This window comes from Polaribacter sargassicola, assembly GCF_021991835.1.
In the GTDB taxonomy this organism is placed as follows: Bacteria; Bacteroidota; Bacteroidia; order Flavobacteriales; family Flavobacteriaceae; genus Polaribacter; species Polaribacter sargassicola.
Genome location: NZ_JAHDAU010000001.1, coordinates 173,014 through 230,684, shown reverse-complemented (window position 1 = coordinate 230,684; position 57,671 = coordinate 173,014). Strand labels below are relative to the sequence as shown.

The 57,671-nt window shown below is 28.7% G+C and carries 52 protein-coding genes (2 of these 52 only partly in view); 32 read left to right on the top strand and 20 right to left on the bottom strand.

Annotation, left to right across the window (positions count from 1 at the left end):
* Positions 1-618, top strand: partial view of a DUF5686 and carboxypeptidase regulatory-like domain-containing protein gene (locus KI686_RS00900; protein ID WP_237587344.1) — the 3' end only. The gene continues 1,851 nt to the left of window position 1, outside the view; 618 of the gene's 2,469 nt are visible here — the last part of the coding sequence; its start codon lies off the left edge, out of view; it ends in the stop codon at positions 616-618.
* Positions 619-631: 13 nt separating this feature from the next.
* The gene (locus KI686_RS00895; protein ID WP_237587343.1) at positions 632-874 is read left to right on the top strand and encodes a MoaD/ThiS family protein; all 243 of its coding nucleotides are present in this window, start codon (positions 632-634) and stop codon (positions 872-874) included.
* Here KI686_RS00895 and KI686_RS00890 read toward each other — a convergent pair whose 3' ends face one another.
* Positions 875-1,147, bottom strand: a complete 273-nt coding sequence (locus KI686_RS00890) for a DUF3817 domain-containing protein (protein WP_237587342.1) — start codon at positions 1,145-1,147, stop codon at positions 875-877.
* Positions 1,148-1,246: 99 nt separating this feature from the next.
* Between KI686_RS00890 and KI686_RS00885 the strand changes: the two genes are divergently transcribed.
* The gene (locus KI686_RS00885) at positions 1,247-1,669 is read left to right on the top strand and encodes a molybdenum cofactor biosynthesis protein MoaE (RefSeq protein ID WP_237587341.1); all 423 of its coding nucleotides are present in this window, start codon (positions 1,247-1,249) and stop codon (positions 1,667-1,669) included.
* A gap of 26 nt (positions 1,670-1,695) precedes the next feature.
* On the opposite strand, the gene KI686_RS00880 is transcribed toward KI686_RS00885, so the two are convergent.
* Positions 1,696-2,724 carry a COX15/CtaA family protein gene (locus KI686_RS00880; protein ID WP_237587340.1) on the bottom strand — a complete coding sequence of 343 codons (1,029 nt, stop codon included), beginning with the start codon at positions 2,722-2,724 and terminating at the stop codon, positions 1,696-1,698.
* Positions 2,725-2,817: 93 nt separating this feature from the next.
* Complete coding sequence (locus KI686_RS00875) at positions 2,818-3,009, bottom strand: cold-shock protein (protein WP_237587339.1); 192 nt, start codon at positions 3,007-3,009, stop codon at positions 2,818-2,820.
* 392 nt (positions 3,010-3,401) lie between these two features.
* Between KI686_RS00875 and KI686_RS00870 the strand changes: the two genes are divergently transcribed.
* Together KI686_RS00870 and KI686_RS00865 are read left to right on the top strand one after the other, a co-directional pair.
* Complete coding sequence (locus KI686_RS00870; RefSeq protein WP_237587338.1) at positions 3,402-4,676, top strand: ribonucleotide-diphosphate reductase subunit beta; 1,275 nt, start codon at positions 3,402-3,404, stop codon at positions 4,674-4,676.
* A gap of 3 nt (positions 4,677-4,679) precedes the next feature.
* Complete coding sequence (locus KI686_RS00865; protein WP_237587337.1) at positions 4,680-6,461, top strand: ribonucleoside-diphosphate reductase subunit alpha; 1,782 nt, start codon at positions 4,680-4,682, stop codon at positions 6,459-6,461.
* Between the two features lie 66 nt (positions 6,462-6,527).
* On the opposite strand, the gene KI686_RS00860 is transcribed toward KI686_RS00865, so the two are convergent.
* A complete protein-coding gene (locus KI686_RS00860) occupies positions 6,528-6,959 on the bottom strand; it encodes an META domain-containing protein (RefSeq protein ID WP_237587336.1) in 432 nt (143 codons plus the stop codon).
* Between the two features lie 150 nt (positions 6,960-7,109).
* On the opposite strand from KI686_RS00860, the gene KI686_RS00855 reads away from it, so the two are divergent.
* The 3 genes from KI686_RS00855 to KI686_RS00845 are packed head-to-tail and all read left to right on the top strand — an operon-like array spanning position 7,110 to position 12,383.
* Positions 7,110-8,447, top strand: a complete 1,338-nt coding sequence (locus tag KI686_RS00855) for a deoxyguanosinetriphosphate triphosphohydrolase (RefSeq protein ID WP_237587335.1) — start codon at positions 7,110-7,112, stop codon at positions 8,445-8,447.
* A 16-nt stretch (positions 8,448-8,463) separates the two neighbouring features.
* Positions 8,464-8,865, top strand: coding sequence for a hypothetical protein (locus KI686_RS00850; protein ID WP_237587334.1), 402 nt, complete (start codon positions 8,464-8,466; stop codon positions 8,863-8,865).
* An 11-nt stretch (positions 8,866-8,876) separates the two neighbouring features.
* Positions 8,877-12,383: a T9SS type A sorting domain-containing protein gene (locus tag KI686_RS00845; protein WP_237587333.1), complete on the top strand. Its 3,507-nt coding sequence runs from the start codon at positions 8,877-8,879 to the stop codon at positions 12,381-12,383.
* Positions 12,384-12,428: 45 nt separating this feature from the next.
* Here KI686_RS00845 and dxs read toward each other — a convergent pair whose 3' ends face one another.
* Positions 12,429-14,198 carry a 1-deoxy-D-xylulose-5-phosphate synthase gene (gene dxs / locus KI686_RS00840; RefSeq protein WP_237587332.1) on the bottom strand — a complete coding sequence of 590 codons (1,770 nt, stop codon included), beginning with the start codon at positions 14,196-14,198 and terminating at the stop codon, positions 12,429-12,431.
* Between the two features lie 57 nt (positions 14,199-14,255).
* Here dxs and KI686_RS00835 point away from each other — a divergent pair, with 57 nt between their 5' ends.
* Both KI686_RS00835 and KI686_RS00830 read left to right on the top strand, forming a co-directional pair.
* Positions 14,256-14,705, top strand: a complete 450-nt coding sequence (locus tag KI686_RS00835) for a nucleoside deaminase (protein WP_237587331.1) — start codon at positions 14,256-14,258, stop codon at positions 14,703-14,705.
* 107 nt (positions 14,706-14,812) lie between these two features.
* The gene (locus KI686_RS00830) at positions 14,813-17,326 is read left to right on the top strand and encodes a S9 family peptidase (RefSeq protein WP_237587330.1); all 2,514 of its coding nucleotides are present in this window, start codon (positions 14,813-14,815) and stop codon (positions 17,324-17,326) included.
* A gap of 237 nt (positions 17,327-17,563) precedes the next feature.
* Here the strand turns inward: KI686_RS00830 and KI686_RS00825 are convergent, their stop codons facing one another.
* The 7 genes from KI686_RS00825 to KI686_RS00795 all read right to left on the bottom strand — a co-directional run bounded on the left by KI686_RS00825 (position 17,564) and on the right by KI686_RS00795 (position 22,738).
* Positions 17,564-17,770 carry a helix-turn-helix domain-containing protein gene (locus tag KI686_RS00825; protein ID WP_237587329.1) on the bottom strand — a complete coding sequence of 69 codons (207 nt, stop codon included), beginning with the start codon at positions 17,768-17,770 and terminating at the stop codon, positions 17,564-17,566.
* Between the two features lies 1 nt (position 17,771).
* A complete protein-coding gene (locus KI686_RS00820; RefSeq protein WP_237587328.1) occupies positions 17,772-18,395 on the bottom strand; it encodes a DUF2975 domain-containing protein in 624 nt (207 codons plus the stop codon).
* Between the two features lie 2 nt (positions 18,396-18,397).
* The gene (locus tag KI686_RS00815) at positions 18,398-18,949 is read right to left on the bottom strand and encodes a DUF2975 domain-containing protein (protein WP_237587327.1); all 552 of its coding nucleotides are present in this window, start codon (positions 18,947-18,949) and stop codon (positions 18,398-18,400) included.
* Between the two features lie 74 nt (positions 18,950-19,023).
* On the bottom strand, positions 19,024-19,458 hold the full coding sequence (locus KI686_RS00810; RefSeq protein WP_237587326.1) for a LexA family protein: 435 nt from the start codon (positions 19,456-19,458) through the stop codon (positions 19,024-19,026).
* A gap of 47 nt (positions 19,459-19,505) precedes the next feature.
* The gene (locus KI686_RS00805; RefSeq protein ID WP_237587325.1) at positions 19,506-19,883 is read right to left on the bottom strand and encodes a putative signal transducing protein; all 378 of its coding nucleotides are present in this window, start codon (positions 19,881-19,883) and stop codon (positions 19,506-19,508) included.
* 9 nt (positions 19,884-19,892) lie between these two features.
* Positions 19,893-21,158, bottom strand: a complete 1,266-nt coding sequence (locus KI686_RS00800) for a Y-family DNA polymerase (protein ID WP_237587324.1) — start codon at positions 21,156-21,158, stop codon at positions 19,893-19,895.
* Positions 21,159-21,238: 80 nt separating this feature from the next.
* Positions 21,239-22,738, bottom strand: coding sequence for an aminotransferase-like domain-containing protein (locus KI686_RS00795; protein WP_237587323.1), 1,500 nt, complete (start codon positions 22,736-22,738; stop codon positions 21,239-21,241).
* Positions 22,739-22,805: 67 nt separating this feature from the next.
* Here KI686_RS00795 and KI686_RS00790 point away from each other — a divergent pair, with 67 nt between their 5' ends.
* From KI686_RS00790 to KI686_RS00775, 4 genes are all read left to right on the top strand, one after another.
* On the top strand, positions 22,806-24,629 hold the full coding sequence (locus tag KI686_RS00790; protein WP_237587322.1) for a TonB-dependent receptor plug domain-containing protein: 1,824 nt from the start codon (positions 22,806-22,808) through the stop codon (positions 24,627-24,629).
* 339 nt (positions 24,630-24,968) lie between these two features.
* Complete coding sequence (locus KI686_RS00785; RefSeq protein ID WP_237587321.1) at positions 24,969-25,523, top strand: DsrE family protein; 555 nt, start codon at positions 24,969-24,971, stop codon at positions 25,521-25,523.
* Positions 25,524-25,932: 409 nt separating this feature from the next.
* Positions 25,933-26,502 carry a hypothetical protein gene (locus KI686_RS00780; protein WP_306665738.1) on the top strand — a complete coding sequence of 190 codons (570 nt, stop codon included), beginning with the start codon at positions 25,933-25,935 and terminating at the stop codon, positions 26,500-26,502.
* A gap of 5 nt (positions 26,503-26,507) precedes the next feature.
* Positions 26,508-27,932 (top strand): flotillin family protein, encoded by a 1,425-nt coding sequence (locus KI686_RS00775; RefSeq protein ID WP_237587319.1) that lies wholly within the window; start codon positions 26,508-26,510, stop codon positions 27,930-27,932.
* 508 nt (positions 27,933-28,440) lie between these two features.
* Here the strand turns inward: KI686_RS00775 and rseP are convergent.
* Positions 28,441-29,787, bottom strand: coding sequence for an RIP metalloprotease RseP (gene rseP / locus KI686_RS00770; protein WP_237587318.1), 1,347 nt, complete (start codon positions 29,785-29,787; stop codon positions 28,441-28,443).
* Between the two features lie 169 nt (positions 29,788-29,956).
* On the opposite strand from rseP, the gene KI686_RS00765 reads away from it, so the two are divergent.
* From KI686_RS00765 to KI686_RS00725, 9 genes are all read left to right on the top strand, one after another.
* The gene (locus tag KI686_RS00765) at positions 29,957-30,637 is read left to right on the top strand and encodes an SCO family protein (RefSeq protein ID WP_237587317.1); all 681 of its coding nucleotides are present in this window, start codon (positions 29,957-29,959) and stop codon (positions 30,635-30,637) included.
* A 51-nt stretch (positions 30,638-30,688) separates the two neighbouring features.
* Positions 30,689-30,919, top strand: a complete 231-nt coding sequence (locus tag KI686_RS00760) for a FeoA family protein (RefSeq protein ID WP_237587316.1) — start codon at positions 30,689-30,691, stop codon at positions 30,917-30,919.
* Between the two features lies 1 nt (position 30,920).
* The gene (feoB, locus tag KI686_RS00755; RefSeq protein WP_237587315.1) at positions 30,921-33,032 is read left to right on the top strand and encodes a ferrous iron transport protein B; all 2,112 of its coding nucleotides are present in this window, start codon (positions 30,921-30,923) and stop codon (positions 33,030-33,032) included.
* Entirely contained in the window at positions 33,032-33,148 is a 117-nt protein-coding gene (locus KI686_RS00750; RefSeq protein ID WP_237587314.1) for a FeoB-associated Cys-rich membrane protein, read from the top strand. Before feoB ends, KI686_RS00750 begins: the two co-directional genes overlap by 1 nt.
* 96 nt (positions 33,149-33,244) lie before the next feature.
* The gene (locus KI686_RS00745) at positions 33,245-33,787 is read left to right on the top strand and encodes a DUF2911 domain-containing protein (RefSeq protein WP_237587313.1); all 543 of its coding nucleotides are present in this window, start codon (positions 33,245-33,247) and stop codon (positions 33,785-33,787) included.
* 143 nt (positions 33,788-33,930) lie between these two features.
* A complete protein-coding gene (locus KI686_RS00740; protein WP_237587312.1) occupies positions 33,931-36,888 on the top strand; it encodes a leucine--tRNA ligase in 2,958 nt (985 codons plus the stop codon).
* A 118-nt stretch (positions 36,889-37,006) separates the two neighbouring features.
* Positions 37,007-37,471, top strand: coding sequence for a hypothetical protein (locus KI686_RS00735; RefSeq protein ID WP_237587311.1), 465 nt, complete (start codon positions 37,007-37,009; stop codon positions 37,469-37,471).
* A 50-nt stretch (positions 37,472-37,521) separates the two neighbouring features.
* Positions 37,522-38,931, top strand: coding sequence for a sensor histidine kinase (locus tag KI686_RS00730; protein WP_237587835.1), 1,410 nt, complete (start codon positions 37,522-37,524; stop codon positions 38,929-38,931).
* 17 nt (positions 38,932-38,948) lie between these two features.
* Positions 38,949-39,725, top strand: a complete 777-nt coding sequence (locus KI686_RS00725) for an enoyl-CoA hydratase/isomerase family protein (RefSeq protein ID WP_237587310.1) — start codon at positions 38,949-38,951, stop codon at positions 39,723-39,725.
* Positions 39,726-39,808: 83 nt separating this feature from the next.
* Here KI686_RS00725 and KI686_RS00720 read toward each other — a convergent pair whose 3' ends face one another.
* From KI686_RS00720 to KI686_RS00705, 4 genes are all read right to left on the bottom strand, one after another.
* The gene (locus tag KI686_RS00720; protein ID WP_237587309.1) at positions 39,809-40,372 is read right to left on the bottom strand and encodes a T9SS type A sorting domain-containing protein; all 564 of its coding nucleotides are present in this window, start codon (positions 40,370-40,372) and stop codon (positions 39,809-39,811) included.
* A gap of 265 nt (positions 40,373-40,637) precedes the next feature.
* The gene (locus KI686_RS00715) at positions 40,638-41,219 is read right to left on the bottom strand and encodes a T9SS type A sorting domain-containing protein (RefSeq protein WP_237587308.1); all 582 of its coding nucleotides are present in this window, start codon (positions 41,217-41,219) and stop codon (positions 40,638-40,640) included.
* 270 nt (positions 41,220-41,489) lie between these two features.
* Positions 41,490-42,023: a hypothetical protein gene (locus KI686_RS00710; protein WP_237587307.1), complete on the bottom strand. Its 534-nt coding sequence runs from the start codon at positions 42,021-42,023 to the stop codon at positions 41,490-41,492.
* 263 nt (positions 42,024-42,286) lie between these two features.
* Positions 42,287-42,877 (bottom strand): T9SS type A sorting domain-containing protein, encoded by a 591-nt coding sequence (locus tag KI686_RS00705; RefSeq protein WP_237587306.1) that lies wholly within the window; start codon positions 42,875-42,877, stop codon positions 42,287-42,289.
* A 207-nt stretch (positions 42,878-43,084) separates the two neighbouring features.
* On the opposite strand from KI686_RS00705, the gene KI686_RS00700 reads away from it, so the two are divergent.
* Positions 43,085-43,963: an AraC family transcriptional regulator gene (locus KI686_RS00700; protein WP_237587305.1), complete on the top strand. Its 879-nt coding sequence runs from the start codon at positions 43,085-43,087 to the stop codon at positions 43,961-43,963.
* 41 nt (positions 43,964-44,004) lie between these two features.
* On the opposite strand, the gene KI686_RS00695 is transcribed toward KI686_RS00700, so the two are convergent.
* Genes KI686_RS00695 through KI686_RS00685 form a run of 3 tightly spaced genes read right to left on the bottom strand, consistent with a single transcriptional unit; the run spans position 44,005 to position 45,387 of the window.
* On the bottom strand, positions 44,005-44,664 hold the full coding sequence (locus tag KI686_RS00695) for an HD domain-containing protein (protein ID WP_237587304.1): 660 nt from the start codon (positions 44,662-44,664) through the stop codon (positions 44,005-44,007).
* A gap of 1 nt (position 44,665) precedes the next feature.
* Positions 44,666-44,941, bottom strand: a complete 276-nt coding sequence (locus KI686_RS00690) for a hypothetical protein (RefSeq protein ID WP_237587303.1) — start codon at positions 44,939-44,941, stop codon at positions 44,666-44,668.
* A 35-nt stretch (positions 44,942-44,976) separates the two neighbouring features.
* On the bottom strand, positions 44,977-45,387 hold the full coding sequence (locus tag KI686_RS00685; RefSeq protein ID WP_237587302.1) for a BrxA/BrxB family bacilliredoxin: 411 nt from the start codon (positions 45,385-45,387) through the stop codon (positions 44,977-44,979).
* 344 nt (positions 45,388-45,731) lie between these two features.
* Here KI686_RS00685 and KI686_RS00680 point away from each other — a divergent pair, with 344 nt between their 5' ends.
* The 8 genes from KI686_RS00680 to KI686_RS00645 form a co-directional block, all read left to right on the top strand.
* Complete coding sequence (locus KI686_RS00680) at positions 45,732-46,493, top strand: TerB family tellurite resistance protein (protein ID WP_237587301.1); 762 nt, start codon at positions 45,732-45,734, stop codon at positions 46,491-46,493.
* 75 nt (positions 46,494-46,568) lie between these two features.
* On the top strand, positions 46,569-48,317 hold the full coding sequence (locus tag KI686_RS00675; protein ID WP_237587300.1) for a T9SS type A sorting domain-containing protein: 1,749 nt from the start codon (positions 46,569-46,571) through the stop codon (positions 48,315-48,317).
* 51 nt (positions 48,318-48,368) lie between these two features.
* Positions 48,369-51,776: an isoleucine--tRNA ligase gene (ileS, locus tag KI686_RS00670; RefSeq protein WP_237587299.1), complete on the top strand. Its 3,408-nt coding sequence runs from the start codon at positions 48,369-48,371 to the stop codon at positions 51,774-51,776.
* A gap of 5 nt (positions 51,777-51,781) precedes the next feature.
* Positions 51,782-52,159: a TraR/DksA family transcriptional regulator gene (locus KI686_RS00665; protein ID WP_237587298.1), complete on the top strand. Its 378-nt coding sequence runs from the start codon at positions 51,782-51,784 to the stop codon at positions 52,157-52,159.
* Between the two features lie 48 nt (positions 52,160-52,207).
* Complete coding sequence (locus tag KI686_RS00660) at positions 52,208-52,852, top strand: hypothetical protein (RefSeq protein ID WP_237587297.1); 645 nt, start codon at positions 52,208-52,210, stop codon at positions 52,850-52,852.
* Positions 52,853-52,894: 42 nt separating this feature from the next.
* Positions 52,895-53,506: a lipoprotein signal peptidase gene (locus KI686_RS00655; RefSeq protein ID WP_237587296.1), complete on the top strand. Its 612-nt coding sequence runs from the start codon at positions 52,895-52,897 to the stop codon at positions 53,504-53,506.
* 310 nt (positions 53,507-53,816) lie between these two features.
* A complete protein-coding gene (uvrC, locus tag KI686_RS00650) occupies positions 53,817-55,613 on the top strand; it encodes an excinuclease ABC subunit UvrC (protein WP_237587295.1) in 1,797 nt (598 codons plus the stop codon).
* A protein-coding gene (locus KI686_RS00645) for a patatin-like phospholipase family protein (RefSeq protein ID WP_237587294.1) crosses the window boundary here: on the top strand, positions 55,610-57,671 show its 5' portion. It continues 140 nt past the right edge of the window; only the first 2,062 of its 2,202 coding nucleotides appear in the window; its start codon is at positions 55,610-55,612; the stop codon falls past the right edge of the window. Before uvrC ends, KI686_RS00645 begins: the two co-directional genes overlap by 4 nt.

The following is a 57,671-nucleotide window of genomic DNA, read 5'->3' as shown; positions in this document are numbered from 1 at the left end:
ACTTTAAATGTTGGTGCAACTTTTATTTTTGGGCAAAAATATTTATCGTATCCAGATAGTAAATTTAATATAGGTTCAGAAAAATATCCATCGTTAAATATTAATTATACAAAAAGATTTGCAGCTTCAAATAGCGATTTAAATTCTGATGTTTTTGTAGCTAACATAAGGCAAAACGTAAATGCTGGTAATTTTGGTAAGTTGGCTTATAATTTAAGAGGAGGTATGTTTCTTAAAAAGAAAAATATAGCTTTTATGGATAATTTACAAGCTAATGGAAACTTGCTGACCTTTCCGTTTGATAATGAGTTAAATAGTTTTAATATCTTAGAATATTATAAATTTTATACCAACGATAAATATGCAGAAGCACATATAGAGCATAATTTTAAAGGTGCTGTTTTGGGTAAAATTCCGTTGATAAATAAATTAAATTTTCATTTAATTGCTGGTGCTAAAACATTGTTAATGGCAGATAGAAATCCGTATACAGAATATTCTATTGGTTTAGATAATATTGGTTTTGGTAAATGGCGTTTTTTACGAGTAGATTATGTGAAATCTTTTTATGGAAATGTAGAAAATAACGGTTTGTTGTTTAGAGTAAGTTTGTTTTAATTATTTTTGAAGGATGAAGATTCAGACATTATTTTTTGGGATAACAACAGATTTAGTTGGTGTTGCTAGTTTAGATTTAGAAATTTCTGAGGCTACAACAATTATCGATTTTAAAAATTATCTCAAACAAAAATATCCTGCATTAGATAAAATAGATTCTTATGCAGTTGCAGTTAATGAGAGTTATGCTGCAGATAACTTGTTGTTAAAAGAAAATGATGTTGTTGCTATAATTCCGCCAGTTAGCGGAGGTTAATTATCTTAAATACTTTTTATCAACATAAAAAGTTCCAAAAGGGATTACAGAAGCAATTAAAATGATTGCAAAGTTTTTAGTATCCCATTTCATTTCTTTTTTAAGAACAATAGCTAAAACTACATACAGCATAAAAAGAATTCCGTGAGGCATACCTAACATTTTTACGTACTCAGGATTGTCTTGTAGATATTTAATTGGTGTAGCAATAAATAATAACAATAAGTAAGAAACTCCTTCTAATAAACTTACAATTCTAAAGATACTTTTCATTTTAATATGTTTTGTTGATATCTGTTTTTAAATCTAAAAAATTTTTAGATTTAAAAATATCTGCAAAGATACGTTATGAATCATTATTTTTGTTGATGTATGCAAAGAACTTCAATTAAAATAACCAAAGAAAAGTTAGATTTACAAGAATGCTATAATTTTGTAGAAGATGATAGTTGTGGCGGAATTGCCGCTTTTGTTGGTACTGTTAGAAATGATACACAAGGAAAAGAAGTAAAACAATTAGATTTTTCTACTTACAAACCAATGGCAATTAAAGAAATGCAAAAAATTGCCGATGCAACTTTAGAGAAGTTTGATGTTAAAAAAATAGCAATCCATCATGCAGAAGGAATGTTGCAAATAAAAGACATTCCTGTAATTATTACGGTATCTTCTAAACACAGAAAAGCTGCTTTTTTAGCTTGTGAATTTGCAATAGATACTTTAAAAGAAACGGTGCCAATCTGGAAAAAAGAATATTTTTCAGACGGCGAAGTTTGGGTAAACGCGCATCCTTAAAATCAATTTTTAAATTTTTTAAAAAGTTACTGAATTTTAGTAACCGCTTTCCTGCTCTGAATCCATAGATAAAATTGTAATCCAAATAAAATAGCACCAGATAATAAATGTATTGCTTGTGTGCCTAAAGGAAATTCTGCGTAATACATTAAAATACCCGTAATAGTTTCTAAAAAGATTAAGAAAACAATCCAGTTTACTAAATTGTATCCTAAATTTTTAATTTGATTGATGTAAAATAATCCAAAATTGACCAATACAATGGCAATGGTAAAAGATCTGTGAAAATAGAATTTAAAACTAGGATTCATTAAACTATAATCTTTGTTTTCGAAACCAAATTCTTTTATTTGTTCATCTATAAACTGTCTTACTTGAGTTCCCATTGCTATTTGAATCAAAGAAAAAATAACAGAAAAAATCAATAATTTATTAAAAAGAGAATTGTAGTTGTGTTTCGTTTTTTTATCAGAAACAATAAATTTTAGTTGTAATAAAAGTGCAATTATAATTAAACCAATTACCATGTGTATGGTAATTATGCTTGGTTTTAAATGAGTCTCTACAACTATTTTACCTAAAACAGCTTCTACCATCATTAAAAAGAAAGCGCCAAATGCCAATAAAGGTATTGTTTTGTTTTCTTTCCAGAATTTGGTAGATGCGTATATTAATACTAAAAAAACAAAACCAGATAAAACAGAAGAAAGTCTGTTTATGTATTCTGTCCAAGAATGGTATTTGTTAAACTTGGCATAATCATGCTTAGTATATTTTTGCCAATTATTTATTTGAAAATCAGAAGAAGTTTTTATGTCTTTATCGGCAACATACAAAGCTTCATCTTTAATAATAATCATACCTTTTTTAAAATCGTTATTTGGTTTCCAGGTAATTTGTTCTTCAGAAGTTGGCGGAATGTAATAGCCAAAACATTTTGGCCAATCTGGGCAACCCATTCCAGAACCTGTCATCCTAACAACAGAACCTGCTAAAAAAATTAAATAAACAGATATAATAGAAATTTGTACAATTTTAGGAAACTTGCTTTTCATCAAAAAAAATGTTTTTGCAAAAATACGGCAAAAAAAAATCGTCTAAAATATTTAGACGATCTTTTGTTTTGTAAAAAAATCTAAGTAATATAATTAGATAACTCTAACGTCTATCGCGTTTAAACCTTTTCTACCTTCCTTTAGATCAAATTCTACTGCATCACCTTCTCTGATTTCATCGATTAATCCTGATACGTGTACAAAATACTCTGTTTTTGAACCGTCTTCAATTATAAATCCAAATCCTTTAGATTCGTTGAAGAATTTTACTGTTCCGTTTTTCACTTTGATAAATAATAATTGTTAATAATACTACAAATATAAGATTATAATTAATTGATTTTACAAAAGCTTTTATTTTAATAAATATTATTGAATAAGCTTGTTTTAGGGTTGGTTATAAAAAGTAAAATAAGTATATAAAAATTGAATACTTTTTTAATAAAAAAGTACGTTTTAAGAATGTCAATGATACTAAAGGATGTAGTGATTTTTGTTTTTTAAACATCTAGTATTCAAGACTTTATTTCTTTGGTTATTTTGTTGTTAAAATCGCAAAAAAGATGGTTTTGTTAAAAACTTCAAGGGTTTTGTGAATAAGTATGACTTTGTTTTTTTAGTAAAAAAAGTAACCTTTGTAGACCTCCTTATTAACATTTAAATAACATTAAGCAACTGTGGAAATTACGCATATTATAAAAAGAGACTCAGAAAAAACTACTTTCGAGTTAGAAAAAATTGTTAACGCAATAGAGAAAGCAATGAATACTGTAAATAACGGTACAAGACAAGATGCTATTGCTATTTCTAATATTGTAAATGGTACTTTATTAGAGCGTAAATTAAATGAACCAGATTATGTGCCTACTGTAGAGCAAGTACAAGATATTGTAGAGTACAAATTAATGGATAGCCCTTTCCATGATGTTGCTAAGGCTTATATTCTGTACAGAGATGAGCAAAATAGAAATAGAAAAACTAATATTTTTGAAAAAAGATTAAATTTAAAACCTTACGATTATCCTGCTTTGTATGAATATGTAGATGCAATTAGACATTCTTATTGGATTCATACAGAGTTTAATTATACAAGTGATATTCAAGATTTTAAGGCGCATCTTTCAGAGCCAGAAAAACATGCTATAAAAAACACAATGTTAGCTATTTCTCAAATAGAAGTAGCTGTAAAAACTTTTTGGGGAGATATTTATAAGAGAATGCCAAAGCCAGAAATTGGTTCTGTTGGGGCAACGTTTTCTGAGAGCGAAGTACGTCATCACGATGCATATTCTCATTTATTAGAGGTTTTAGGATTAAACAGAGAGTTTAAAGACCTAAAGAAAAACCCAGTAATTATGAGACGTGTTAATTATTTAGAAGGTGCTTTAAAAAACTCTCAGAGCGAAGAAAATAAAGAATATGCAGAGTCTATGATTTTGTTTTCTTTATTTATAGAACACGTTTCTTTGTTTTCTCAGTTTTTAATTATAATGGCTTTTAATAAGTACAAAAATGTATTAAAAGGAATTTCTAATGTTGTAGAAGCAACTTCTAAAGAAGAGCAAATTCATGGAGATTTTGGTATAGATATTATTAAAATTATTAAAGAAGAAAATCCTGATTGGTTTGATGAAACTTACAATATAATGATTCAAGAAACTTGTAAAGAGGCTTTTGAGGCAGAAAGTAAAATTATCGACTGGATTTTTGAAAAAGGAGAATTAGATTTTTTACCAAAAGATATTATAAAAGAGTTTATTAAAAATAGATTTAATAATTCTTTAGAGAGCATTGGTATATCAAAAATATTTGATGTAGACCAAAAATTATTAGCAGAAACAGATTGGTTTGATGATGAAATTATTGGAACTAAACATGGAGATTTTTTCGTAAAAAGATCTGTTAACTACAGCAAAAGAACAAAAAGTATAACTAGCGACGACTTATTTTAAACTATGATTCAGAACAAGCAAAAAACCTCAGAGCAACTAACTAAGCAAGAACAATTAATCCAAGCAACAGAAATTGCTAGGAAAAAAAAGCAAGCAGAAACAAAAGAACCAGAAATTAATTGGTTAACAGAAAATAGTCGTAAATTTTTAGAATCTGGGTATTTAACAGGAGATACAACACCAGAAGAAAGAATACGCGAAATAGCAGATAATGCAGAAAAAATTTTAAAAATTAAAGGTTTTTCTGATAAGTTTTATGGCTACATGGCAGAAGGATTTTATTCTTTAGCATCGCCAATTTGGTCTAATTTTGGTAAAAGAAGAGGTTTGCCAATTAGTTGTTTTGGGTCTCATATAGCAGATGATATGGGAGATATTTTGTTCTCTCAATCAGAAGTTGGTATGATGTCTAAGTTAGGAGGTGGAACATCTGGTTATTTTGGGAAGCTTCGCCCAAGAGGAGCAGAAGTTAAAAATAACGGTTCTTCATCTGGTTCTGTGCATATTATGCAGTTGTTCGAAAAAATGGTAGATGTTGTAAGTCAAGGTTCTGTTAGAAGAGGTCGTTTTTCTCCGTACTTACCAATAGATCATCCAGATATTAAAGAATTCTTAGAAATTGGTACAGAAGGTAATCCAATACAAGAGCTTACGCACGGTGTAACTGTTGGTAACCAATGGATGCAAGAAATGATTGATGGTGATGTAGAAAAAAGAAGTATTTGGGCAAAAATATTACAAAGAAGAGGAGAAATAGGATATCCTTATATTCTTTTTAGAGACAATGCAAATAATGGAACGGTAGATGTTTATAAAGACAAAAACCACGAGATTTATGCAAGTAACTTGTGTACAGAAATAATGTTACCATCTAATGATGAGTGGTCTTTTGTTTGTTGTTTATCTTCTATGAATCTATTACATTTTGATAAATGGAAAGATACAGATGCTGTAGAAACACTTACATACTTTTTAGATGCAGTAATGGAAGAGTTTATTACAAAGTTAGATGTATATAAAGATTCACCTAGTAAAGATGATCAATTTACTTTCCGTTTTATGGAAAAAGCATACAATTTTGCAAAAGACAACAGAGCTTTAGGTTTAGGTGCTTTAGGTTGGCATACATTATTACAATCTAAAATGTTGGCGTTTGATAGTGCAGAAGCTTATGCTTTAAATAGCGAAATTTTTAAGGTGATAAAAGAGAAATCTTATAAGGCATCAGAAGAAATGGCTAAAATATTTGGTGAACCAGCTGTGTTAAAAGGATACGGAAGACGTAATACAACCTTAAATGCAATTGCACCAACAACTTCATCAGCATTTATTTTAGGGCAAGTATCACAAGGTATAGAGCCAATTTGGTCTAATATTTATGTAAAAGATATTGCTAAAATTAAAACAACAATTAAGAATCCTATTTTAGAGCAATTATTAGAAGAAAAAGGACATAATACATCTGAAGTTTGGAAAAGTATTAGAGACAATGATGGTTCTGTTTTACATTTAGATATTTTAACTGATGAAGAAAAAGAAGTTTTTAAAACTTATTCAGAAATCGATCAAAATGTAATTGTTTATCAAGCAGCAAACAGACAAAATCATATAGATCAAGGGCAATCTATTAATGTTATGGTGCATCCAGATATGCCAATTAAAGATGTAAACGCAATTTATATTAATGCTTGGAAGCTAGGTGTAAAATCTATGTATTACCAACATAGTATGAATGCTGCACAGAAGTTTAAGCAAAAGAAAGAATGTGCTAGTTGCGAAGGGTAATTAGTAAGGAAATAAAAAAAGAGAAGTCGAAAGGCTTCTCTTTTTTTGTTTATAATCGTTTTTATTTTAATTCATATATACAGCTTCAAAAACAGCTAAAGGTGCATTTTTACCAGCACTTAAAGATAGAACATCACCTTTTATAGTGTAATTGTCAACTGAGTTTAATGCTTTTAAAAACTCAGATTCATCACTATTCGAACAAAATATTTGGGTAGAAATCATTTTTTTAAACGCAATTATATTATCATCACCCAAAATATATTCACCATTAATTGTATTGCAACCAGCAAAACCTGTAATTCGTTGGTCTTTTGTTTTTAAGGTGATGAAAATTTCACGTTTTTGATTTTTATTCATCATAATTTCTTTACCATACAAAGTCTTTAGTTTCCAATATTTTTCGGTAATAGAAGTGTCAAAATTACTTTTACTTACAGATTTACAACTTATGGTAATTATTGCGATAATGGCTAATAATAGTATTTTAGTTTTCATAATCTTTTTTTGTAGCAATAAATATAAATCAACGAGATAGAATTATAAATTTAAACGTACTAAAGTCTTCTTAAAATTGTTTTAAATAAGTTTAAACAACCCAATAGAATAGTTTGTATTTTTACGCGACAAAAGTATAATTATATATAAATGAATTGGGAACAACTCCTTTCTTTAAAACGTTTTGGTGATACTCAAAAACGAGAAAGAATAGCGCAAGATGAAACACGTTTAGGTTTTGATGTAGATTTTGATAGAATCATATTTTCATCAGCATTTAGAAGTTTACAAGATAAAACACAAGTAATTCCGTTATCAGAAACAGATTTTGTACACACACGTTTAACACATAGTTTAGAGGTTTCTGTGGTTGGTAGAACTTTGGGTAGACGCGTTGGTAAAGTATTGCTAGAACGTTATCCTAATTTAGTAAATTTAGGATATACGTTTAATGATTTTGGTGCCATTGTTGCTGCTGCATCTGTAATGCATGATATTGGGAATCCGCCTTTTGGGCATTCTGGAGAAAAAGCAATTGGAGAGTATTTTAAAACAGGAAAAGGATTAAAATACAAAGACCAATTATCAGAAAAAGAATATCAAGATTTAATAGATTTTGAAGGAAATGCTAACGGATTTAAAATTTTAACAGAAACTAGAGAAGGTATTTCTGGTGGATTAAGATTAAGTTATGCAACTTTAGGCGCATTTTTAAAATATCCAAAAGAGAGTCTTCCTAAAAAACCAACCAATCATATTGCAGATAAAAAGTATGGTTTTTTTCAATCAGAAAAATCAGAATTTTTAGAAATAGTAGAAGAATTAGGGATGAAACAAAAATCTGAAAAAGATATTTCATATTTTAGACATCCGCTTGCGTATTTAGTAGAGGCTGCAGATGATATCTGTTATACAATTATAGATTTTGAAGACGGAATAAATCTAGGTTTAATAGAAGAAGAATTTGCCTTAGAATACATGATTAAATTGGTAAAAGATACCATTGATATTAAAAAGTATCACTCTTTAAAACATAAAACAGACAGAGTAAGTTATTTACGTGCTTTGGCTATTGGCGTTTTAATTAATGAGGCTGTAGATATCTTTTTAGCAAATGAAAAAGCAATTTTAAATGGTAGTTTCGAAAAATCTTTATTAGAAAAGTGTAATTATGAGGCACAAATTAACGACATTATTAAAATAAGTATTTCTAAAATTTATAAAAGTACAGAAGTTGTAGAAAAAGAAGTGGCTGGTTATAAGATAATTGCCGACTTGTTAGATGTTTTTGTTACTGCACTAAATAATAAGTTTAACGGAAATCAATCAAACTTTGATAGTTTAGTGTTAAATTTATTACCAGAAGAATACCAGATAGAGAAAGAAAATTTATATGATAGAATATTACAAATTTGTAGTTATGTTTCTAGATTATCAGATGGCTATGCTATAAGAATGTATAAAAAATTAACAGGAAATATTATTTAAAAATTTGAATATTGCTATGTATAGAAAAAAACAATTATTTTTTATTGCTATTCTTTTTATCTCTTTTTTTTCATGTAAAACAAATAAAGTGCACAGCAAAAATAAAACAGATAATAAAGAAATAATTTCAGAAAAAAACGAAAAGGAGCTTAAGGTTTACAATGAAGAAAAATCTAAAATTTTAATTCTAAAGTTTACCATAAATAAAAGTCCAATAGTTACCTATAATTATCAAGTAATTGATGTAAAAACACAAAAAGAACTTAAAAAGGGTGTTTTTGTTGGTGCTAAGTTAGAGTGGTTAGATAATAACACTTTAAAGGGAACTCCCCATGTTGGAATGATTCAAAAAGAAAATGATGAAATTCTAGATGAAAATTTAAATACAAAACCCAAATATATTACCATTAAAATCTAAACCCTTAAAACATGACAAAAAATTATCTTTCAATTACCACGCTTTTAATTTTGTTCTTGTTTATTGCTGGATGTCAACAGCAAAATAAAGAAACCAAAAATGATTTAGAAGCAGAAAAAATAATTACATATGCTTCTTCTAAATTAGAAAGAAAGAAAAAAAATAAAGAATCAATTCATAAAAAAGGTATAGAGCATATTGCTGATTACCAAGAACAAATTAGAAAAGGTATTGATGAAGAAAGGTCTTCTTATAAAAAAGGATACCTTATGGAAGAATTTAATAAAGCAAAACAAAAATCAGCGTTAAAAAAAGCTTCAACCTCTATTACAGCAGTTTTTACAGAAAGAGGCCCTAATAATGTACCAGGTAGGTCTAGAGGAATTGCAATAGATCCTAACAATTCAGATAAATGGTTTGTTGGTACTGTTGGTGGTGGTGTTTGGTTAACAGAAAACGGTGGTATATCTTGGTCTGCTTTAACAGATTTTAAAATACCAAATTTATCAACATCTACAGTAGTAATTAGCAAAACAAATTCTAATATTATTTATGCTGGTACAGGAGAACCTTTTGGTAATTTAGGAGCTATTGGTGGTTCTGGTGTTTTTAAATCTACAGATGCAGGTACTACATGGCAGCATTTAACAACAACAGCTTCTTTAGGAGATGTTGGTAGAATAATTATAAATCCAGAAGATGATAATAATGTAATTATTGCAACAGACTCTGGTATTTATAGAACAGTAAATGGTGGTACATCTTGGTCTCAAACCTATGAGTCTTCTGGTAGAAGAGTACAAGATTTAGATGCAGATCCTTCAGATTTTAATATTCAATACGGGTCTGTAAATAATTTAGGATTAGTAAAAAGTTTAGACGGAGGTATTACATGGTCTGTTATTTTTGATAAAGATGCTACAGATTTAGCAGGTAATAGTGTTTATAATTCTAACCATAGTAGGTTTGAAACATCTGTTTCTCCTGCAGATTCAAATGTTTTATTTGTAAGTGTTTATAGTTCTTCTGGAGCAACAGTTGGTACAAATACAGATTTTTATGTGTCTAGAGATAAAGGAGTAACTTTTACTATTTTAACAACTACAGATAGTAATGCAAACTTACTAACTGGGCAAGGTTGGTATGATAATGTTATAATGGCACACCCTTATAATACAGATGTTTTTTATGTTGGTGGTGTTGCTGTTTTTAAAGTTACTGTTGTTGGTAATACATTTACTTCTACTTCTATTGCTTCTGGCTACGATTCTAGTCAAATTAATTCAGATGTGCATGTAGATCAGCATGGTATTTTTAGTGTGTTAGGAGATTCTAATGAATTTAAAATATTATTGGCTAATGATGGTGGCGTTTATAGTACATCTATGAGTACAGATCCTGGTGCTATTGATGGAGATTTCTCTGACAACGTAGTGGGTAAAAATAGTACACAATTTTATTCTGCAGCAAAACAAAACGGAGCAGATAATTATTTAGCAGGTGCACAAGATAACGGAACATGGATTTCTACAGGATCTAATGCTTCTACATCAAAAAACTACTCTAGTATTTGGGGTGGTGATGGTTTTGAGCCTATTTGGCACTATAATAATGCAGGTAATTACCTTGCGGTGTCACAATATAATTATGTAGTAAGATATGTTGATAATAGAGGACCTTATTACGGAACTTTTTCAGAATCTAATGATTCTTCAGTCTCTCCATTTTATTCTAAATTATCAAATGCAAATAACAATCCAGATGTTGTTTTTTCTGTAACGAGTAATGGTGTATGGAGATCTGTAGATTTTGCTGAAAATTGGGCTTTAACATCTATAAGTAATAATTTTACACCTAGTGTATCTAGTGCTTTAAATGTAAAAGTATCAACAGCTAATCCTAATGTAGTTTGGGCAGGAGCAGCGATGACAGAAAGTGGTTCTTATGTATTACATGTGTCTGAAGATAATGGGAAGTCTTTTACAGGAGCAGGTGTTTATGATAATCCAAATAATACACATAATTTGTATATTTCTGGTATTGCAACATCTTATACAGAACAAGACAGAGCTTATGCACTTTTTTCTAATCAAGGAAGACCAAAAATTTTAAAAACAGAAGACCTAGGGGAATCTTGGACAGACATTACAGGCTTTGAAAATAGTGTAGATACCGGTTTTCCAGATGTAGCAGTACATAGTGTTTTAGAAATGCCTTTTGATAAAGATATTATTTGGGCAGGTACAGATATTGGACTTTTTCAAACAGAAGATGGTGGAGCAAATTGGAGTATGATAACCGATTTACCTTCGGTTGCTGTTTATGATATGAAAATTGTTAACGATCAGGTTGTAATTGCAACTTATGGTAGAGGTATTTGGTCTGCTACTATTTCTGAGTTAAGTGATTATCAATTGCCAGAGTATTTAGGTTTTGCAGAAGCTTCTGTGCAACAAAAAGGTATAGAGGGTACAAGTGCAATTGTTAGTTATACTGTTCCTTCAGATAATATAAGTAGCGTTAAAATATTTATTGATGATATAGAGCAAATAGAAATTACACAAGATTTTAATAAAGGAGTAACATATACATACGAAACTTTAGAGGTTTTAGAAGGATCTCATCAATTAGGTATACAGGCATTTGATGATACTAATAATTTAGAAACACCAATTTCAAAGGAAGAGTTTTTTATTATCAATTTTGATGACGCCAGTACTTCAATTCAAATTTCACAATTTGAAGAGACAGATATTTTTACAGACAATTCAGAGTTTGTAATAGACAATTTAGGAGGTGCTATTATAGGAGTTGCATTAAATAATTCAGATCATTTTTATAATAATTCAGAAACTTATTCTGTGCTTTTAAAGAAGCCATTAATAATATCAGAATCTAATAAAACTTTTACTTACGAAGATTTTGCAATTGTAGAACCATATACTGATGATTTAACTGATTTAGATTCTTTTTATGATTATGTTATAATAGAAGCTTCTTCAGATTTATCTACATGGAAAACTTTAGATAAATATGACGCAAGAAGATTTGATGACTGGTTGGCAGAATACAATAAAGGTACAGCAGCTGCAGCTAGTGATGCTTTGTTTAAAGAACAGAGTATAATTTTAACAGATAAAGGATTTAATATAGGAGATACTGTTGTGTTTAGATTTAGTTTAGTAACAGATCCAGGTGCTAATTCTTATGGTTGGGCAATTAAATCTATTAATGAAACAGCTACGGCTTCTGTAGATGAGGTAATAGCAGGTAGTAGAGCTTTTACAGTTTACCCAACAATTTCTAATGGAGATTTTACTTTATATGCTAAAAACTCATTAGGTAAAAGTAACGTAAGTATTTATAGTCTTACTGGTAAAAAGGTATTTACTACTGCAGTAGATTTTACTTTAAATGAAAAGCAGAAAGTTTCTGTAAATTTAAATACAGGAGTTTATATTGTAGACGTTATTGATGAGAATGATAAAAAATCGTCTACTAAAATAATTATAGAATAATTAAATAATTTCATCATAAAAAAAGACGCTTTATAGCGTCTTTTTTTATGATGAAATTTTAAAAGTATTAGCTAGGTTTATAGGATTTAAACCTAGCATTAGTTGGAGTTTGGTTACACTTCCATGTTCAATAAAATGATCAGGAATTCCTAAGGTTTTAATTTTGTTTTGATAGTTGTTTTCTGCAGAAAACTCTAGAATAGCAGAGCCAAACCCACCTTTTACTGTTCCGTCTTCAATAGTGATAATGGTTTGGTGTTTATCAAAAATATTATGCAGTAAATTTTTATCCAAAGGTTTTACAAAACGCATATCGTAATGAGCAAATTCATTTGAATTTTCTATCAAATCTAACGCATCAGAAACATTTTTAGCAATTGTTCCGATAGATAAAATTGCTGTTTTATTTCCTTCTTTTAAACAAATACCTTTACCAATTTCTATTGATTTAAAGGGTTGTTTCCAGTCAATAATATTTCCAATTCCTCTTGGATATCGAATTGCAATAGGGTTTTGTAAACCTAATTGAGCCGTATATAAAATATTACGTAATTCAATTTCATTTCTTGGCGCAAAAACAATTAAATTTGGTATTAAACGTAAGTAAGCCAAATCAAAAACACCATGATGTGTTGCGCCATCTTCACCCACCAAACCAGCTCTGTCTAAACAAAAAATTACAGGTAAATTTTGCAAAGCAACATCATGAATAACTTGGTCGTAAGCACGCTGTAAAAACGTTGAATAAATATTGCAAAAAGGTATTAAACCTTGTGTAGCTATACCAGCAGCTAAAGTTACAGCGTGTTGCTCTGCAATACCAACATCAAAAGTTCTCTTAGGATGTTTTTCTAACATCAACTTTAAAGAACTACCTGTTAACATTGCCGGAGTTATACCTACAATTTTATCATTTTTATCGGCTAATTCTACAATAGTTTGTCCAAAAACATCTTGGTATTTAGTGTATAAACTTTTTTCTTTTTTAATACGCTCACCAGAAATTTTATCAAATTTACCCGGTGCATGATACGTTACTTGGTCTTCTTCTGCTTTTTGTAAGCCTTTACCTTTTGTAGTAATTACGTGTAAAAATTTAGGGCCTTTTACAGTTTTTAATCGTTTTAATTCTTCTAAGATTTTTGGTAAATCATGTCCATCAATTGGGCCAGAATAATCAAAATTTAAAGCTTTTATAATGTTGTTTTGTGCAGCAAGTCTTTTATCGGTTTTAACTTTTGTTAAATATTCTTTTAAAGCACCAACAGCAGGATCAATACCAATAGCATTATCATTTAAAATAATTAATAAATTTGCGCTAGAAACGCCCGCATGGTTTAAGGCTTCAAAAGCCATTCCGCTAGCAATAGAAGCATCACCAATAACAGCAATATGATGTTTTTCTGTTTCACCTTTTAGGTTTGATGCAATTGCCATACCTAAAGCAGCAGAAATAGAAGTAGATGAATGTCCAACACCAAAAGCATCAAAATTACTTTCATTTCTAGTAGGAAAACCTGCAATTCCTCCAAATTGTCTGTTGGTATGAAAATTCTCTTTTCTTCCGGTTAAAATTTTATGTCCATAGGCTTGATGTCCAACATCCCAAACCAATAAGTCGTTAGGTGTGTCAAACAAATAATGTAATGCTATTGTTAGTTCTACAACACCTAAACTTGCCCCTAAATGACCTTCTTTTGTAGAAACGATATCAATAATAAACTCCCTTAATTCTTTAGCGAGTTGAGGTAATTGTGCTGGATTTAATTTTCTTAAATCTGCAGGATGTAAAATTTTGTCTAATAAATTATTCATTCAAAGACAAAAATACAATATCAATTTTTGTATTATTGATTTTTATATTCAAAAAAGATGATACAGCCTTTTGATGATATTTATTTTATGAGAAAAGCTTATCAAGAAGCAGAAAATGCTTTTGATAAGGGAGAAGTTCCTGTAGGAGCTGTTATTGTTTTTAAAGATCAAATTATTGCAAGAGCGCATAATTTAACAGAAACTTTAAACGATGTAACTGCACATGCAGAAATGCAAGCGTTTACTGCTGCTGCAGATTTTTTAGGCGGAAAATATTTAAAAGATTGTGTGTTGTACGTAACTTTAGAGCCTTGCCAAATGTGTGCAGGTGCAAGTTATTGGACACAAATAGGTAAGATTGTTTATGGAGCATCTGAACCAGAAAGAGGTTTTGTTAATTTAAAAACAACTTTACATCCAAAAACAAAAGTTTTAGGTGGAATTCTAGAAAACGAATGTGCTTTACTTTTAAAAAGATTTTTTATTGAAAAACGAAATTTAAACTAATTTTAGGGTTGTTAAATATTTTATAAAAAAATCTTAAAAATTTGTGAGATAACTTGTTTTACAGCAATTTGGGTGATAATTCAAATTAATCAAATTATCTTATTTAAATGAAAAAAATACTACTATTGTTTTTTTGTTCTTTATTTACTGTATCAGTAATTTCTGCACAAGAAACACCAACCCCTAATTACAGAGCTGCTGCCAAATATTCGCCAAAAAACTTGGCAAAAATGGTACACTCAACAAGTGTAAGTCCGCATTGGTTAAAAAAAGGAAATCGCTTTTGGTACTCTTATAAAACATCTGAAGGTTCTAATTATTATTTGGTAGATTTAGATAGAAAAACTAAAAAGCCACTTTTTGATAACGTAAAAATGGCAAAATGGTTAACAGAAATTACTAAAGATCCTTATGATGCTAAACATTTACCACGTTTTAGCTTTAAGTTTAACAAAGCCGAAAATGCTATTCGTTTTAGAGTAACATCTACAGAAGAAGTAGCTGTTGTTGATGATAAAAAAGAAGAGAAAAAAGATTCAATATCAACAAAAAAATCGAAAAAAGTAAAGCCTAAAAAACCTAAAATGGAAAAAAAGGTTTATCATTTAGAATATAGATTAGGTGGTAATGGTTTAACCATTTTAGATAATAAAAAGCAAGAAAAAGAATCATGGAAACGTTGGGCAAATATTGCGCCAGATAGTTCGGTTGTATTGTATTCTAAAAACTACAATTTATATTGGATGGATAAAGTAAACTTTAAAAAGTTTATTAAAGACGAAAAAGATAGTACCGTTGTAGAAAACCAGTGGACAACAGATGGAGAAAAAAATTACGGTTATGGTAGAGGTGGAAGAGGACAAGATAATGAAGATGCAGAAAAAAATAAAGATAAAAGAAACGGAGTTGGTGGTTTATGGTCTCACGATTCTAAAAAGTTTGTTTTTCAGAAATCAGATTCTAGACATATTAAAGATTTATGGGTAATTAACTCTACAGGTAAAAAAAGACCAACGTTAGAAACGTATAAATACCACATGCCAGGAGAGCAAGAATATTATAAATCTGAATTATTAATTTTTGATATTCCTACAAAAACACATGTAAAAGTGCCTTTAGATACTATTAAACAACAAAGTATTTCTGTTTTTAGAGCTCCAAGAAAGCAATCTAGTTTAGATGATGATTTTAGACCTTCTTTACTATTATCTAAAAAAGGGAAAGTATATTTTAGTGTAATATCTAGAGATCGTAAAAAATATGATATTAATGTTGCTGATATTAATACAGGAGAATATAAAACTTTAATAGAAGAGCGTTTTAATACGTATATAGAATCTCGCCCGTTAATTTTATTGAATGATGAAAAAGAAATGTTACACTGGGCAGAACGCGATGGTTGGGCACATTTTTACTTGTATGACACAGAAGGAAACCTAAAAAACCAAGTTACAGAAGGAGATTATCATGTTGCAAATTTTGAAGGTTTAAATGAGAGTACAAGAACATTGTATTTTTCTGCAAACGGAGTTAATAAAGACCAAGACCCTTACTACGCACATACGTATAAAATCAATTTAAATGGAACAGGTTTAAAAACTTTAAATCCTGGTGATTTTACGGCAACTACAAGCATGGCAGATTCTAATCAGTATTTTGTGAGTAATTTTTCTAGAGTAAATACCGTACCAAAATCTGAAGTTAGAGATGCAAACGGACGTAAAGTAATGGATTTAGAAACTGCAGATTTATCGCAATTATTTGCATCAGGATATAAATTTCCAGAGCCTTTTAAAGTAAAAGCAGATGATGGAATTACAGATATTTACGGAGTTATGTATAAACCTTTTGATATGGATTCTACTAAAGTTTATCCGCTTTTAGAATACGTATATCCTGGTCCGCAAACAGAAGCTGTAAATAAAGCATTTTCTTATAGAATGGATAGAGTGGATAGAATGGCGCAAGTTGGTTTTATTGTAATTACTTTAGGTAATAGGGGTGGTCATCCAGACAGATCTAAATGGTATCATAATTATGGTTACGGTAATTTACGTGATTATGGTTTGGCAGATAAAAAATATGTTGCACAACAATTAGCAAATAAGCATAAGTTTATCGATATAGAAAAAGTAGGAATTTATGGTCATTCTGGTGGTGGATTTATGTCTACAGCAGCAATGTTAGTATATCCAGACTTTTTTAAAGCCGCAGTTTCATCTGCAGGAAATCACGATAACACTGTGTACAATTCTTGGTGGAGTGAAACGCACCATGGTGTAAAAGAAGAAATTGATGAAAAAGGTAAAAGTTCTTATAAATATAAAATTGATGTAAATCAATCTTTAGCAAAGAACTTAAAAGGACATTTAATGTTGATTCATGGTGATATGGATAACAACGTAAATCCTGCCGGAACCATAAGAATGGCAAACGAATTAATTAAAGCAAACAAACGTTTTAAATATATGATTATGCCAGGACAAAGACATGGTTTTGGTAATATGACAGAATATTCTTTTTGGTTAAGAGCAGATCATTTTAGCAAATATTTGTTAGGTAAAGAAGCTACAGATGTAGATATTATGTTTATGAATTTAGACAAACCAATGAATAGGTAATATTTGTCAGTTCAAACGTAATTTGTCAGTTCGAGCGCAGTCGAGAACTTATATTAAAAAAACTCCGAATGAAAATTCGGAGTTTTTTTTATGCTGTTATTTTATTTGAGAAGTTCTCGATACAATTTTTCTTCCTTTGTCAGAAAAATCACTCGAACAGACAATTAGATTCGTTTAAAGTTTTAGTCTGTCACATCGAGTGATTTTGCTTTTTTGTAAAATCGTATCGAGATGTTTTTAATCTTCTGTATATTCTAAAATATCCGCAGGTTGACAATCTAAAGCTTTACAAATTGCCTCTAAAGTAGAAAACCGAATTGCTTTTGCTTTACCAGATTTTAAAACGGATAAGTTTGCGGTGGTAATGCCAATAGTTTCTGCCAAGTCTTTACTTTTCATTTTGCGTTTGGCAAGCATTACGTCTAAATTTACGATGATTGCCATATTATATTGTTAAATCGTTTTCTTGTTTTAATTCTTGTCCTCTTTTAAAAACTTCTTTTAGAACATAAAAAAATATAATTCCTAAAGGATAGAAAATTAAAAAGTCTAGAGATGCACTTCCTTTTGTGATAAAATGCGGTACTTCTTTATCGTTAAAAACCATAGAGATGGGGTTTAGTGTTGTACCTTTAAGTATGAAATCTAAAACAAATAAGATTGAAATTAAAAATATAATTTTATTTAGAATTTTAATATTTGAAGTAAAAAAAAGATCAAAGTTTTTAGTGTTTTTGAGAAATTTATTTAAGAAATATAGGATAAAAAGAAAACCTGAAAACATAATAACTTTTGTCCAAATAACATAAAATTTTGAATAATTATCTAATAAATTATAATAAGTTAATTGTTCTGATTGTTTCCATTCTTCATAGTTTTTTGGAGTTTTTTCAACGTTCAAATTAAAAACCAAATCTCTCTTTTTATTCAAAGTTAGATTATTGTAATTATTAGGAGAAAATATGGAATGAAAATAAATAAAAATAAGTCCAGTTATAAGGATTAATTGAAGGCTCATTAAAAACTTCAGAAAATAAGAAGCTAATTTTAAACGTTTTTCTGTTTTCATAATTATATTGTTAAATCATTTTCTTCTTTAATCATTACCCCTTTTTTAAAAACATCAGACAAAAAGTACATCAAATAGCCCAATATTATAAAAACAACCAATTCAGTTGACATTAAGTCAATAACTGGAATTCCTCCCATTATGTAAGCCAAAAGAGCAATATCTATAATAAATGTTCCGAAGGCGAAAATGAAAAATGATTTACCTACTCTTAAAAATGATTTACTTATTTCTTCTTTAAAAAATGTGTTGTTTTCAAATAATTTAAGTGATTCTTTAAGTTGATATAGTCCTAATAATATAAAGCAAAAAATAAGTATATATGCTATTGCGAAAATTAAGTAAGTAGTTATAGAGATTTCTGCGGTACTATTTGTTAAAGTTATTTTTGAAAAAAATGGCTCTTCTGGTAAACTCCATTTTTTTACCAATTGAAATGTCCATTTAAAATATTCTATAAGTCTTAAAAAGGCAAAAAGTATTCCAATGTAATAAATTGTTTCAAAGGCTTTAAAGCCTTTTTTTGATTTTTCAGATACTGTATTGTTTTCCATAATAATTATATTTTTATATGGCAAATATATAAAAATTATCGAAAAACAATAATAAAATATTAAAAAAAGGTAATTTATACTTTTTTAATAACGTTTGTTACAATTCCCCAAATAACAAAATCGTTGTCTTCTGTAATTTTTATGATGGGATAATCTGGGTTTTCTGGTTGTAACCAAACCTCATTTTTTTCTACTCGCAAACGTTTTACAGTAAACTCGCCATCTAAAAAGCAAACCGCAATTTTATTGTTGGCAGGTTCTAAACTTCTATCAATAACCAATAAATCGTTATCATCTAAACCAGCATTAATCATAGATTGGCCTTTTACTTTTGCAAAAAAAGTAGCGTCTTTATTGCTAATTAATTCATCATCTAAAGAAATTCTAGTTTCTCTAAAATCATCTGCAGGCGATGGAAAACCAGCAGAGATACCAGTGTCTACAAAAATAGCACCGTTGCCAGAAGAAGCTTTTGGCGAAAAAAATGTAAGATTTTTAGATGTAATCATATCAATGCAAATTACAATTTTAATTAAAATAAAAGAGATTATAAAACTTAAAATATAGTTTTACAATCATTACAAATGTATCTTGTTTTTTCAAAGAAAGGAAACAACATGTAAAAGATATTTTTTCTTTGAATAGGAGCAATTAAAATTCTATTCGATTTGCATTTTACACAATTAATTTGATTACCATCTTTATCTTTTTGATACGTTCTAATGTTATTGTAGATAACAACCGCTTTTTCAAAATCGTTTTTATGAACTAATAATTTTACACCACCAATAGCATTGCTAATTAAAGGATCTGTATCTATTGTTTTTTCATCCATCAACATCGTTTTACAACCTTCAGAATCTAATTTAGATTTTGTAACATGTGCTTCTGTAGAATAGTCAAAAACTGCTAAAAGAGTATAATTATCATTCATAAAAAAAAATTATTTAGCTGCTTTTATAATTAAAACATCGTTAATATTTGTGGTGTATTTAGGTGATAATCTTTCTTGACGCATTTTCCAAGTACGTTTTAAATCTTGATTGGCTAATTTAATTTTGTCTGCTTTAAATTTACGATTTAAATGATCTATAGCAGCCATTAAAGGTTTGTGTTTAGGGTTTTCGGTAGAAAATAAATTTAACTGAAAATTATCATTGGGCACTAAACCAGTAACAATTACACCCGCTCTTTTGTATTTAATACCAGATTTAAAAATACTTTTTACAGCTTCTACCGCAGCTTTAGCAATAGTTAACGTAGAATCTGTTGGATAAGAAAAAACCACTGTTTTGCTTTCTCTATGTTGTTGTAAATCTTTTTGATGCCGATCGCTAGAAAGTTGTACAATAACCATATGACAACTCGATTTTTGATGACGTAATTTCTCTGCACAACTTGCTGCAAAGGTAGAAATACGTTCTTTTATATTATCGATATCAGAATACGTGTATTCAAAACTACGTGTAGTTGCAATCATTTTTTTTGAGGAAACTTCTTCTAACGGAATTTTAGAAATGCCTTGTAAATCTTTTTGCAAACGCCATTCTACAATAGAAAATTCTTTTAATACCCAATCACTTGGTAATTGTGTAAAATCATAAGCAGTTGTGCAACCTTTGGCTTCTAATCTGTTTTTTAAACGACGACCAATACCCCAAACATTGCCAATTTTAGTCCATTTTAATGCTTTAATTCTGTTTTCTTCGCAATCAATAATACAAATTCCTTTAGATTGCTTTATGTTAGAACGTGCAATTTTATTGGCAACTTTACTCAGTGCTTTTGTAGGTGCAATTCCAACACAAGTTGGTATGCCTGTCCATTTTAAAATTCGGCTTCTAATTTTTGTCGCATACTCTTCAAGATTATAGTTTTCAAAACCTTTTAGTTGTAAAAAAGATTCGTCTATAGAATATACTTCTATATCTGGCGAAAAATCAGCCAAAATATTCATTACTCTGGCGCTCATGTCTCCATATAAAGGATAATTAGACGACAAAACAGTAATGTTTTTTTCTTTACAAAATTGGTCCCATTTAAAAATTGGCGCACCAAAAGGTAATTTTAATTTTTTAGCTTCATCACTCATAGAAATTACGCAACCATCATTATTGCTTAAAATAGCAACGGGTTTTCCTTGCAAATTTGGATTAAAAACCCTTTCGCAAGAAGCATAAAAATTATTACAATCTATAAGTGCAAACATGCTATAAAAGTACCTAAAAATAGGATGCAAAATTAAGTTGTTAATATCTTAATTTGCTACAAGAAGTAAATATTGATTATCTAATTTAAAGATAATTTACTGTAAGCATCTTTTAATTTAGTAATTACAAGCTCAATTTCTTCTTCTTTAAGATGGCCAAAACCAAAACGAATGGCACACGTGTTTTTGTCTTGATACAAAATGGTTTTTGGTAAAAATAAATCGTTTTTTTCGGTTTCTTCTGCTAGTTTTACTAAAGATATTTGTTCTTTAAATTCTAACCAAATTGCCAATCCGCCAGAAGGAATTTTCCATTGTGCAATTTTAGAAAAATGAGTTGTTAAAAGAGAGCATAGGTAATCTCGTCTTTGTTTATAAACAACCACATTTTTTTTTATTAAACGATGAATTTCACCTTCATAAATTAATTCTGATATTATTTGTTGCTGAATTAAATCGCCTTGGGCGTCTAATAATTGTAAGTAATTTTTAGCTTCAGAAATTACATTTTCAGGAGCAATCACAAATCCTGATTGAAAACTAGGAAACAAAGATTGTCCTAATTTTCCTAAATAAATAACCATTCCATTAGCATCTGCACTTGCCATTGGTAACATAGCAGAACCTTCGTACTGAAAATCATAATCGTAATCATCTTCAATAATAGCAAATTTGTATTCTTTTGCCAATTGTAATAATTGTAATCTGCGCTCTGCACTTAAAGTAGTCGTTGTTGGGTAATCTCTGTGTGCAGAAATATAAACACATCTAATACTTTTTTTGATAAAATGTTTTTTTATGTAATCAACATCTAAACCATCAGTATCTACAGGAATTGTTTTAATATTTGCGCCTGCTTGCTGAAAAATCATATTGGCAACATAATTACTTAAATTACCCACTAAAACAACATCGTTTTGTTGTATTAATAGTTGCGAAACAATGTACAAACTCATTTCTGTACTACGTGTGCTTACAACATTTTTTGGGTTGATGTAAAAACCTCTTGTTGCGTTTAAATAATTACACAATTGTGTTTGAAACAAAGAATAAGAAAACTCATTAGGACTGTTCCATTTTTTTATCAAAGTTTTGCGTTTCATGGCAGCGCTGTACCATCTTGTAAATTGATGAACCGGATGCAAACGCAAATCTGGCTTACCATCATTAATTGTATATTTTGCTTGGGTTAATTGTTTTGTTGATGCTAAATGAAACGAATTTTGAAAAGGAAATCCAGTTGTTTTTGCTGTTTTATATGCTTGATGAATTTGTTGCGAAGGTGCTTTTATTTTTGACGGTTTTAACTTTGGCTCTAACACAAAAGTTCCTTTATTAGGTATAATTTCTACCCAACCTTGAGATGCTAATTCTTCGTAAATGGCAACGGCAGTATTTCTATGAATTTTTAAAATTTGGCTTAAACTCCTCGTACCAGGTAAAGTAGTGCCTTTGGTTAAGTAATTGCGCTGTATAGCATTGATAATTTGTTGCGCAACTTGTATGTAAACTGGTTGAGGTTGATTTTTATCAAAATCAATAATTTGTTTAAATAACGCACCAACCGGACTATCTTTCATTTTAAAACTGGACTATTTTAATCGTCCGGAAAGTTACGAGTTTTGCAGCATATTAAAATCAATATTTATGAAAATTAAAATTACCTTAGTAATTGTTTTGTTTTTGTCTGTTTTACAAGTAAAAGCACAAGAAAATACGGTAAAAAGAGATACTTTAAAAGAAGTCGTTATTACTACAAATAGAATAGATTTACCTTTTAAAGAAAATTCTAGAACTATAAACGTTATTACATCCGAAGTTATAAAAAATAGCGCAGCAACAAACGTTGCAGATTTGTTACAGCAAGTTGCTGGTGTAGATATTAGAAGAAGAGGTACTGCTGGTAGCCAAGCAGATTTATACATTAGAGGTGGTGGTTTTGATCAAACATTATTGTTAATTGATGGTATTAAAATGGATGATGCACAAACAGGGCATCATACATTAAATGCTGCTTTACCTATTGAAGTTATAGAAAGAATAGAAGTTATTAAAGGTCCTGCAGCAAGAGTTTTTGGTCAGAATGCATTTACAGGAGCAATTAATATTGTAACAAAAAAAACATTAAAAAACGTAGCTTCTGTTAATGTAGAAACGGGTTCTTTTGGTCAATTAAATGGTTCTGTAACTGTTGGTAAAGAGTTTGAAAACTCATCTATAATTGCACATGTTGGTGCGCTAACATCAGATGGATATAGAGAAAATTCTGACTACAATAATTACAATTATTTCTTAAAAGGAGTTTTTAACAAAAAGAAGCAACCTATAGAGGTTTTAGCTACTTTTTTCGATAAAAAGTTTGGTGCAGAAAACTTTTACACAACTAACGAAACGTTTCATGAGTACGAAGAAACTCAAAATAGTGTAATAGGAGTTTCTACTACTTTTAAAACAGAAAAATTAAAAATTACACCAAGAGTTTATTGGAGAAGAGGACAAGATATTTTTCTTTTAAGAAGAGATGACCCTAGTTTTTACAGAAATTTACACATTACCAATAAAGTTGGGGTAGAAACAAATGCAGCATATACATCTAAAGCAGGTATTACAGGTTTTGGGTTCGATGTTTCTAGAGTTTCTATTAGTAGTACTAATTTAGGTGATAGAAATAGAATTATGGCAAATTTGTTTTTAGAACATCGTTTTAAACTGGCAAATGATAAATTAGATATTACACCAGGTATTGCAGTTACGTATTTTTCTGATTTTAAATTCCATGCTTTTCCAGGGTTAGATTTAGGTTATAAAATAACAGATAAATTAAAAGCGTATGGAAACATTGGTTACACGTACAGAATACCAACCTATACAGATTTATTTTATAGTGATCCGGCAACAGTAGGTAACCCAAACTTAGATCCAGAAGAAGCATTTGCCCAAGAAATAGGTTTTAAATTTGATGACGCTCAATTTTCTACATCGATAGCTTTTTTTAACAGAGATTCTGATAATTTAATAGATTATGTAAGAGAAAACTCTGATGATGCTTTGTTTACAGCAACAAATATTGCAGAAGTAAATACGCAAGGTTTTGAGTTTAATGCGTCTTATAATTTTAAAATAAAAGGATTTAACCAAACAATAACAACAGGTTATACTTTTTTAGAGGATGATATTTTAGATCAAAATAAAGATTTATCTCGTTACTCTTTAAATACCCTAAAACACCATTTTACAACACGTTTTTCATCAAAATTATTTAAAAATGTGAGTCAGAATATTATTTACAAACATGCAGAAAGAACCGTTGGTACAAGTTATAATGTTTGGGATGCTTCTGTAATTGTAGATGTAAATAAAGTAAGTTTTACAATTACTGCAAATAATATTTTTAATGCAGATTATATAGAATCTGGCTTTGTGCCAATGCCACCGAGTAACGTTTTATTTGGTTTACGTTACAATTTTTAAAGGAATTAATTTCCCGTTTTTTTTAAGCCTTGATATATTTATTTATGTCAAGGCTTTTTATATTTCTCGTAATTATTTATCTGTTAAAAAATGAGTAAATGAAAATATTTAAATCTTCAGAGAACTATTTCTTAGAAAGAAATAATCACAAATTTTAGAATCAAAAGATTCTGAGTTTTGAGGCTTTGTACGAAAAAAGAAAATGTTTAAAATGTAAAATTAAACGGAATGAAATTGTTAAACGAAAAGTATAATTATAAAATTAATGATTATTTTAGCGAAAACCATTCGGATACGCTGTCTTTGGATAGAAACTTATTCTGATTTATAAAATAAAAAATGCAACATAAATTTCAATATTTACTTTTTTCAATACTAATACTTACACAAGTTACGTTATCCTACGGACAAAAAAATAAACCAACTACTGGTCCGGTTTTTGATACTATTGGAGCTGTATTCTCCATTGATAATTTGGATTTTATACCAGATCCTTCTCAAGAATTAAAAGCTATTTTTGATGTTGATAGAAAACAAACAAACCCAAGTAAAATAAACTCTATTATTTCTAGCTTACACCGTTATTACAATATGCATGTACGCTATGGAATTCCCAAAAATAAAATTCGTTTAGCTCTTGTTTTACATGGAAGTTCTACAAAAGATGCTCTGTCATCATCTGTTTACAAAGAAAAATTTAAAGTAGATAACCCAAATAAGAACTTAATAAAATCTCTTTCGGATGCAGGTGTCGAAGTGTTTTTATGTGGACAATCGATGTCATATAGCGGATACAATAAAGCAGATTTGTTACCCGAAGTTAAAGTGGCTTTATCTGCTATGAGTGTGTTGACTGTATATCAAATGAAAAATTATTCGCTAATTAAATTCTAACATAGTATCTAATAATAACTTTACTCGATAAAATTTACAGTTTATACTTTACTTTAATTTCAAAATATCTTAAAATTTAATCGTTAGGACAAAAATCTAAACGAACTAACGCTGAGTGTAAAGTTACTAAACAAAAAGAATTTTTAAATTTTTTTCTAAGTAATTTAGATTAAATGTAACAAAACTTGTTTTTTAACTACTAATTAGTAGAAACTCATCCAAACTTTAATACTTCTATATTATTATTTCTAGAGTTAATAAATAATTATTAAAGCTAAAAATCAACAAAAAGAGCGCTCTTTAAAAGTTGGTTTTAACATTAGTGAGTATCTTTTTATTTGACAAAATAAATCACTTTATTCAGTCAAAAAATATTTATATTTAATCACTTTAAAATTAATTGTTTATGATGGAATGGTATTTAGAATTATCCTCTTTTGAAAAAACATATTGGATAGTTACAGGGATTTCTACATTGTTCTTTTTATTTGTTTTGATAAGTACTTTTATTGGAGCTGATACAGATGATATTGGTGATGTAGATGTAGAAATTGAGGCAGATACAGGTGTTGGTTTTCAGTTTTTTACTTTTAAAAATTTAGTAGCCTTTTTTACTATTTTTGGTTGGATCGGACTTGCAAGTTTAGAAGCAGGTAACTCTAAAACAACAACTATTATAATTTCAATTTTTTGTGGTTTGTTAATGATGTTTGTAATGGCAGCTATGTTTTATTACATCAGTAAATTAACTTCTAGCGGAACGTTAAAAATGCAAAATGCTTTAAATGCTATTGGAGAAGTGTATTTAACAGTTGGTGCAAATAGATCTAAAATTGGGAAAGTACAGGTAAAAATACAAGGTGCTTTAAGAGAATTAGAAGCTTTAACAGATTATAAAGAAGATTTAAAACAAGGAAATGTTATAAAAGTGATTGATGTAACAAATAATGGAATTTTAATAATAGAACCTCAAAAATAAAACAAATGCTAAATTTAATAATATTACAAAATAACCCATTTGCGGGTTTAATAGGTATAGGAGTTGCAATTCTATTTGTTTTTATACTATTAGTTGCAATGATAAAACGCTACAAAAGATGTCCTTCGGATAGAATTTTGGTAGTGTATGGTAAAGTTGGTGGTGGTGAATCTGCTAAATGTATTCATGGTGGAGCTGCATTTATTTTGCCTGTAATTCAAGATTATGAGTTTTTAGATTTAACGCCAATGTCTATAGAAGTAAATTTGGTAAATGCTTTGTCAAAACAAAATATCCGTGTAAATGTACCAAGTAGATTTACAATTGGTGTTTCTACAGAACCGGGTATTATGCAAAATGCAGCAGAACGTTTATTAGGTTTAGGTTTGCCAGATATTCAAGAATTGGCAAAAGAGATTATTTTCGGTCAATTACGTTTGGTAGTTGCGTCTATGGATATTGAAGAAATTAATAATGATAGAGATAAATTTTTAACTAATATTTCTCAAAGTGTAGAAACCGAGTTAAAGAAAGTAGGTTTAAAGTTGATAAACGTAAATATTACAGATATTGTTGATGAATCTGGCTATATAGAAGCTTTGGGTAAAGAAGCGGCTGCACACGCAATTAACGCTGCAAGAAAATCTGTGGCAGAAAAAAATAGAGATGGTTCTATTGGTGAGGCTAACGCAGTACAAGATCAAAGAACACAAGTTGCCGCAGCAAATGCACAAGCAGTAGAAGGGGAAAATACAGCAAAAATTGCTGTAGCTAATTCAGACTCTTTACGTAGACAGAGAGAAGCAGAAGCAGAGCGTACTGCAATTGCATCAGAAAAAGTACAATCTGCAAATGCATTAAGAGAATCTTATGCAGCAGAACAAGAAGCAGAGTTGGCAAGGGCAGAAAGAGAACGTTCTTCTCAATTGGCAGATGTTATTGTACCAGCAGAAATAGACAAACGTAAAGTAGAAATTGATGCAGAGGCACAAGCAGAAAATATTAGAAGAATTGCAAAAGGAGAAGCAGATGCAATTTTATTTAAAGCCCAAGCAGAAGCACAAGGTTTATATGAGGTGTTAACAAAACAAGCAGCAGGTTTAGATGAAATTGTAAAAGCAGCAGGAAACGATTCTCAAAACGCAGCATTATTATTAATTGCAGATAAGTTACCAGAATTAGTTAAAACACAAGCAGAGGCTATTAAAAATATTAAAATTGATAAAGTAACTGTTTGGGAAAATGGTAGCAATAAAGATGGAAAAACATCTACATCTAACTTTATTTCTGGTATGTATAAAGCTGTACCTCCTTTACAAGAAATGTTTAATATGGCAGGTATGCAATTGCCAGATTATCTTAAAGGTAAAGAATTGTCAGGAGAAGAAATTATAGATTCTAAAGAAGCTAACAATAATTTGCCTTCTTAAAAAAGAAAAGATTTTTTTAAAAGAACCCAATATTTATAAGTTAAATATTGGGTTCTTTTTTTTAGATATAATTATTAAAAAAAATATTTAAACTGGTAATAAAGTTTGTTTGCTGTCTAAATCTATAGAATATATAGGTTGAAAAAATATTTATAAAAAAGTCTTAAAAAAATTTAAAAGTTGCTTTAAGAACAAAAAAAGTTGTTTTAAGAACAAAAAAATGAAAATAAACACATAAAACTTTGTTTTTTAGTAGATTAGCTGTGGGAATAAATATATAAATAATATGAAAGCTTGTCCGAAATGTAAATCTCCGGGAAGGGATAGAATAAGAAGAAAAGCAATTTTTAAACTAATTCCGGGAACAAAAGCTTATACCTGTAATCAATGTAATACAAGGTATGTCTGGTTTTCTTTTGTAAATCAATCGTTTAGGGTTTGAGTTATGAAAACCTTCGAAACTTTTGTTTCGAAGGCTTTTATAATTTTTTTATTAAAAGGTTATTTATTATTTAAATAACCTAAAAATATCATTACCATTAGCAAAAAGAAGTAAAGCTACTAAAATAATAAAACCAGTTACTTGTGCATATTCTAAGAATTTGTCACCTGGTTTTTTACCTGTAATCATTTCCCATAGAGTAAAAACTACATGTCCTCCATCTAAAGCAGGTATTGGTAAAAGGTTCATAAAACCTAGCATTATAGATAAAAATGCTGTAATGTTCCAAAAAGATTCTGCGCTCCATTCATCAGGAAAAATACTTCCAATAGAAATAAAACCACCTAAACCTTTGTAGGCGCCTGTGCTTGGGTTAAAAATTTTCTTTAATTGTTTAATGTAATCTGTAAGTGTTTTCCAAGATTTGTTAAAACCAGCAGGAATTGCTTCTGCAAAAGAATATTCAATTTCTGCTAAGTTGTAATAACCTAATTTTTCTAAATCTTTAAAAGACAGTTGCCCTAGAGCAACACCTAATTTTCCGTCTTCTGTAACTTTTACAGCAACTTCTTTTGTTTCAATACCTCTTTTAACTGTTATAGAAATATCTTTATTTTTAAACTTATCTAACTCTGTTTGTGCTTCATCAAAGTATTTTATTGCTTTGCCATTAATTGCAATTACAATATCTTTTACTTTTATATCAGAATTTATATTAGGAGAATCTTCTGAAACCGCCGCAATAGCAAACGGATATCTTGGTAGTAAAATTGCTCCGGCATCTTTACCTCTGTCTACTAATTGAGAAATAAAGTTTTCAGGAATTTCTTTATCTACAACTTCACCATTTCTTTCTATCTGAAAATCGTTACCGTTTACAAAACCTAAAGTTAATTCAGAGAATTTTTTAATTTTCTCGCCATCAATTGTTAATATTTTATCACCAGTTTCTAAACCTAAATTCATAGCTAAAGAATCTTGTACCCAAACACCGTCTTTTACATTTTCGTTTGGTAAAAATTTTTCTCCATAAGTGTACATTAACATTATGTATATAAAAATTCCTAGTACAAAATTTACAAAAACCCCACCTAACATAATAATTAAACGTTGCCAAGCTGGTTTAGATCTAAATTCCCAAGGTTGTGGTGGTAAAGCCATTTGTTCGGTATCCATGCTTTCATCAATCATACCAGATATTTTTACATATCCACCTAAAGGAATCCAACCAATACCATAAACGGTTTCGCCAATTTTTTTCTTAAAAATAGAAAATTTATAATCAAAAAATAAGTAGAACTTTTCTACTCTAGTTTTAAATAATTTTGCGGGGATAAAGTGCCCTAATTCGTGCAATACAATTAATAAAGATAAACTTAAAATAAATTGCGATGCTTTTATTAATATTTCCATTCAGCGTTAAATCATAATTATAATAAAGGCAAATGTACGTTTTTAAAGAGAGTATAAAAAGAACTGAAAGAACTTGATTTTTAATTTAACAAAGATTTTACAAAGTATTTGTTTTTGTTTGTTTTTATGTAGAGGTTTTAAGTCGTAAATTTGTACGTAAAATTAATTTATGGAATTTAATTTCTTTAAAAAGTCGTTACCTACACTTATTTTTTTTATTGTTTTTTCTGCTGTTTCTCTTCCTGTTTTTTATCATTTATTAAAGGTAGACAATCGTCTTAAAATTTATAATCCTACAGATGTAAACCCAAGATTGGTAGATGATAGTATGTTGCACATTCAAAAAAATCATACCATTGCAGATTTTGAATTGATGAATCAAAACGGAGAAATCATCACAAATAATAATTATAAAGATAAGATTTATGTAGCAGATTTTTTCTTTACTCGTTGCCAAACAATTTGTATTGCAATGGCTTATAATATGAATGAGTTGCAAGAATATTACAAAGATGATGATGATATTATGTTTCTTTCTCATTCTGTTACTCCTGTAATAGACAGTGTTTCCGTTTTAAAAGAATACGCAGAAAGAAAAGGTGTTATTGATGGAAAATGGAATGTAACAACCGGAAGTAAAAAGCATATTTACGAGTTGGCAAGAAAAAGTTACTTTGCTGTTTTAGATGAAGGAAATGGAGATGAGAATGATTTTATACATACAGAGCAATTTGTTTTGGTTGATAAAGAAAGACGCATTCGCGGATATTATGACGGAACAGAAAAGGAAGATATGGAAAAGTTAAAAGAAGATATTGTTCTGTTAAAAGAAGAATATGCTTCTAAATAAGTTGTTTAGAACGATTCTAAATTCTTATATTTGCATTCCAAATAAAATTCATTGAGTACAATAGCTACGTTACAAAAAGGAGAAATAGGTTATATTTCTGAAGAATCGTTAGATTTTATTCCTTTAAAATTATTAGAAATGGGTTGTTTGCCTGGTGCAGAAGTGCAATTGGTACAAATTGCGCCATTAAAAGATCCTCTTTACATCTGTGTAAATGGCAGTCATTTGGCAATTAGAAAAGAAACTGCATCTCAAATAAAAATACTTAAAGTAAGTTTATAGTATGTCTAAAAATGATATAAAAGTTGCTTTAATAGGTAACCCCAATACAGGAAAAACTTCATTATTTAATCAGCTTACAGGTTTAAATCAAAAAGTTGGTAATTATCCAGGAATTACTGTAGACAAAAAAGAAGGTAAAAGTAAACTGTCTGAAACACAAAATGCAATTATTACAGATTTACCAGGAACTTATAGTATAAATCCTACTTCTATAGATGAAAGTATTGTTTTAAAAACTTTATTAAAAAAGGATATAAAAGAGTCGCCAGATGTAATTTTGGTGGTTGCAGATGTAGAAAATTTAAAAAGAAATTTACTGTTATTTTCACAAATTAAAGATTTAGAAATCCCGACAGTTTTGGCAATCAATATGGTTGATCAAATGAGTAGAAAAGGAATTTCTATAGATTTATCTTTATTAAAAGAAGAATTAAATACAGAAGTTGTTTTAATAAGTGCAAGAAAAAACGAAGGTATAAATGATGTAAAAGAAGCTATAATTCGTTGTCATGTTGCAGCAAAAGCATCACCACTTTGTGGGATAAATCATCAAATAGACCCAGATTATTTTGATAAATTAAAAGAAATTAGTCCTAATTTTTCTATGTATGAATTATGGTTGATGGTTACTCAAAATAATTATCCAGAAGAAATTTCATCAGAAGAAAAACAAAAATTACTAGACTTTAAAAAAGATATTACTAAACTTAAAAAATATCAGCATAAAGAAACTATTTACAGATATCAAGAAATTAATAAAATTCTTAAAAAAACATATATTGTAGATAAAAGTAAAGCAAAAGATTTACGTAGTAAATTAGATAGGTTTTTTACGCATAAAGTTTTTGGTTATGTTTTTTTCGTGATTTTGTTATTAGTTATCTTCCAATCTATTTTCGATTGGGCTTCTATTCCAATGGATTTTATTGATGCAATGTTTGCAGAAATTGCAGACTTTACAAAAGATAATTTACCAGAAGGAGTTTTAACAGATTTATTGACAGAAGGAATTATACCAGGTATTGGCGGGGTTATTATATTTATACCTCAAATTGCCATTCTTTTCTTATTTATAGCCATTTTAGAAGAAACCGGTTACATGAGTCGTGTCGTGTTTTTAATGGATAAAATTATGCGACGTTTTGGTATGAATGGTAAAAGTATTATTCCTTTAATTTCTGGTACAGCTTGTGCAATACCTGCAATTATGGCTACTAGAACCATTTCTAGTTGGAAAGAAAGATTAATTACCATTTTAGTAACACCTTTTACCACTTGTTCTGCGCGTTTGCCAGTTTATGCAATTCTAATTGCGTTGGTTATTCCAGATAAAAAAGTATTTGGTTTTTTAAATTTACAAGGTTTAGTATTATTGGCTTTGTATGCTTTAGGTTTTGCATCTGCAGTTTTAGCAGCATACATTTTACATAAGACATTAGATGTAAAATCGAAATCTTTTTTTGTGGTAGAAATGCCAAATTATAAATTACCATCTATAAAAAATGTATTTTATGAAGTTGTGGAAAAAACAAAAGCATTTGTTTTTGGTGCAGGTAAAATAATTTTAGCGTTATCTATTGTTTTGTGGTTTTTAGCCTCTAACGGAGGAGAAAAGTATAATAATGCAGAAAAATATGTTACAGAAAATTTTGTTAATCAGGGTTTAAGTGATGATGAAATCCAACAAAAAATAGCATCTGTAAAATTAGAAAACTCATACATAGGTGTTCTAGGAAAATCTATAGAACCAGTTATAAAGCCTTTGGGTTATGATTGGAAAATAGGAATTGCTTTAATTACCTCTTTTGCAGCAAGAGAAGTTTTTGTTGGTACTTTAGCAACTATTTATAGTGTAGAAGCAGATGATGAAGATACAACTACAATTAAACAAAAAATGTCTTCAGAAATTAATCCCGAAACAGGAAATAAACGTTTTAATTTTCCTGTAGGTATGTCTTTAATGGTTTTTTATGCATTTGCAATGCAATGTATGGCAACATTGGCTATTGTAAAAAGAGAAACTAAAAGTTGGAAATGGCCTTTAATTCAATTATTTGGTTTGGCTTTGTTAGCTTATGTTTCTTCATTTATAACTTATCAAATTCTTAGTTAATGCAACAAATAATTGTTTATATAATTCTTTTTTTTGCTGTTGCTTTTTTAATTAAAAAATATTTTTTTAAATCAAAGAAAAAAGGCAATTGTGGCACGGATTGTGATTGTCATTAATTAATTATTTAATAGAAAATTAGAACAATTAAAGTGTAAGGTTTTATATTTTATAAGACCTAATAGACTTAAATAATAAAATTAATTAAAAATAAAATGAAAAAATCAATCTTAACCTTTGCAATTTTTGCGATCACATTAATGTTTAGTTCAGAATTTTCTGCACAGAAATTTCCTAAATTAGATGTAAGTCCTATGGATGTGGCATCTTATCCAACAAGTTATAAAGAGGCTAATAAAATTGTAAAAGTAATTTACAGTAGACCTCAATTAAAAGGTAGAGATTTAGAAAAATTAGCTCCAAAAGATAAAGTTTGGAGAACTGGAGCAAATGAAGCAACTGAGATCTATTTTTATAAAGATGTAACATTTGGTGGTAAAAAAGTAAAAGCAGGAAGATATACGATGTTTTCTATACCTTCTGATAACGAATGGACAATAATTTTAAGTACAGCAAAAAATGTTTGGGGTTCTTATTTTTATAAAGAAGAAGAAGATGTAGTTAGAGTTAATGCAGAAGTTTCTAACTCTAAAGATGTTATAGAAGCTTTTTCTGTTGTTTTAGAAGGAGAATCTAATAAAATTGAAATGTTTATGGGATGGGGAAACACAATAGTTTCTTTACCAATAGAATTTTAAAATATTATATATTTATTAAAAAAAGCGTAAACAAAGTTTACGCTTTTTTTAATGCTTAAAAACACCATTTTGAGCAAGTTGATTTTTACTTTAATCTTCTAAAGAATAAACGTAAATTTGTTGCTTAAATTAAAGAAATTAGAATGCAATATAATCACCTAGAGATAGAAAAGAAATGGCAAAAATTTTGGGCAGAAAACCAAACTTTTAAAGCTAGTAATCAATCTGATAAACCTAAGTACTATGTGTTAGATATGTTTCCTTACCCATCAGGAGCAGGTTTACACGTTGGGCATCCTTTAGGGTATATTGCAAGTGATATTTATGCGCGTTACAAACGTCATAAAGGTTTTAATGTATTGCACCCGCAAGGTTATGATTCTTTTGGGTTACCAGCAGAACAATATGCAATACAAACAGGGCAACATCCTGCAAAAACTACAGAAGTTAACATTGCTACATACAGAAAACAATTAGATAAAATTGGTTTTTCTTTTGATTGGAGCAAAGAAGTTAGAACATCTAGTCCAGAATATTATAAATGGACACAATGGATTTTTATCCAACTTTTTAATTCTTGGTACAATATAAATACAGATAAAGCAGAAGATATTTCTACTTTAATTTCAATTTTTGAAAATGAAGGAAATACAACAGTAAAGGCTGTTTGTGATGAAGAAATTATTGCTTTTTCTGCAGAAGAATGGAAAGCTTTTTCATCAACCCAAAAAGAAGAAATTCTACTACAATATAGACTAACTTTTTTATCGGATACAGAAGTAAATTGGTGCCCTGCTTTAGGAACCGTTTTGGCTAATGATGAAATTGTAAACGGAGTTTCTGAACGTGGAGGACATCCTGTTGTTCGTAAAAAAATGACACAATGGTCTATGCGAATTTCTGCATACGCACAACGTTTATTAGATGGTTTACAAAAAATAGATTGGCCACAACCTTTAAAAGATTCTCAAACAAATTGGATTGGTCGCTCTCAAGGAGCAATGGTTTCTTTTAATGTTGATGGACATGATGCTAAAATAGATGTGTTTACAACAAGGCCAGATACAATTTTTGGAGTTAGTTTTATGACATTAGCGCCAGAACATGAGTTAGTATCACAAATCGTGACAGATGACCAAAGAAAAATAGTAGAAGAATATCAGCAAGCTACAGCTAAACGTTCTGAACGTGATAGAATGGCTGATGTAAAAACCATTTCTGGTGCTTTTACAGGTGCTTATGCAATTCATCCTTTCTCTGGAGAAAAGATTCAAATTTGGATTGGAGATTATGTTTTAGCAAGTTACGGAACCGGAGCAGTTATGGCGGTTCCTTGTGGAGATCAACGTGATTATGATTTTGCAAAACATTTTGGAATCGAAATTCCAAATATTTTTGAAGGTGTAGATATTTCTGAAGCTGCACATGCAGATAAAGAAGGAACTGTTATTGCGAATTCAGACTTTTTAACGGGATTAAAATATAAAAAAGCATTAAAATTATCCATTTATGAAATGGAAAAACGTGGCTTTGGTTACGGAAAAATAAATTACCGTTTGCGTGACGCTGTTTTTAGTAGACAACGTTATTGGGGAGAACCATTTCCTGTATATTACAAAGAGGGAATGCCGCAAATGATTGATGCAGAATACTTGCCAATTGTATTGCCAGAAGTAGAAAAATATTTGCCAACTGAAGATGGAAAACCACCTTTAGGAAATGCAGAAGTTTGGGCTTGGGATACAGTTAACAATAAAGTTGTTTCTAATGATTTAATAGATAACAAAACTGTATTTCCTTTAGAGTTAAACACTATGCCTGGTTGGGCTGGTTCTTCTTGGTATTTTAATAGATATATGGATGCTAAAAATTCTGAAGAATTTGCAAGCAAAGAAGCCTTAAATTATTGGAAAGAAATAGATTTATACATTGGTGGTTCTGAGCATGCAACAGGGCATTTATTATATGCGCGTTTCTGGCAAAAATTCTTATTTGATAAAAACATTGTTCCTGTTGATGAGTTTGCAAAGAAACTAATAAATCAAGGAATGATTTTAGGAACATCTGCTTTTGTTTATAAAGCAACATTTTTTGTTAAAAATGGATGTGCTATAGATAAATCTAACGATGATGTTATAGAAAATATACCAACAATATTTGTTTCTAAAAATTTATTTAATTCTGATGATGAATTTGAAACAGTTGTTAAAAATTATTTATTAGATAAAAAATTATTGAATCCTAATTTTGCAGACTTAGTAATGATTACTAAATCTGAAATTCATGCAGATGTTTCTTTGGTAAATGCCTCAGATGAATTAGATATAGAAGGGTTTAAAAATCATGCATTAAATGCAGATTATAAAAATGCTGAATTTATTTTAGAAGAAGGTGTCTATAAAGTAGGGCGCGAAGTCGAAAAAATGTCTAAATCTAAATACAATGTGGTAAATCCGGATGCTATTTGCGAAGAATATGGTGCAGATAGTTTACGTTTATTCGAAATGTTTTTAGGACCTTTGGAACAAGCAAAACCTTGGAAAACTTCTGGTATTTCTGGAGTTTCATCATTCTTAAAAAAATTATGGAAACTGTATTTTAACGGAGATAAATTTGAAGTTTCTGATGCAGAACCAACTAAAGATGAGTTAAAAGCATTACACAAAACCATTAAAAAAGTAGAAGCAGATATAGAAAACTTTTCTTTTAACACATCGGTTTCTACGTTTATGATTGCTGTAAACGAGTTAACTTCTTTAAAATGTAATAAACGTGCTATTTTAGAGCCTTTAGCTATTTTAGTTTCTCCTTATGCACCACATATTGCAGAAGAATTATGGAGTTTGTTGGGTAATACAGCATCTATTTCTACAGCAAGTTTCCCTATTTTTGAACCTAAACATTTGGTAGAAAGTGCTAAGAATTATCCAATTTCTTTTAACGGAAAAATGCGTTTTACTTTAGAACTTCCTTTAGATTTATCAAAAGAAGAAATAGAAAAAACCGTAATGGCACATGAGAAAACAATTGCTCAATTAGATGGTAGAACTCCTAAAAAGGTAATTATTGTTCCTGGTAAAATTGTAAACATAGTTGGTTAAAAAAAGTTAAACTCTTTTTTAACTTTAATGTTAATGTAAAAATAAACTTAAAAGTCATTACAGTAGTTGTAGTGGCTTTTTTATTTGGCTATCTTTAAATTATTTAAAATTTATAATTATGAATATAAAAACTTTTATTTTAATTGCCTTTGTTGGAATGCTTTTTGTTAGTTGTAAAAAAGAAATTTCTACCAAAGATTATATGGTTGATACTTGGCAAACAACTTATTTAAAATTAGAAATGAATACTTTTAAGAAATCAGATTCGTTAAGTATTTATGAAGATAAATTTGAAGAAGGAACAGAACAAATAGCACAATCTAAATATAATGATGACGGAACTTTTTCTGCATGGTTTGTAAACAAAAAAGGAGAACATTTTTTAAATACAGACGGAACTTGGAAGGTTGAGGAAGACTCGCTTTTTGTTGCTTTCTTTTATGCAGGTAGAGATATGAAAGTGTCTTATCATATAACAAAAACCGATGAAGGTTTTATAGGTAAAAGTAAATATGATTGGGATGAAGATGGAGATTTTGATGATCTTTTAACAATGAAAACAAAAAGAATAAAAGAAGAATAATTTTGATAAATTTTAATAAGATTTCTTTAAGAATACGTATTTTCTTATCAATGATAGTGTTGGTGTTGTTGGCATCAATTTTAATATTGGTAGTAACTGTTTATCAATATGATGAGCAAACAAAAGATTACAATATTCAACGTTTTGAAAGAAAAGAAGCAACAGCAAAAGAAACTATAGAATTAGAATTAAAAAACAAGACAACTTATCCTGTAAATACGCAAAATTTATCTAAAATTTTTAAAGAACGTATTTATGAAATTTCATCAATCAATAAATTAAATATTTCTATTTACAATTTAGAAGGTAAATTATTAAAATCTTCTAAAGCAAATGCTTTCGAAAAAATAGAAGAAAACCCAATACCTGCCGTTTTATTAAAAGAATTAGCAGAAAACTCTAATCACAGAATATTAAAATCTGTAGAAGATAACAAAATAGGTTTTCAAACATCGTATTCTTATATACATGATCCAAAATATAAAAGAATCGGTATTTTAGAACTTCAGTTTACACAAGACAATTCAGAAATAGAAAAAGAGTTAGAAGAGTTTATCTCTAGATTGGCTTTAGTATATGTTTTAATGTTTATAATCGCTATTTCTTTAGCTTATTTTTTATCGAGTTACATAACTAGGTCTATAAAAACCATTTCTGATAAAATGGAGCAAACTCGTTTACATAAAAGAAACGAAAAGATTATTTTAAATAAAGCAAGTTCAGAAATTATGGTTTTGGTAGAAGCTTATAATAATATGATTGATGAGCTAGAAGAAAGTGTTGCCAAATTAGCCCAGACAGAAAGAGAACAGGCTTGGAGAGAAATGGCAAAACAAATTGCACATGAAATTAAAAACCCGCTAACACCAATGCGATTAACGGTTCAAAACTTTGAAAGAAAGTTTGATCCGTCTGATGATAATATAAAAGAAAAATTGGCAGAATATAGCCAAACATTAATTCAGCAAATAGATGTAATGAGTTCTATTGCGTCTGCATTTTCTGATTTTGCTAAAATGCCTACTCAAAAAAGAGAAGAGATAGAAATTATAAGTGTTGTAAAATTTGCTTTAGATATTTTTGCAGAAACTTATATAAAATACCTTCCATTAGAAGAAAAATTATGTGTTAATTTAGATAAAACACAATTAATTAGAATTGTAACTAATTTAGTTAAAAACGCAATTCAGGCAACAAATAAAGAAGAAAATCCACTTATAGAAGTAAAAGTTTTAGCAGAAAATAATAATGTAAAAATTATAGTTTCTGATAATGGAAAAGGAATACCAGATGATTTAATTGATTTAATATTTGAGCCTAAATTTACTACAAAATCTAGTGGTATGGGATTAGGTTTACCTATGATAAAAAATATTATAGAAGCTTACGGAGGTAATATTTCTTTTACATCTAAAGTAGGTATTGGTACCGTTTTTACTGTTGTTTTACCTAGAGATTAATTTAAAATTCTTAAGAGATGAATTACAAAAATATAATAGTTCAAAAAAAAGATAGTTTAGCACAAATTACAATTAACAGACCAAAAAAATTAAACGCATTAAATAAAATTACCATTAATGAGTTAAGTTTAGCTTTTAAAGAGCTAGAAGAAGACTCTAATATTAGGGTAATTATATTAACCGGTAGTGGAGAAAAAGCTTTTGTAGCTGGAGCAGATATTTCTGAATTTGCAGATTTTTCTGTAAAAGAAGGTACTTCTTTATCAAAATCTGGTCACGAAATACTGTTTGATTATGTAGAAAATTTGTCAACACCAGTTATTGCGGCAATTAATGGTTTTGCTTTAGGTGGCGGATTAGAATTGGCTATGTCTTGCCATTTTAGAATAGCATCAGATAATGCAAGAATGGGCTTACCAGAAGTTTCTTTAGGTGTTATACCTGGTTACGGAGGCACACAACGTTTACCTCAATTAGTTGGTAAGGGTAAAGCTATGGAAATGATTATGACTGCGGGTATGATTTCTGCTAAAGATGCAAAAGAATGTGGTTTAGTAAACCATATAACAACACAAGAAGAGTTATTGCCTTTTGCAGAAGGTTTAGCTATTAAGATTATGAAAAACTCTAAATTAGCTATAAGTGCAGCAATTAGAGCAGTAAATGCTAATTTTGAAGACGGAACAAACGGTTTTAATGTAGAAATAGATGAGTTTGGAGAATGTTTTGGTACAGAAGATTTTATAGAAGGAACTTCTGCTTTTTTAGAAAAAAGAAAACCAAACTTTAAATAAAGAGCATAAAAAAGCGAGTCTGGCATGACTCGCTTTTATTGTCAAACCTTAGCAGAAGTTTGACGAAACAATTAACTAAATTTTTATATTGTAAAGTCTTTATTATAAACTTTATTATCTGTATTAATAACTACTTGGTAGTCTCCTTTTTCTTTTTCAGACAATTTGTAAACTCTGTTTACAACTTCGTTTCCTTTTACTGTTTCAGAATGAATTAAATTACCTTTGTAATATAAGCTAATGTATAAAGGAGCTTTACTAAAGGCTATTTTAGAGATTAAAACTAAATTTTCTTCAGTTCTAATAACTGGTTTAAAGATTTTATTTTTATTAGTATCTAAAAAAGAAGCTTTACCGTTTTTTACTTCAAATTTTCTAACAACAGATTCAAAGTCTTTTTCTAATTGTGTAGTATATAAACCATCTTCTAAATTTGAAAAATCAAATGTTTGAGAATAGTTACCAGAATTTTTAATCTTTTCTTTATATACAACTAAGCCTTGCTCATCTTTTATAGTTAAGGCCTGACCTTTTTTTACAGATTTAAAAACAATCTTAACATTGTCATCTACATTATTATTTGCATAACCAATTAATGCGATAAACATTAATAATACTGTTAGGTTTTTTTTGATTGTTGTTTTCATCTTTATTGTATTTAATGATTAATAACACTGCAAAGATATAATCGAATTATAGTTTTAAATACATCAATATTGGTGTGTTTATGTTCTAAATTAACAGGTAGGGTAAATCTAATTTTTAACAAATGTTAAGATAGTATATATTTGTGGTAATTCTATTTACATATTGGCTTTACTTAAATATAGAGCATAAAAAAGCGAGTCTGGCATGACTCGCTTTTTACTGTCAAACCTTAGCAGAAGTTTGACAAAACAATTAACTAAATTTTTATATTGAAAAGTTTTTATTATAAACTTTATTATCTGTATTAATAACTACTTTATAGTCTCCTTTTTCTTGTTCTGATAATTTATAAACTCTGTTAACAATTTCATCTCCTTTTAAAGTTTCTGAGTGAATAAGGTCTCCTTTATAATATAAGCTAACATATACAGGAGCTTTATTAAAAGCTATTTTAGAAATTAAAACCAAGTTATCTTTAGTTCTTATGGTTGGTTTAAAGATTTTTTTCTTAGCATCATCTAAAAAAGAAACTTTACCATTTTTAATTTTAATTTTTTTAATGATAGATTCAGAATCTTTTTTTAATACTGTAGTATATAAACCATCTTCTAAATTTGTAAAATCAAATGTTTGAGCGTAGTTACCAGAATTTTTAATTTTTGCTTTATAAAGTATTTCTCCGTTTTCGTTTTGGATTGTTAAAGCTTGTCCTTTTTTTACAGATTTAAAAACAATCTTAACGTTATCATCTACATTATCATATGTAGCTATTTTGTTGTCCTTAGCGTAACCTATTAATGTTCCTAACATTAATGCTACTAATAAAATTTGTTTTGCTGTTTTCATATTCATCGTATTTAATGATTAATAACACTGCAAAGGTAAAATGGAAGTAAAGTTTTAAAAACATCAAAATTGGTACATTTGTGTATTAAATTAACAGTATGTTTTGTGTTGATGTTTTAGGGTTGGTAAAATAGAATATATTGTTGATAATTCTATTTACTTTTTATTTTAATACAGGGTAGATAAAGAGCATAAAAAAGCGAGTCTGGCATGACTCGCTTTTTATTGTCAAACCTTAGCAGAAGTTTGACGAAACAATTAACTAAATTTTTATATTGTAAAGTTTTTATTATAAACTTTATTATCTGTATTAATAACTACTTTATAGTCTCCTTTTTCAGTTTCAGATAATTTGTAAATTCTATTTACAATGCTATTACCTTTTAAAGTTTCAGAGTGAATTAAATCACCTTTATAATATAAGCTGATGTATAAAGGAGCTTTATTAAAAGCTATTTTAGAAATTAAAACTAAATTTTCTTCAGTTCTAATAACTGGTTTAAATATTTTGTTTTTATCATCATCTAAAAGAGCGTTATCTACATTAGTTTTAGATAAAATATTTTTTAAGCTATTAATGTTAAATAATATTTTAGAGTTATTGTTTGATTTATCAACGCCTCTTTTATAGATAGATAATCCGTTTTCGTTTTCTACAGTTAAAGTTTGTTTTTCTTTTATAGACTTAAACTCAACATTAACTCTTTTTTTATTTATAGGATTTGTAAGATCTTTATTTTCTGCATTAGTTATTAATGCTACAAACATTAATGCTACTAATAAAATTTGTTTTGTTGTTTTCATTTTTTTCTCATTTAATGATTAATAACACTGCAAAGGTATATTGGTATTAGAGTTATAAAAACATCAGAATTGGCAATAATATATTCTATTTTATCCCCTTTAAAATTAGAGATTTTAACAAGTGTTAATATGGTATATTTTGCTGTTAATTTTAATTAGTTTGGTACTTTTTTAAGTTTTTAGCAAAAAGAAAGCGAGTCTGGTATGACTCGCTTTTTTTATCAAACCTTAGCAGAAGTTTGATGAAACAATTAACTAAATTTTTATATTGTAAGATCTTTAGTGTAAACTTTGTTATCAGATTTAATAATAACTTGGTAGTCTCCTTTTTCAGTTTCAGATAATTTGTATACTCTGTTTACAAGACCATCTTTACTTTCTAAAGTTTCTGAATTAATTAAATTACCATTGTAATATAAGTCTATACTTAAAGGACTGTTATCAAGAGCTATTTTAGAAATTAAAACCATATTCTTTTCTGTTCTAACAATTGGTTTATAAATCTTTTTCTTGTTGCTTTCTAAAAATGTTGCTTTTCCGTTTTCAATTTTAATTTTGGTAACAACAGATTCAAAATCTTTTTCTAATTGTGTAGTATATAAACCGTCTTCTAAGTTTGTTAAATCAAAAGTTTTAGAATAATTTCCTGTATTTTTAATTTTCTCTTTATATACGGTTAACCCATTTTCATTTTCTATAGTTAAAGCTTGCCCTTTCTTTACAGATTTAAAAACAATTTTTACATTGTCATCTACATAATTACTAATTGTAGATTTTACGTTGTCTTTTGCGTAACCTATTAATGTTCCAAACATTAGCGCTACTACTAAACTTTTTTTAAATGTATTCTTCATAATCATATGTTATTTAATAATTAATAACACTGCAAATTTATGGCAGAAGTTTAGGTCTAAAAACATCAAAATTGGTATGTTTGTATGCTATTTTATCAGTTATATAAATGTTAAATTATTGTTTAGATAAAATAGTATATAATTTTGGTAATTTTATATAGCTTCTTACAATTAAGTGTTGTAATTTTGATTTAAATTTATATGATTATGATGAACGTTAAACCCACTCTAAAAAAAATTAGTCCAGACTTTGGTAGTTCTATACTAGTAAAAAAACATACAGAGTTCTTAAAGGAGATAAAAGCCTTTTGGCATTTTCATCCAGAAATAGAATTAATTTATGTAAATAAAGGAAAAGGAAAAAGACATATTGGTAACCATTTGTCTTATTTTAATAATAGTCAATTACTATTAATAGGTTCTAATCTGCCTCATAATGGTTTTACAGATAGACTTACCACTAATGGATCTGAATCTTTAATACAATTTAAACCAGATTTTTTAGGAAAAGATTTTTTTGATGCTCCAGAAATGAAACCTATTAGTATTTTATTTGAAAAAGCAAAGAAAGGAATTTTATTTGGTGTAAAAACAAAACAAAAATTAGGTCCTAAGATAGAGAGGATTTCAGAAAAATCTGGATTTAAACAAATTTTAATCCTTTTAGAAATTTTACACACACTTTCTAAATCAGAAGACTATACATTATTAAATGCAGATGGTTTTGCTTTTGAAACACAACCGCAAGACAGCAGTAAAATAGATATTATTTTTAAACATATTAACGAAAACTTTAATCAACACATAAGTTTAGATGAGATTGCAGGTTTAGTTAGTATGACTGTGCCGGCGTTTTGTAGGTTTTTTAAGAAAACAACTGGTAAAACATTTACAAAATTGGTAAATGAGTATAGAGTTGTACATGCAACAAAATTATTAACAGAAAGCCAAACAAGTATTACAGATATTTGTTTTGAATGTGGTTTTAATAATTTTTCTCACTTTAATAAATTATTTAAAGAGTTTACAGGTAAATCTGCTTCTAAATATAGAGGAGAAATGATAAACTTTGTACAACAACAATAAGAGTATACAGATATTTAAATGTTTGTGAACAGAATTAACAACTATTTAATTCCGTTCCATTCATCATAAAACTGATTTAGAAATCCCTCCATATATATATGTCTTTGTTCTGCTATTCTTTTACCAGAAGAAGTATTCATTTTATCTTTTAAAAGTAATAACTTTTCGTAAAAATGATTAATTGTTGGTGCTTTAGATGCTTTATATTCTTCTTTAGAGAGATTTAAATTAGGTAAAATTTCTGGGTTATATAAAGCTCTATTTTTAAAACCACCATAATTAAAGCAACGTGCAATACCAATTGCACCAATAGCATCTAATCTATCTGCATCTTGTACAACCTCTAACTCTTTAGAGGTAAATGTTTTTGCGTTTTTATCTAAAGAGTTTTTGTAAGATATATGTTTAATAATGTTGATAACATGTTTAATAACTAGATGATCTACCTTTTGAGATTTTAAAAACTTGCTGGCAATTTTAGGTCCAACAGTTTCGTCTCCGTCATAAAATTTAGGATCTGCAATATCGTGTAATAAAGCACCCAAAGAAACTACAAAAGCATCAACTTTTTCATTTTTAGAAATTAAAACAGCATTTTTAAAAACACGTTCTATATGAAACCAATCATGGCCACCTTCTGCATTTTCTAATTCTTTTTTTACAAAACTTATTGTATTTTCTATTATTTGCCCTTTATTCATATTACTTTCTAGTTTTTAGTTCTTTTTTTATGTTATTAATATCTAAATACATAAAAATAGACATTGGTATAAAAAATAAAGGCAAAAAAGTATGAAAAGAGATGCCGTTTTCTATTGTAGAAAAAATGGCCAGTATTATCATTAAAATAATTACTACTATTTTAATAATAAAAAATCTTTTCTGCTTTTTCAACTTTTTTAAAAGTTCTTCTTTAGTATAAGTAGAAAATTCTGATGCCATAATTTCTAAGTGTTTTTTAATAAAAAATCCACTCATAATTATAAGTGGATTTTTTTTTAATGTTTAAATGTCTAGCAAAATTCTTCGTAAGCTTGTGCTAAATTTTGCGCAATCATTTGTGCAGATCTACCTTCTATATGGTGGCGTTCTAACATATGTACTAAATTACCATCTTTAAATAATGCAATTGCAGGAGATGATGGAGGAAAAGGAACCATATATTCTCTAGCTTTTTGAGTAGACTCTTTTTCTACACCTGCAAAAACAGTAGTTAAGTTTGTTGGCGTTTTATCTGCTCCTAAAGAAGCTATTGCACCTGGTCTTGCAGTACCTGCAGCACAACCACAAACAGAGTTTACCATTACTAAAGTTGTTCCTTCTTTAGACATTGCGTTATCAACATCTTCACTTGTATATAATGCTTTAAAACCTGCGTTAATTAACTCATCACGCATTGGTTTTACTAATTCTTCTGGATACATATTTTCTAAATTTAAAATGCAAAGATAAGTATTTGTTTGTCAAAATTCAACATTCTTAAAATGCTAGTTTCAATAGAAATATCAATTAAATAAATGTGCTTAAAACATTAATAATCTTTTAATTTGGGCATGCCCATTTTTTATTAAAATTACGTTACACTTCATTTTAATAAAAAATCTTCAGGCTTTCCGCACTCGCTTTTTTTTCATTCTTCAAAAAAGAGCTCAAACAAATGCTTCAATCCTTCATGCAAAAGCATATTTGCCAATTTTATAAAATTTAAAACCGGTCCTTTTACAATTAAATAACTTTGTAACTTTACAGCTTCATAAAAAAATAAAAAATGGGAAGTTTTACAAAATGGTTAGGCGCAGGATTAGGATTTACTTTTGGAGGTCCAATAGGTGCAGCCATTGGTTTTGCATTAGGTAGTTTTGTAGACGGTTTTTCAGAAAAAGACTTGTTACAAGAACATAAAGAGTATCAAGAAAGAGTTAATACAAATAGAGGAAACCGAGCAAATACACAGTCTGGAGATTTTGAAATGAGTTTATTGGTCTTAGCATCAATAGTTATAAAATCAGACGGAAAAGTAGACAAAAGAGAACTAGATTTTGTTAGAAGTCAGTTTGTGGGTATGTATGGTAAAGAAAGAGCCAATAATGCTTTTAAACTTTTTAATGGAATTATAAAAAAGCAAGTGTCTGCAAGACAGGTTTGTATACAAATTAGACAAAATATGTCTCACGCTTCTCGTTTGCAATTAATTCATTTTTTGTTTGGTATTGCAAAAGCAGATGAATTTGTATCAGAATCAGAAATAGAAGAAATCAGAAAAATAGCAGGTTATTTATACATCAACCAAAGAGATTTTGAATCTATTAAGGCCATGTTTTATGATTCTTCAGAAAATGCTTATAAAATTTTAGAAATAACTAAAGCAGCTTCAGATTCAGAAGTAAAAACAGCTTACAGAAAAATGGTAAAAAAATACCATCCAGATAAGTTACAAGGTTTAGGAGAAGAGCATTTAAAAGGAGCAAAAGAAAAATTTCAAAGCATACAAACAGCCTACGAAAAGATTAAAAGTGAACGAGGTTTATAAAGCTTATTATCATTAAAGTGGTGTTTTATTAATCTATTTACAAAAATTTACCTATTTAAATAGGCAGAAATATATATGACTAAAATTATTAAAAATCTTGTAGTGCTAATTGTTTTTTTAACAATTAAGTTTGTAAATGGTCAAACATTATCGAGTGAAAGAAGCGTAGATTGGACAATTGTAGGTTTGCAAAATAAAGATGTATCTGATGATTTTTTAAAAATTAATATGGATGACTTTGACGTTGTTGGAGACGGAGTAACACCTAATGATGCCTTTGTTAAAACAGCTTTAGCTTCTGTAGAAAGTACAGGTGCAATTTTAGAATTTTCTGAAGGAACATTTTTGTTTAATAACACAATTTCTTTACCGAGTAATGTTGTTTTAAAAGGTGTTACAACTAATAATACAATCTTTAAAATAGATTTATCTGGTAACGGAAACGGTATAGAGGTTAGTGGAGAGCTTTTAAACATATCAACTAATTTTTTATCAGAGGCAATAAAAGGCAATAATTATATAGATGTTTTAGATGCAAGCAATTTTTCTGAAGGAGATTGGATTAAAATTTTTCAAGAAGATACAGAGTTTGTAACATCAGATTGGGCTAATGAGACAGTTGGTCAAATTGTTAAAATAATTGATATTGTAGAAAACAGAATATCTCTAGCTTCACCTTTAAGGTTAAATTACTCATTAGATAAATCACCTTACATTAAAAAAATTAATCCTGTAAAAAATGTAGGTATAGAAAACATTAAAATACTAAGAGTAGATGATACTTCACCTGTTTTAAATAGCAATATTCTTTTTAATTATGTTGTTAATTCTTGGGTAAAGGAAGTAGAATCAGAAAATGCAACTTATGGACATGTAAATATTGTAAATGGCTCAAATATTTATATCAATCAATCATATTTTCATCATGCTTTTGGTTATGGAGAAGGAGGTAGAGCTTATGGCGTAATCTTGCAATCTACCTCTAATGAGTGTTTAATAGAAGATAATATTTTTGAATATTTAAGACATTCTATGCTTTTGCAATCTGGTGCTAATGGAAATGTTTTTGCTTATAATTACTCTACAGACCCTTATTGGGATCAATCTGGATTGCCAAGTGATTCTACAGGAGAAATTACTTTGCACGGTAATTATCCGTATGCTAATTTATTTGAACAAAATATTTGTAGAAACATCGTTATAGATAATTCTCATGGAGCTAATGGTCCTTTTAATACCTTTTTAAGGAATAGAGCAGATGGTTATGGAATTTTTTTTAGTGATACAACTTCGCCATCTCAAAATTTTATAGGTAATGATATTACAAATACATCTTTTCCTTATTCTTTTGTTAATTACAGATTATTAGGTTCAGATCATTTTGTTTATGGTAATAATAATAAAGGTACAATAACGCCAGAAGGAACAGAAAACCTGTCAGATAAAAGTTATGTTTATACTACAAAACCAGATTTTGTACCAGAAGACCAATGGGCAAAAATAGGTACACCAAACTCACCCGGAGCCGCTAGCATACCTGCAAGAGATAGGTTTTTTGAAAACGTGTTAGGTGTAGAACCAATTGTTTTAGATAATATTAAAATTTTTAAGAAAGACAATAAAACATTGTCAATCATTAATTTATCAGAAGAGGAAGTTAATGTTACAATTTTTAATATTTTAGGAAAACAAGTGTTAAATATTTCTTTTAACACAAACGAAAAAGAGAAGAATATCTACTTACCAGAACTATCTAAAGGTGTTTATTTAGCAAGAATAGAAGTAAAAGGAATTCTACTAAGTAAGAAGTTTATTTTAGAATAAATAATTGCAATAAAATCTGTATTTTCGCATTCTTATTAGAAAAGACAGAAAATGAAAGCGAAATTTCCTGAATATAAAGGACTTGACTTACCGAAAGTAGCAGAAGAAATTCTTAACTATTGGGAAGAAAATAACATTTTTGAGAAAAGTGTAACTTCTAGAGAAAATGCAAAACCTTTTGTGTTTTTTGAAGGACCTCCTTCTGCAAACGGACTTCCAGGAGTTCATCATGTTTTAGCAAGAGCTATTAAAGATATTTTTCCGCGTTATAAAACCATGAAAGGTTACCAAGTAAAGCGTAAAGCAGGTTGGGATACGCATGGTTTGCCAATAGAATTGGGTGTTGAGAAAGAATTAGGAATTACCAAAGAAGATATTGGTAAAAAGATTTCTGTTGAAGATTATAACGCAGCGTGTAGAAAAGCAGTAATGCGTTATACAGATATTTGGAATGATCTAACAAATAAAATGGGGTATTGGGTAGATATGGATGATCCGTATATTACTTATGAACCAAAATATATGGAGTCTGTTTGGTGGTTGTTAAAACAGATTTATAACAAAGAGTTAATTTATAAAGGATATACAATTCAGCCATATTCGCCAAAAGCAGGTACTGGTTTAAGTTCTCACGAGTTAAATCAACCAGGTACTTACCAAGATGTAACCGATACTACAATTGTTGCACAATTTAAAGCAATAAATGAAACGTTACCAGATTTTTTACAAAACGAAGGAACTGTTTATTTTATAGCTTGGACAACAACTCCTTGGACATTGCCAAGTAATACAGCATTAACGGTTGGGCCAAAAATAGAATATGTTTTAGTTGATACTTTTAACCAATATACATTTGAACCTACCAAAGTAATTTTAGCTAAAAACCTAGTAGCTAAACAATTTGCAGGTAAAAATAATGTTCAATTAGAAACAGCAGAAGAATTATCAACCTATAATGCAGGTGATAAAAAAATACCTTATTACATTGTAAAAGAATTTGTTGGTAAAGATTTAGTAGGTATAAAATACGAACAATTATTAGATTATGTTTTACCAAACGATAATCCAGAAAACGCTTTTAGAGTGATTTCTGGAGATTTTGTTACTACAGAAGACGGAACAGGAATTGTACATACAGCACCAACTTTTGGAGCAGATGATGCAATGGTTTGTAAACAAGCAACACCAGAAATTCCGCCAATGTTGGTAAAAGATGAAAATGATAATTTAGTTCCTTTAGTAGATTTACAAGGTAAATTTAGACCAGAAGTTACTGAGTTTGCAGGTAAATATGTAAAGAATGAATATTATGATGATGGTGAAGCACCAGAAAAATCTGTAGATGTAGAAATTGCCATTAAACTTAAAACAGAAAATAAGGCTTTTAAAGTAGAAAAATACAAGCACAGTTATCCTAATTGTTGGCGTACTGATAAACCAATTTTATATTACCCATTAGATTCTTGGTTTATTAAAGTAACCGATGTAAAAGATAAAATGCATTCTTTAAACAAAACTATTAACTGGAAACCAGAATCTACAGGTACTGGGCGTTTTGGTAATTGGTTAGCAAATGCAAACGATTGGAATTTATCTCGTTCTCGTTATTGGGGAATTCCGTTACCAATCTGGAGAACAGAAGATGGTAAAGAAGAAATTTGTATAGGTTCTGTTAAAGAACTAAAAGAGCAAATGGCAAAAGCTGTAGAAGCAGGTGTTTTAGCAAAAGATATTTTCGAAGATTTTGAGGTGGATAACAACTCAGAAGAAAACTATGCAAAAATAGATTTGCACAAAAATATTGTTGATGAAATTACTTTAGTTTCATCTACAGGACAACCAATGAAACGGGAAAGCGATTTAATTGATGTTTGGTTCGATTCTGGTTCTATGCCTTATGCACAATGGCATTATCCGTTTGAAAACAAACAAAAAATTGATGGAAACGAATCTTTTCCAGCAGATTTTATTGCAGAAGGTGTAGATCAAACCAGAGGTTGGTTTTATACATTACATGCAATTGCAACCATGGTTTTTGATTCTGTTGCATATAAAAATGTAGTTTCTAACGGATTGGTTTTAGATAAAAACGGACATAAAATGTCTAAACGTTTAGGTAATGCTACAGATCCGTTTACAACATTATCAACTTATGGTGCAGATGCAACACGTTGGTACATGATTTCTAACGCAAACCCTTGGGACAATTTAAAATTCGATTTAGAAGGGATAGAAGAGGTAAAACGTAAATTCTTTGGTACTTTATATAATACCTATTCATTCTTTTCTTTATACACTAATTTAGATGGATTTGCTTACAAAGAAGCAGATGTTACTTTAGAAGAAAGACCAGAGATAGATCGTTGGATTTTATCAGAATTACATACTTTAATTGCAAAAGTTGATAAGTTTTACGAAGAATACGAGACAACAAGAGCAGCAAGAGCTATTTCTGATTTTACACAAGATCATTTAAGTAACTGGTATGTACGTTTAAGTAGAAGACGTTTTTGGAAAGGAGATTATCAAACAGATAAAATTTCTGCATATCAAACATTATACACTTGTATGATTACGATTGCAAAATTAGGTGCGCCAATTGCTCCGTTTTTTATGGATAAACTGTATCAAGACTTAAATGCTGTAACTGGTAAAGAAACATCAGAAAGTATACATTTATCAGATTTCCCTAAATATGACGAAAGTTTTGTAGACAAAAGCTTAGAGCGTAAAATGGAAAACGCCCAAATAATTTCTTCTTTAGTTTTATCATTAAGAGCAAAAGAAAAGATAAAAGTACGTCAGCCATTACAAAAAATTATGATTCCTGTTGATAGTGAGCAACAAAAGGAAGAAATTTTAGCAGTAGCAGATTTAATAAAGAATGAGGTTAATATTAAAGAAATTAATATTTTAGATGATGCTTCAGATATTTTAATCAAACAAATAAAACCTAACTTTAAAACATTAGGACCTAAGTTTGGTAAAGACATGCGTTTTATTGCAGCAGCAGTAAAAGAGTTTAATCAAGAAGATATTAACAAAATAGAAAAAGATAAAAACATTTCTGTTGACATTAATGGAAAAAATATTATTTTGGAGCTCTCAGATGTAGAGATATCATCTAAGGATATAGAGGGTTGGTTAGTTGCAAATGAAGGCGCGTTAACAGTTGCTTTAGATGTTACTATAACAGAAGATTTACGTAAAGAAGGTATTGCCAGAGAGTTGGTAAACAGAATACAAAATGCACGTAAAGACACAGGTTTAGAGGTAACAGATAAAATAAAATTAACGGTTTTAAATTTTGAAAACTTACAACAATCAATTACAGATAATAAAGGCTACATAATGAGTGAAACTTTAACCAAAGAATTGGTTTTTGTGGATGAGTTAAAAAATGGTACAGATATTGAATTCGATACTGTAAAAAGTAAAATTTTAATTGAAAAATTGTAATATTTATGTCAGAAGTAAAATTAAGATACTCAGAACAAGACTTACAGGAGTTTAAGGCTATCATAGAGAAAAAGAAAGCAAGAGCAGAACAAGATTTAGCGGCATTAAAGGATGCTTATAAAAATGATTCTGACAATGGAACAAATGACACATCTTCATCTTTTAAATCTTTTGATGAAGGGTCTGAAGTAATGAACAAAGAAAAAAATGTACAATTAGCTATCAGACAAGAAAAATTTATAAGAGATCTTAAAAATGCATTATTAAGAATAGAGAATAAAACGTACGGAGTTTGTAGAGTTACAGGTAAATTAATACAAAAAGAACGTTTAAGATTAGTACCTCATGCAACTTTAAGCATAGAGGCTAAGAGAAAGCAATAATAAAACAGATAATTAAAACTAAAGCTTCTTATTAAGGAGCTTTTTTTTATGAAAAAAATAATTTTTCCATTAATAATTTTTATGTCTACTGTGATTTTTTCGCAAAAAAAAATTGTAGAAAAAATTGAAATAGAAGTAGATGAAATAAATATTGATGCTAGTGGATTAGATAATTTAATTATAGAAAACTCTAACTCTGGTTTTTTAGAAGTATACTTACAAGCAGAAAGTTATGATAGTCAGTATGTAGATTTAACAGAAAATAAATCTTCAGTAGATATTAAGTTTAATTTTGAAGGAACAGAAACAAGAGAAATTATTTTTAGAAAGTTTATTACTAAAAGACTGCAAAGGGCAGATGCTGTTGTTAAAATTCCTGTAGAAAAAAAAGTAAATATTTTTGGAGAAAATGTATTTGTAGAGGCTAAGAGTGTTAAAAATGATTTGTCTGTATATATAGAAAACGGAATTGTAAAACTTAATAAAATACAATCAAACATACTTCTTAAATTATATTCTGGTAATGTTTATGCATCTATAAATAATAGTAGTGTTGATGTAACTTCTAATAATGGAAAAATAAAAGTTGATACTACTTTATATCAGAAAAAATATCAAAAAGAAATATTAGATAATAATAATAAACTTAATGTGGTAAGCATAAGAGCTAATATTTATTTAACCACCAAATAACCATAATTTTATTATTATTTTTGTGAACTCAAATTTTAAAAAATGTCAAAAAAAAATATTGCAATTCTTACTATTGTATTAGCAATTATTCTAGATCAAGTAATTAAGATTTATGTAAAAACCAACTTTATTTTAGGTGAAGAAGTTGTTGTTTTTGATTGGTTTAAAATTCATTTTGTAGAAAATAACGGAATGGCAATGGGTTTTGAGTTTGGTGGTAAAATTGGTAAGCTTTTTTTAACGCTATTTAGATTGGTTGCAGTTACAGGTATTATCTATTGGCTGTCTCAAAATATTAAAAGAAAAGTACACAACGGTGTTATTATTGCTATAGCATTAATTTTTGCAGGTGCTGTTGGTAATATAATAGATTCTGTGTTTTATGGAGTTATTTTTGATAATCCTAATAATGCAGTTGCTACGCTTTTTGCAGAAAACCCTTACGGAACCATTTTTCATGGTAGAGTAGTTGATATGTTTTACTTTCCTTTATGGGAAGGTGTTTTACCAAGTTGGATTCCTGTTGTTGGAGGAGAATTTTATACTTTTTTTCAATATATATTCAATCCTGCAGATGCTTTTATTAGTGTTGGTGTTGCATTATTGTTTATTTTTAGTAAACAAGCTTTTCCTAAAGAGGTAGAAAAAAAATAAAGGACTCTTTAACAATTATATAGCTTTTTTGTTAAAAGTTAAATTGCTTCTAAAAAAAATAAGGTTATCTAATAAATAGATAACCTTTTTTACTTTTTTTTAACAAATATATTTTCCCCCTATATTTGTTTTGTAAAGTGAGATTTATACTTAGCAAATATAATTAAAGTTAAGCAATAAAGCTAAGTAATTATACTTATTTTTTAACAAATAATTAATTTTTTATAAAATAAAATAGAATATATCTTGTTTTAGATAAAATGAATTTCTATTTAGATTCTAGAAATTTAAAAAACTGTATTTTCGTTCTATGTCTACACCTTTAGAAATTCAAATAAAAACCTTACCAAATGAACCCGGAGTTTATCAATATTTTGATAAAGAAGATGTAATAATTTATGTTGGTAAAGCTAAGAATTTAAAAAAAAGAGTAGCTTCTTATTTTAATAAAGTTCACGATAACGGTAAAACTAGAGTACTTGTAAAAAAGATTGTACGTATTAAACATATTGTTGTTAATACAGAAACAGACGCTCTTTTATTAGAAAATAACTTAATAAAAAAGTACAAGCCGCGTTATAATGTTTTATTAAAAGATGATAAAAGTTATCCTTGGTTGTGTATAAAAAAAGAACGTTTTCCAAGAGTTTTTATGACACGTAGAGTTATAAAAGATGGCTCTGAATACTTTGGGCCCTATACTTCTGTAAAAACAGTTAGAATTCTGTTAGATTTAATTAAAGAACTTTATCCTTTAAGAACTTGTAATTACGATTTAAGTCGTAAAAATATTAACGAAGGCAAGTATAAAGTTTGTTTAGAATATCATTTAAAAAATTGTAAAGGTCCTTGCGAAGGTTTAGAAACAGAACAGTTATACAACGATTCTATTAAAGAAATTAGAAATATAATTAAAGGAAACTTTAAAGAAAGTTTAGAGAAGTTTCAAAAAATGATGATGTCTTTCGCTGAAAAAATGGAATTTGAAGAAGCGCAAAAGATTAAAGAAAAACTAAGTTTATTAAGTAATTACCAAGCAAAATCTACTATTATAAATCCATCTATAAATAATGTAGATGTTTTTTCTATTATTTCTGATGAAACTCACGGTTATGCAAATTTTTTAAAGATTTCTAATGGATCTATCATTCAATCTCATACAACAGAAATAAAAAAGAAATTAGATGAAACCGATAAAGAATTGTTAGAACTCTTTATTGTAGAAATAAGACAGCGTTTCGAGTCTCAATCACCAGAAATTTACGTGCCTTTTAAAGTAGATTTAGGAGAAAGTGTAAAAGTTACCATCCCTAAATTAGGAGATAAAAAACGAATTGTAGAATTATCAGAAAGAAATGCAAAATACTACAGACAAGAACAATTTAAGCAAATTAAAATTGTTGATCCTGATAGGCATGTAAAAAGGTTAATGGCACAAATGAAAAAAGATTTGCGTTTGCATGAAGAACCAAGACATATAGAATGTTTTGATAATTCTAACATACAAGGTACAAATCCGGTGGCAGCTTGTGTAGTTTTTAAAGACGGAAAACCAAGTAAAAAAGATTACAGACATTATAATATAAAAACGGTAGAAGGGCCAGATGATTTTGCTTCTATGGAAGAGGTTGTTTATAGAAGGTATAAGCGCTTGTTAGAAGAAGACCAACCTTTACCACAATTAATTATTATTGATGGAGGTAAAGGGCAACTTTCATCTGCATTAAAAAGTTTAGATATTTTAGGTTTAAGAGGTAAAATTGCCATTATTGGTATAGCAAAACGTTTAGAAGAAATTTATTATCCAGGAGACCCAGTGCCATTATATTTAGATAAGAAATCTGAAACTTTAAAGATTACACAGTATTTAAGAAATGAAGCACATAGGTTTGGTATTACATTTCATAGAAATAAACGTAGTAAAAGCACAATACAATCAGAATTAGAACAAATTCCGGATATTGGTAAGCAAACAATTACAACTTTATTACGTAAATTTAAATCGGCCAAACGTGTAAAAGAAGCTTCTTTTCAAGATTTAAAGGATGTCATTGGTAATGCTAGAGCTTTAAAAGTGTATAATTATTTTGAGACCGTAAAAAAATGAAAAAATATATAATTGCCTTTTTTTTGTTATTTACAATTGTTTTCCATAGTCAAGAAAAACAACCAAAAATAGGATTAGTATTAAGTGGTGGTGGTGCAAAAGGATTTGCATACGTAGGGATTTTAAAAGAGATAGATAAAGCAGGTTTACAATTAGACTATATTGGTGGTACAAGTATGGGGGCAATTGTTGGTGGTTTGTATGCAATTGGTTATTCTGGTGAGCAAATAGAGAAAATTATCTTAGAAACAGACTTTATACCTTTATTGCAAGATAAACTGCCTAGAAAAGCAGAACCTTTTTTTGAGAAAGAATTCGGAGAAAGAACCATATTAACTTTACCTATAAGTGAAGGTAATATTGGTTTGCCAAGAGCAGTTTCTAAAGGTCAGAATATTTTAAACTTATTAATAGAGCTTTTATCTTCTGTAGAAGGTATTTCTGATTTTAGAAAATTACCAATTCCTTTTTTTTGTATTGCTACTGATGTTGAAAACGGAAATCAGATTTTGTTAGAAAAAGGTTCTTTGCCTCTGGCGTTAAGAGCTAGTGGTTCTTTTCCTACGTTGTTAAACCCTGTTGCTTTAGATGATAAGCTTTTGGTAGATGGTGGTCTTGCAAACAATTTTCCGATAAGTATAATGAAAGCTAAAGGGATAGATTTAGTAATTGGTGTTGATGTGGAAGGCAAATTAAATAAAAAAGATAAATTAAATTCTGCAGTAGATATTTTAAGTCAACTTGTTAATTATCAAATGTATAATAAAACAGATCAAGAAAAAAAGAATATAGATATTTATATTCATCCAGACACATATGGTTTTGGTGTTGTAGATTTTGATAAAAAAGAAGAAATTTTAGAAAAAGGAACTATTGAAGGAGCAAAATTTAGCGATGTTTTTAAAAAATTAGCTGCAAATCAAAAAAATAAAAAAGAAAGAAAGAAGTTATTTTTTGATGATAAAAAGTATTTAATTTCAGAGATAGATTTAAATGGTTCTTACAGTTATACTCGTGCTTTTGTTTTAGGTAAAATAAATATTAAAGAAGGAGATACGCTTTCTAGAAAAGAAATAACACAAAAGATTTATCAACTATCATCAACCAAAAATTACGATAGAATAGAATACAGTTTACATCAAAAAAAAGATAGTACTTATAAGATTAATTTTCTTTTAAAAGAATCTTTAGAAAACGCAAATTTAAAATTAGGGTTTCATTTTGATAATCTTTATAAGACAGGTGTATTAGCTAATTATAATCAGAAACATTTATTAATTAATAATGATATGTTTTCTCTAGATCTAATTTTAGGAGACAATTTAAGGTATAATTTAAACTATTTTGTAGATAACGGATTTTATACAAGTTACGGGTTAACATCTAGGTACAATCATTTTTCAACCAACTCTAGATTTAATATACTACCAGAAGAATATCCTAACATAAGTAGAATTAATTTAAAATATACAGACATTACAAATCAGTTTTTTTTACAAACAACTTTTAATAGAAAATTTGCTATTGGTTTGGGCTTAGAACACAAATATTTAAAAGCAACTACAGAAACAATTTCTATATCTAATGAAGAAGAAACAATTTTTGATAATAGTAACTATTTAAATAGTTATGGTTATATAAAATTAGATACTTACGATAAAAAATATTTTCCTACAAAAGGATATTTTGCAGATTTTAATTTTAAATGGTACATGAGTTCATCTGATTATAATGATAATTTTATAAGTTTTGCTCAAGCAAAAGGTACATTTGGTTTTGCAAAATCTTATAAAGACAAATTAACTTTAAAGGTAACTAACGAAGCAGGTTTTACTTTAAGGGAAGTAAATTCTGATTTTTTTGATTTTTATTTAGGTGGTTACAATAAGAATTTTATAAATAATTTTTATTCTTTTTACGGGTATGAAATGGCAGATCTTTCTAACGATTCTTTTATAAAAACCGAACTTAATTTAAGTTATGCTTTTAATAGTAATAGTTATGTGTCTTTTATAGCTAATTATGCTAAGTTAGATGATAATGTTTTTAGAAACCTAA

Bases quoted from the DNA above. Each gene is read 5' to 3' on its own strand.
- rseP (WP_237587318.1), bottom strand. From the start codon at position 29,787: ATGGAAATATTAATAAAAGCATCGCAATTTATTTTAAGTTTATCTTTA.
- uvrC (WP_237587295.1), top strand. From the start codon at position 53,817: ATGTCTACACCTTTAGAAATTCAAATAAAAACCTTACCAAATGAACCC.
- KI686_RS00880 (WP_237587340.1), bottom strand. From the start codon at position 2,724: ATGAAAAGCAAGTTTCCTAAAATTGTACAAATTTCTATTATATCTGTT.
- KI686_RS00720 (WP_237587309.1), bottom strand. From the start codon at position 40,372: ATGAAAACAACAATCAAAAAAAACCTAACAGTATTATTAATGTTTATC.
- KI686_RS00735 (WP_237587311.1), top strand. From the start codon at position 37,007: ATGAATATAAAAACTTTTATTTTAATTGCCTTTGTTGGAATGCTTTTT.
- KI686_RS00660 (WP_237587297.1), top strand. From the start codon at position 52,208: ATGAAAAAAATAATTTTTCCATTAATAATTTTTATGTCTACTGTGATT.
- KI686_RS00680 (WP_237587301.1), top strand. From the start codon at position 45,732: ATGGGAAGTTTTACAAAATGGTTAGGCGCAGGATTAGGATTTACTTTT.
- KI686_RS00790 (WP_237587322.1), top strand. From the start codon at position 22,806: ATGAAAATTAAAATTACCTTAGTAATTGTTTTGTTTTTGTCTGTTTTA.
- KI686_RS00775 (WP_237587319.1), top strand. From the start codon at position 26,508: ATGCTAAATTTAATAATATTACAAAATAACCCATTTGCGGGTTTAATA.
- KI686_RS00830 (WP_237587330.1), top strand. From the start codon at position 14,813: ATGAAAAAAATACTACTATTGTTTTTTTGTTCTTTATTTACTGTATCA.
- KI686_RS00825 (WP_237587329.1), bottom strand. From the start codon at position 17,770: ATGGCAATCATCGTAAATTTAGACGTAATGCTTGCCAAACGCAAAATG.
- KI686_RS00710 (WP_237587307.1), bottom strand. From the start codon at position 42,023: ATGAAAACAACAAAACAAATTTTATTAGTAGCATTAATGTTTGTAGCA.
- KI686_RS00785 (WP_237587321.1), top strand. From the start codon at position 24,969: ATGCAACATAAATTTCAATATTTACTTTTTTCAATACTAATACTTACA.
- KI686_RS00780 (WP_306665738.1), top strand. From the start codon at position 25,933: ATGGAATGGTATTTAGAATTATCCTCTTTTGAAAAAACATATTGGATA.
- KI686_RS00705 (WP_237587306.1), bottom strand. From the start codon at position 42,877: ATGAAGAATACATTTAAAAAAAGTTTAGTAGTAGCGCTAATGTTTGGA.
- KI686_RS00835 (WP_237587331.1), top strand. From the start codon at position 14,256: ATGATACAGCCTTTTGATGATATTTATTTTATGAGAAAAGCTTATCAA.
- ileS (WP_237587299.1), top strand. From the start codon at position 48,369: ATGAAAGCGAAATTTCCTGAATATAAAGGACTTGACTTACCGAAAGTA.
- KI686_RS00690 (WP_237587303.1), bottom strand. From the start codon at position 44,941: ATGAGTGGATTTTTTATTAAAAAACACTTAGAAATTATGGCATCAGAA.
- dxs (WP_237587332.1), bottom strand. From the start codon at position 14,198: ATGAATAATTTATTAGACAAAATTTTACATCCTGCAGATTTAAGAAAA.
- KI686_RS00800 (WP_237587324.1), bottom strand. From the start codon at position 21,158: ATGTTTGCACTTATAGATTGTAATAATTTTTATGCTTCTTGCGAAAGG.
- KI686_RS00725 (WP_237587310.1), top strand. From the start codon at position 38,949: ATGAATTACAAAAATATAATAGTTCAAAAAAAAGATAGTTTAGCACAA.
- KI686_RS00675 (WP_237587300.1), top strand. From the start codon at position 46,569: ATGACTAAAATTATTAAAAATCTTGTAGTGCTAATTGTTTTTTTAACA.
- KI686_RS00665 (WP_237587298.1), top strand. From the start codon at position 51,782: ATGTCAGAAGTAAAATTAAGATACTCAGAACAAGACTTACAGGAGTTT.
- KI686_RS00885 (WP_237587341.1), top strand. From the start codon at position 1,247: ATGCAAAGAACTTCAATTAAAATAACCAAAGAAAAGTTAGATTTACAA.
- KI686_RS00730 (WP_237587835.1), top strand. From the start codon at position 37,522: ATGATAGTGTTGGTGTTGTTGGCATCAATTTTAATATTGGTAGTAACT.
- KI686_RS00855 (WP_237587335.1), top strand. From the start codon at position 7,110: ATGAATTGGGAACAACTCCTTTCTTTAAAACGTTTTGGTGATACTCAA.
- KI686_RS00700 (WP_237587305.1), top strand. From the start codon at position 43,085: ATGATGAACGTTAAACCCACTCTAAAAAAAATTAGTCCAGACTTTGGT.
- KI686_RS00805 (WP_237587325.1), bottom strand. From the start codon at position 19,883: ATGAATGATAATTATACTCTTTTAGCAGTTTTTGACTATTCTACAGAA.
- KI686_RS00890 (WP_237587342.1), bottom strand. From the start codon at position 1,147: ATGAAAAGTATCTTTAGAATTGTAAGTTTATTAGAAGGAGTTTCTTAC.
- KI686_RS00655 (WP_237587296.1), top strand. From the start codon at position 52,895: ATGTCAAAAAAAAATATTGCAATTCTTACTATTGTATTAGCAATTATT.
- KI686_RS00845 (WP_237587333.1), top strand. From the start codon at position 8,877: ATGACAAAAAATTATCTTTCAATTACCACGCTTTTAATTTTGTTCTTG.
- KI686_RS00810 (WP_237587326.1), bottom strand. From the start codon at position 19,458: ATGATTACATCTAAAAATCTTACATTTTTTTCGCCAAAAGCTTCTTCT.
- KI686_RS00895 (WP_237587343.1), top strand. From the start codon at position 632: ATGAAGATTCAGACATTATTTTTTGGGATAACAACAGATTTAGTTGGT.
- KI686_RS00750 (WP_237587314.1), top strand. From the start codon at position 33,032: ATGCAACAAATAATTGTTTATATAATTCTTTTTTTTGCTGTTGCTTTT.
- KI686_RS00860 (WP_237587336.1), bottom strand. From the start codon at position 6,959: ATGAAAACTAAAATACTATTATTAGCCATTATCGCAATAATTACCATA.
- KI686_RS00820 (WP_237587328.1), bottom strand. From the start codon at position 18,395: ATGAAAACAGAAAAACGTTTAAAATTAGCTTCTTATTTTCTGAAGTTT.
- feoB (WP_237587315.1), top strand. From the start codon at position 30,921: ATGTCTAAAAATGATATAAAAGTTGCTTTAATAGGTAACCCCAATACA.
- KI686_RS00745 (WP_237587313.1), top strand. From the start codon at position 33,245: ATGAAAAAATCAATCTTAACCTTTGCAATTTTTGCGATCACATTAATG.
- KI686_RS00685 (WP_237587302.1), bottom strand. From the start codon at position 45,387: ATGTATCCAGAAGAATTAGTAAAACCAATGCGTGATGAGTTAATTAAC.
- KI686_RS00815 (WP_237587327.1), bottom strand. From the start codon at position 18,949: ATGGAAAACAATACAGTATCTGAAAAATCAAAAAAAGGCTTTAAAGCC.
- KI686_RS00865 (WP_237587337.1), top strand. From the start codon at position 4,680: ATGATTCAGAACAAGCAAAAAACCTCAGAGCAACTAACTAAGCAAGAA.
- KI686_RS00850 (WP_237587334.1), top strand. From the start codon at position 8,464: ATGTATAGAAAAAAACAATTATTTTTTATTGCTATTCTTTTTATCTCT.
- KI686_RS00765 (WP_237587317.1), top strand. From the start codon at position 29,957: ATGGAATTTAATTTCTTTAAAAAGTCGTTACCTACACTTATTTTTTTT.
- KI686_RS00740 (WP_237587312.1), top strand. From the start codon at position 33,931: ATGCAATATAATCACCTAGAGATAGAAAAGAAATGGCAAAAATTTTGG.
- KI686_RS00715 (WP_237587308.1), bottom strand. From the start codon at position 41,219: ATGAAAACAGCAAAACAAATTTTATTAGTAGCATTAATGTTAGGAACA.
- KI686_RS00795 (WP_237587323.1), bottom strand. From the start codon at position 22,738: ATGAAAGATAGTCCGGTTGGTGCGTTATTTAAACAAATTATTGATTTT.
- KI686_RS00695 (WP_237587304.1), bottom strand. From the start codon at position 44,664: ATGAATAAAGGGCAAATAATAGAAAATACAATAAGTTTTGTAAAAAAA.